The organism is Streptomyces sp. NPDC050535 (assembly GCF_044457665.1).
Classification (GTDB): domain Bacteria; phylum Actinomycetota; class Actinomycetes; order Streptomycetales; family Streptomycetaceae; genus Streptomyces.
In genome coordinates, this window is the sequence record NZ_JBITHE010000002.1 from 171987 (window position 1) to 229040 (window position 57054).

Annotated in this window: 46 protein-coding genes, 2 tRNA genes and 2 pseudogenes (1 of these 50 cut by a window edge); 13 read left to right on the forward strand and 37 right to left on the reverse strand. The window is 70.4% G+C overall.

Annotated features, from left to right (window positions below):
* From ACIBLC_RS05770 to hrcA, 4 genes are all read right to left on the reverse strand, one after another.
* Positions 1-274: the 5' portion of a 16S rRNA (uracil(1498)-N(3))-methyltransferase gene (locus tag ACIBLC_RS05770; RefSeq protein ID WP_399209443.1), read on the reverse strand. 467 nt of this gene lie to the left of the window's left edge; only the first 274 of its 741 coding nucleotides appear in the window; the start codon lies at positions 272-274; its stop codon lies beyond the left edge, outside the window.
* Entirely contained in the window at positions 271-1377 is a 1107-nt protein-coding gene (locus ACIBLC_RS05775) for a nitronate monooxygenase (RefSeq protein ID WP_399209444.1), read from the reverse strand. Before ACIBLC_RS05775 ends, ACIBLC_RS05770 begins: the two co-directional genes overlap by 4 nt.
* Before the next feature lie 203 nt (positions 1378-1580).
* Positions 1581-2720: a molecular chaperone DnaJ gene (dnaJ, locus tag ACIBLC_RS05780; protein ID WP_399209445.1), complete on the reverse strand. Its 1140-nt coding sequence runs from the start codon at positions 2718-2720 to the stop codon at positions 1581-1583.
* Entirely contained in the window at positions 2721-3737 is a 1017-nt protein-coding gene (gene hrcA / locus ACIBLC_RS05785; protein ID WP_399209446.1) for a heat-inducible transcriptional repressor HrcA, read from the reverse strand.
* A gap of 171 nt (positions 3738-3908) precedes the next feature.
* Between hrcA and ACIBLC_RS05790 the strand changes: the two are divergent.
* From ACIBLC_RS05790 to ACIBLC_RS05800, 3 genes and pseudogenes are all read left to right on the forward strand, one after another.
* A pseudogene (locus ACIBLC_RS05790) lies at positions 3909-4094 on the forward strand (MBL fold metallo-hydrolase); the annotation flags it as partial.
* 141 nt (positions 4095-4235) lie between these two features.
* A complete protein-coding gene (locus ACIBLC_RS05795) occupies positions 4236-4919 on the forward strand; it encodes an MBL fold metallo-hydrolase (RefSeq protein WP_399209885.1) in 684 nt (227 codons plus the stop codon).
* A gap of 45 nt (positions 4920-4964) precedes the next feature.
* Positions 4965-5771, forward strand: coding sequence for a DUF3097 domain-containing protein (locus ACIBLC_RS05800; RefSeq protein WP_399209447.1), 807 nt, complete (start codon positions 4965-4967; stop codon positions 5769-5771).
* Positions 5772-5880: 109 nt separating this feature from the next.
* Here ACIBLC_RS05800 and hemW read toward each other — a convergent pair whose 3' ends face one another.
* Entirely contained in the window at positions 5881-7113 is a 1233-nt protein-coding gene (hemW, locus tag ACIBLC_RS05805; RefSeq protein ID WP_399209448.1) for a radical SAM family heme chaperone HemW, read from the reverse strand.
* 53 nt (positions 7114-7166) lie between these two features.
* Entirely contained in the window at positions 7167-9176 is a 2010-nt protein-coding gene (locus ACIBLC_RS05810) for a SpoIIE family protein phosphatase (protein ID WP_399209449.1), read from the reverse strand.
* Between the two features lie 103 nt (positions 9177-9279).
* Between ACIBLC_RS05810 and ACIBLC_RS05815 the strand changes: the two are divergent.
* Both ACIBLC_RS05815 and ACIBLC_RS05820 read left to right on the forward strand, forming a co-directional pair.
* Positions 9280-9738 (forward strand): annotated as a pseudogene (locus ACIBLC_RS05815) (hypothetical protein); the annotation flags it as partial.
* An 87-nt stretch (positions 9739-9825) separates the two neighbouring features.
* Positions 9826-10413: a two-component system response regulator gene (locus ACIBLC_RS05820; RefSeq protein WP_399209450.1), complete on the forward strand. Its 588-nt coding sequence runs from the start codon at positions 9826-9828 to the stop codon at positions 10411-10413.
* A gap of 56 nt (positions 10414-10469) precedes the next feature.
* Here the strand turns inward: ACIBLC_RS05820 and ACIBLC_RS05825 are convergent, their stop codons facing one another.
* Both ACIBLC_RS05825 and lepA read right to left on the reverse strand, forming a co-directional pair.
* The gene (locus tag ACIBLC_RS05825; protein WP_399209451.1) at positions 10470-12344 is read right to left on the reverse strand and encodes an AMP-dependent synthetase/ligase; all 1875 of its coding nucleotides are present in this window, start codon (positions 12342-12344) and stop codon (positions 10470-10472) included.
* 275 nt (positions 12345-12619) lie between these two features.
* Positions 12620-14488, reverse strand: coding sequence for a translation elongation factor 4 (gene lepA / locus ACIBLC_RS05830; protein WP_399209452.1), 1869 nt, complete (start codon positions 14486-14488; stop codon positions 12620-12622).
* Between the two features lie 223 nt (positions 14489-14711).
* Between lepA and rpsT the strand changes: the two genes are divergently transcribed.
* Complete coding sequence (rpsT, locus tag ACIBLC_RS05835) at positions 14712-14978, forward strand: 30S ribosomal protein S20 (protein WP_399209453.1); 267 nt, start codon at positions 14712-14714, stop codon at positions 14976-14978.
* A 394-nt stretch (positions 14979-15372) separates the two neighbouring features.
* Here rpsT and holA read toward each other — a convergent pair whose 3' ends face one another.
* The 8 genes from holA to leuS form a co-directional block, all read right to left on the reverse strand.
* A complete protein-coding gene (holA, locus tag ACIBLC_RS05840; protein WP_399209455.1) occupies positions 15373-16359 on the reverse strand; it encodes a DNA polymerase III subunit delta in 987 nt (328 codons plus the stop codon).
* Positions 16360-16762: 403 nt separating this feature from the next.
* A complete protein-coding gene (locus ACIBLC_RS05845) occupies positions 16763-17008 on the reverse strand; it encodes a hypothetical protein (RefSeq protein ID WP_399209456.1) in 246 nt (81 codons plus the stop codon).
* A 75-nt stretch (positions 17009-17083) separates the two neighbouring features.
* Positions 17084-17941, reverse strand: a complete 858-nt coding sequence (locus ACIBLC_RS05850) for an arylamine N-acetyltransferase (RefSeq protein WP_399209458.1) — start codon at positions 17939-17941, stop codon at positions 17084-17086.
* Positions 17942-17945: 4 nt separating this feature from the next.
* Positions 17946-20564 (reverse strand): ComEC/Rec2 family competence protein, encoded by a 2619-nt coding sequence (locus ACIBLC_RS05855; RefSeq protein WP_399209459.1) that lies wholly within the window; start codon positions 20562-20564, stop codon positions 17946-17948.
* A gap of 98 nt (positions 20565-20662) precedes the next feature.
* A complete protein-coding gene (locus ACIBLC_RS05860) occupies positions 20663-21604 on the reverse strand; it encodes a helix-hairpin-helix domain-containing protein (RefSeq protein ID WP_399209461.1) in 942 nt (313 codons plus the stop codon).
* Between the two features lie 558 nt (positions 21605-22162).
* Complete coding sequence (locus tag ACIBLC_RS05865) at positions 22163-23008, reverse strand: DegV family protein (protein WP_399209462.1); 846 nt, start codon at positions 23006-23008, stop codon at positions 22163-22165.
* A 72-nt stretch (positions 23009-23080) separates the two neighbouring features.
* Positions 23081-23812: a hypothetical protein gene (locus tag ACIBLC_RS05870; RefSeq protein ID WP_399209464.1), complete on the reverse strand. Its 732-nt coding sequence runs from the start codon at positions 23810-23812 to the stop codon at positions 23081-23083.
* A gap of 156 nt (positions 23813-23968) precedes the next feature.
* Positions 23969-26857 (reverse strand): leucine--tRNA ligase, encoded by a 2889-nt coding sequence (gene leuS, locus ACIBLC_RS05875; RefSeq protein WP_399209465.1) that lies wholly within the window; start codon positions 26855-26857, stop codon positions 23969-23971.
* Between the two features lie 417 nt (positions 26858-27274).
* Here leuS and ACIBLC_RS05880 point away from each other — a divergent pair, with 417 nt between their 5' ends.
* Complete coding sequence (locus ACIBLC_RS05880; RefSeq protein WP_399209466.1) at positions 27275-28573, forward strand: cytochrome b/b6 domain-containing protein; 1299 nt, start codon at positions 27275-27277, stop codon at positions 28571-28573.
* Entirely contained in the window at positions 28574-30193 is a 1620-nt protein-coding gene (locus ACIBLC_RS05885; protein WP_399209467.1) for an NADH-ubiquinone oxidoreductase-F iron-sulfur binding region domain-containing protein, read from the forward strand. It abuts the gene before it with no gap.
* A 71-nt stretch (positions 30194-30264) separates the two neighbouring features.
* Here the strand turns inward: ACIBLC_RS05885 and ACIBLC_RS05890 are convergent.
* Positions 30265-30337: transfer RNA gene (locus ACIBLC_RS05890), tRNA-Ala, on the reverse strand.
* Positions 30338-30484: 147 nt separating this feature from the next.
* Here ACIBLC_RS05890 and ACIBLC_RS05895 point away from each other — a divergent pair.
* Positions 30485-31666: a glycosyltransferase 87 family protein gene (locus ACIBLC_RS05895; protein WP_399209468.1), complete on the forward strand. Its 1182-nt coding sequence runs from the start codon at positions 30485-30487 to the stop codon at positions 31664-31666.
* Here ACIBLC_RS05895 and ACIBLC_RS05900 read toward each other — a convergent pair.
* Together ACIBLC_RS05900 and ACIBLC_RS05905 are read right to left on the reverse strand one after the other, a co-directional pair.
* Complete coding sequence (locus tag ACIBLC_RS05900; protein WP_010986886.1) at positions 31635-31868, reverse strand: hypothetical protein; 234 nt, start codon at positions 31866-31868, stop codon at positions 31635-31637. The two genes, ACIBLC_RS05895 and ACIBLC_RS05900, sit on opposite strands and share 32 nt — an antisense overlap.
* Before the next feature lie 246 nt (positions 31869-32114).
* Positions 32115-33584, reverse strand: a complete 1470-nt coding sequence (locus ACIBLC_RS05905) for an MFS transporter (protein WP_399209469.1) — start codon at positions 33582-33584, stop codon at positions 32115-32117.
* A gap of 117 nt (positions 33585-33701) precedes the next feature.
* Here ACIBLC_RS05905 and ACIBLC_RS05910 point away from each other — a divergent pair, with 117 nt between their 5' ends.
* Positions 33702-34616 carry a helix-turn-helix transcriptional regulator gene (locus ACIBLC_RS05910; protein ID WP_399209470.1) on the forward strand — a complete coding sequence of 305 codons (915 nt, stop codon included), beginning with the start codon at positions 33702-33704 and terminating at the stop codon, positions 34614-34616.
* A 53-nt stretch (positions 34617-34669) separates the two neighbouring features.
* Here the strand turns inward: ACIBLC_RS05910 and ACIBLC_RS05915 are convergent.
* The 7 genes from ACIBLC_RS05915 to ACIBLC_RS05945 all read right to left on the reverse strand — a co-directional run bounded on the left by ACIBLC_RS05915 (position 34670) and on the right by ACIBLC_RS05945 (position 39555).
* Positions 34670-34742 (reverse strand) — tRNA-Ala (locus ACIBLC_RS05915).
* 116 nt (positions 34743-34858) lie between these two features.
* Positions 34859-35530: a histidine phosphatase family protein gene (locus ACIBLC_RS05920; RefSeq protein ID WP_399209471.1), complete on the reverse strand. Its 672-nt coding sequence runs from the start codon at positions 35528-35530 to the stop codon at positions 34859-34861.
* Positions 35527-35970: a ribosome silencing factor gene (gene rsfS / locus ACIBLC_RS05925; protein ID WP_399209473.1), complete on the reverse strand. Its 444-nt coding sequence runs from the start codon at positions 35968-35970 to the stop codon at positions 35527-35529. The genes ACIBLC_RS05920 and rsfS overlap by 4 nt, the downstream gene beginning before the upstream one ends.
* Positions 35971-36215: 245 nt before the next feature.
* Positions 36216-38003, reverse strand: a complete 1788-nt coding sequence (locus ACIBLC_RS05930; protein WP_399209474.1) for a LytR C-terminal domain-containing protein — start codon at positions 38001-38003, stop codon at positions 36216-36218.
* Positions 38004-38022: 19 nt separating this feature from the next.
* A complete protein-coding gene (gene nadD / locus ACIBLC_RS05935; RefSeq protein WP_387187079.1) occupies positions 38023-38586 on the reverse strand; it encodes a nicotinate-nucleotide adenylyltransferase in 564 nt (187 codons plus the stop codon).
* A gap of 332 nt (positions 38587-38918) precedes the next feature.
* Complete coding sequence (locus tag ACIBLC_RS05940) at positions 38919-39083, reverse strand: hypothetical protein (protein ID WP_235479157.1); 165 nt, start codon at positions 39081-39083, stop codon at positions 38919-38921.
* Positions 39084-39396: 313 nt separating this feature from the next.
* Positions 39397-39555, reverse strand: coding sequence for a hypothetical protein (locus ACIBLC_RS05945; RefSeq protein ID WP_399209475.1), 159 nt, complete (start codon positions 39553-39555; stop codon positions 39397-39399).
* Positions 39556-39650: 95 nt separating this feature from the next.
* Here ACIBLC_RS05945 and ACIBLC_RS05950 point away from each other — a divergent pair, with 95 nt between their 5' ends.
* Positions 39651-40781, forward strand: a complete 1131-nt coding sequence (locus ACIBLC_RS05950) for a M48 family metallopeptidase (RefSeq protein WP_399209477.1) — start codon at positions 39651-39653, stop codon at positions 40779-40781.
* 143 nt (positions 40782-40924) lie between these two features.
* On the opposite strand, the gene ACIBLC_RS05955 is transcribed toward ACIBLC_RS05950, so the two are convergent.
* From ACIBLC_RS05955 to rplU, 11 genes are all read right to left on the reverse strand, one after another.
* Positions 40925-41992, reverse strand: coding sequence for a hypothetical protein (locus tag ACIBLC_RS05955; protein ID WP_399209478.1), 1068 nt, complete (start codon positions 41990-41992; stop codon positions 40925-40927).
* Positions 41993-42116: 124 nt separating this feature from the next.
* A complete protein-coding gene (locus tag ACIBLC_RS05960) occupies positions 42117-42758 on the reverse strand; it encodes a hypothetical protein (protein ID WP_399209479.1) in 642 nt (213 codons plus the stop codon).
* A gap of 59 nt (positions 42759-42817) precedes the next feature.
* The gene (locus ACIBLC_RS05965; RefSeq protein ID WP_399209481.1) at positions 42818-44104 is read right to left on the reverse strand and encodes a glutamate-5-semialdehyde dehydrogenase; all 1287 of its coding nucleotides are present in this window, start codon (positions 44102-44104) and stop codon (positions 42818-42820) included.
* Positions 44105-44177: 73 nt separating this feature from the next.
* Positions 44178-44636, reverse strand: coding sequence for a hypothetical protein (locus ACIBLC_RS05970; protein WP_399209886.1), 459 nt, complete (start codon positions 44634-44636; stop codon positions 44178-44180).
* A gap of 220 nt (positions 44637-44856) precedes the next feature.
* Positions 44857-45963: a glutamate 5-kinase gene (gene proB / locus ACIBLC_RS05975; RefSeq protein ID WP_399209482.1), complete on the reverse strand. Its 1107-nt coding sequence runs from the start codon at positions 45961-45963 to the stop codon at positions 44857-44859.
* Between the two features lie 253 nt (positions 45964-46216).
* A complete protein-coding gene (locus ACIBLC_RS05980; RefSeq protein ID WP_399209484.1) occupies positions 46217-48397 on the reverse strand; it encodes a hypothetical protein in 2181 nt (726 codons plus the stop codon).
* A gap of 172 nt (positions 48398-48569) precedes the next feature.
* Entirely contained in the window at positions 48570-50069 is a 1500-nt protein-coding gene (locus tag ACIBLC_RS05985; protein WP_399209485.1) for a D-ribitol-5-phosphate cytidylyltransferase, read from the reverse strand.
* A gap of 225 nt (positions 50070-50294) precedes the next feature.
* Entirely contained in the window at positions 50295-51545 is a 1251-nt protein-coding gene (locus ACIBLC_RS05990) for a hypothetical protein (protein WP_399209486.1), read from the reverse strand.
* Between the two features lie 143 nt (positions 51546-51688).
* The gene (obgE, locus tag ACIBLC_RS05995; RefSeq protein ID WP_399209487.1) at positions 51689-53125 is read right to left on the reverse strand and encodes a GTPase ObgE; all 1437 of its coding nucleotides are present in this window, start codon (positions 53123-53125) and stop codon (positions 51689-51691) included.
* Positions 53126-53260: 135 nt separating this feature from the next.
* Positions 53261-53515 carry a 50S ribosomal protein L27 gene (gene rpmA / locus ACIBLC_RS06000; RefSeq protein WP_255971503.1) on the reverse strand — a complete coding sequence of 85 codons (255 nt, stop codon included), beginning with the start codon at positions 53513-53515 and terminating at the stop codon, positions 53261-53263.
* A gap of 14 nt (positions 53516-53529) precedes the next feature.
* Positions 53530-53850, reverse strand: coding sequence for a 50S ribosomal protein L21 (gene rplU / locus ACIBLC_RS06005; RefSeq protein ID WP_081221565.1), 321 nt, complete (start codon positions 53848-53850; stop codon positions 53530-53532).
* Between the two features lie 371 nt (positions 53851-54221).
* Between rplU and ACIBLC_RS06010 the strand changes: the two genes are divergently transcribed.
* A complete protein-coding gene (locus ACIBLC_RS06010; RefSeq protein WP_399209488.1) occupies positions 54222-56255 on the forward strand; it encodes a glycosyltransferase family 2 protein in 2034 nt (677 codons plus the stop codon).
* Between the two features lie 65 nt (positions 56256-56320).
* A complete protein-coding gene (rfbC, locus tag ACIBLC_RS06015; protein ID WP_399209489.1) occupies positions 56321-56914 on the forward strand; it encodes a dTDP-4-dehydrorhamnose 3,5-epimerase in 594 nt (197 codons plus the stop codon).
* Positions 56915-57054: the final 140 nt, after the last annotated feature.

Consider the following 57054-nt stretch of genomic DNA (forward strand, 5'->3'; position numbering starts at 1 on the left):
GGTCGCCCTTGGGGAGGGCCTGGACGACGGTGATGCGGGGCTCTTCCGCCGGCTCCTCGGAGACGGAGTCCATCTGGACGACGAGCCGGTCCTTGCCCTCGCTGCCGGTCACCACGCAGTCCGCCCAGTTCCCGGCCCCGTCGGTGAGGACGACGTCCTCGCCGGCCCGCAGCCGCTTCACCGAGACCGCGTGCCGCCCCTCGGGCCCGTCGAGGACGTAACGCCCGCCGTCACCGGCTCGGAAGTGCTCGACCACGAACACCGGCGCCGTCATCGGCCCGTGCCCCCCGCCCCGGTCTCCGGGAACGTCTCCGGGAACGTGGACAACGCTGTCGTCGCCGCCGTGAGTTCGGCGCTCAGCACCTCCACGAGCTGCCCCGCGGGCATTTCACGGGCCATCCGGTGTCCCTGGCCGGCCCACAACGCCATGCCCTGCGCGTCGCCCGCCTTGGCCGCCGCCTTGCGTACCGGCGAGGTGAGGTGGTGGACCTCGGGGTAGGCGGCGGGCGCGTAGGGGCCGTGCTCACGCAGGAACCGGTTGACCAGTCCGCGCGCCGGGCGCCCGGAGAAGGCTCGTGTCAACTCCGTACGTACGAAGAGGGGGTTGGTCAGTGCCTGCTTGTGCACAGCGTGCGCGCCGGACTCGGGGGTGACGAGGAACGCCGTGCCGAGCTGGGCCGCGTTCGCGCCGGCCGCGAGCACCGCGGCGATCTGGCTGCCGCGCATGATGCCGCCCGCGGCGACGACCGGGATCCGCACGGTCTGGCGGACCTGCGCGATCAGCGAGAGCAGTCCGATGCCGGTGCCGTCCGTCTCCGGGTTGTCGCGGTGGGTGCCCTGGTGGCCGCCCGCCTCGACGCCCTGCACGATGACCGCGGCGGCGCCTGCCCGCTCCACGGCGAGCGCCTCCTCGGCCGTGGTCGCGGTGACCAGGGTGAGGGTGCCGGCGCGGGCGAGGGACTCCAGGACGTCGTCGGCGGGGATGCCGAAGTGGAAGGAGACCACCGGCACCGGGTTGTCGTGGAGGACCGCGAGCTTGGCGTCGTAGCCGTCGTCGCGGCCGCTGTCCGGCTCGCCGAGTTCGGTCTCGTACCAGGCGGCCTCACCGGCGAGCTGGCTGGCGTAGACCTCGACGGCGGCCTTGTCGGCGTACTCCGGCTGCGGCATGAAGAGGTTCACGCCGAAGGGGCGGCCGGTGATCCCGCGCAGCTGCTTGATCTCCTGGTACATGCCGTCGGCGGTCTTGTACCCGGCGGCGAGGAACCCCAGCCCGCCGGCCTCGGACACGGCGGCCGCGAGATGCGGGACGGACACTCCGCCCGCCATGGGGGCCTGCACGATCGGATGCGGGAAGAGATCGGTCAGCGCGGAGGACATGACGGCATGTTGTCACGTCCTCCGAACAAGTCCGAATCGAGCTTTCCGGGTGGCACGAGCCACCCGCGCACTCCCGCCCCGGCCCGTACGGCCCAGGGCGGGAAGGCCCGCATCGGCGATCCGTGCGAGGTCTCCTCAGCGACCGTCGAACGCGCTTTCGCTCGGGTTGGCGACCGTTGAACGCGTCCTTCGCCTCGCCACGGTCAGCGACCGTTGAACGCGTCCTTCAGCCGCGAGAACAGCCCCTGCTGCCCGGGCTGGAACTGCCCGATGGGCCGCTCCTCGCCGCGCAGCACGGCCAGCTCGCGCAGCACGCGCTCCTGCTCGGCGTCGAGCTTGGACGGCGTCATCACCTCGACGTGCACGATGAGGTCACCGCGCCCGCCGCCCCGCAGATGCGTGATGCCGCGCCCGTGCAGCGGGACCGACTGCCCGGACTGCGTGCCCGGCCGGATGTCGATCTCCTCCATGCCGTCGAGCGTCTCCAGCGGCACCTTGGTGCCGAGGGCCGCCGCGGTCATCGGGATGGTGACCGTGCAGTGCAGGTCGTCGCCGCGCCGCTGGAAGGTGCCGTGCGGGAGCTCGTGGATCTCGACGTACAGGTCGCCGGCGGGACCGCCGCCGGGGCCGACCTCGCCCTCGCCCGCGAGCTGGATCCGGGTGCCGTTGTCGACACCGGCCGGGATCTTGACGGTCAGCGTCCGACGCGACCGCACGCGGCCGTCGCCCGCGCACTCCGGGCAGGGGCTCGGTACGACGGTGCCGAAGCCCTGGCACTGCGGGCAGGGCCGCGAGGTCATGACCTGGCCGAGGAAGGACCGGGTGACCTGCGACACCTCACCGCGACCGCGGCACATGTCACAGGTCTGCGCCGAGGTGCCCGGCGCCGCGCCCTCGCCGTTGCAGGTGGTGCAGACGACGGCCGTGTCGACCTGGATGTCCTTCGTGGTGCCGAAGGCCGCCTCGTCCAGCTCGATCTCGAGCCGGATCATGGCGTCCTGGCCGCGGCGCGTGCGTGACCGGGGGCCACGCTGCGACGCCGTGCCGAAGAAGGCGTCCATGATGTCCGAGAAGTTCCCGAAGCCGCCGGCACCGAAGCCACCGGGGCCACCCGCGCCGCCCGCCTGGGACAGCGGGTCGCCGCCGAGGTCGTAGACCTGCTTCTTCTGCGGGTCCGACAACACCTCGTACGCGGCGTTGATCTCCTTGAAGCGCTCCTGCGTCTTCGGATCGGGATTGACGTCCGGGTGCAGCTCGCGTGCGAGCCTCCTGAACGCCTTCTTGATCTCGTCCTGGGACGCGTCGCGGCGCACGCCGAGTACGGCGTAGTAGTCCGTGGCCACTCAGGACTCCGCCAGGATCTGTCCGACGTACCGTGCCACCGCTCGTACCGCTCCCATCGTGCCGGGGTAATCCATGCGGGTCGGGCCGACCACGCCGAGTTTCGCTACTGCCTCGTCGCCCGAACCGTAGCCGACGGAGACGACGGACGTGGAGTTGAGTCCCTCATACGCGTTCTCGTGACCGATCCGTACGGTCATGCCCGAATCCCCGGCCTCACCAAGCAACTTGAGAAGCACGACCTGCTCCTCAAGTGCCTCGAGGACGGGCCGGATGGTGAGAGGGAAGTCATGTCCGAAGCGGGTGAGATTGGCGGTGCCGCCGATCATCAGCCGCTCCTCGGTCTGCTCGACGAGCGCCTCGAGGAGGGTGGAGAGCACCGTCGTGACCGCACCGCGGTCCTCCACCTCGAAGGCGTCCGGCAGGTCCTGCACCAGTTGCGGAACGTCCGAGAAGCGACGGCCCGCGACCCGGCTGTTGAGCCGCGCGCGTAGATCCGCCATGGACGTCTCCCCGAAGGGCGCCGGGCAGTCGATCAAGCGCTGCTCGACCCGGCCGGTGTCCGTGATCAGGACGAGCATCACGCGGGCCGGAGCCAGCGACAGCAGCTCCACGTGCCGCACGGTCGACCGCGTGAGGGACGGGTACTGCACGACGGCGACCTGCCGGGTGAGCTGCGCGAGCAGCCGCACGGTCCGCCCGACGACGTCGTCGAGGTCGACGGCACCGTCGAGGAAGTTCTGGATGGCCCGCCGCTCCGGCGCGGTCATCGCCTTGACGCCCGCGAGCTTGTCGACGAAGAGCCGGTAGCCCTTGTCGGTGGGGATGCGCCCGGCACTGGTGTGCGGCTGGGCGATGTACCCCTCGTCCTCGAGGGCGGCCATGTCGTTGCGGACCGTCGCCGGGGAGACCCCGAGCCGGTGCCGCTCGGTGAGGGCCTTGGAACCGACCGGCTCCTCCGTCCCCACGTAGTCCTGGACGATGGCGCGCAGCACTTCGAGCCTGCGTTCACTGAGCATCGCGCGCACCTCCAGATGTCGTCGCCGTGGTCTTTTACGGTCCTTCCCCCTGGCACTCAGCGCATACGAGTGCCAGCGGTCCCCGGCCAGTGTACGGCGGGGAGGTACACCCCCGGCAAGGGCGGCCCCGCCCGGTCGTGCCGAGGGCCTTCTCGCCGTTAGCGTCTGCCCATGAGCGTGACTTGGGAAGAGGCGGGGTGGGAGAGACTCGGGCCGCGGGTCGGCCGACGACGCCTTCCGGACTGGGACTGCACGGCCGGCCTCGTGGTCGGCGAGGGCGGCGCGCTGATGATCGACGCGGGTTCGAGCCTGCGGGAGGGCGCACGGTTGCGCGACGAGGCGCGGGGGCTGCTCGGTACGGGGGTCCGCCTCCTGGAGGGGGTACGGCCGGATCCGGGGCCCGGGGGCCCGCCGCCCGGAGAGGGAACGACCGGGTCCGGGGGCGGAGGGCTCGCCCGGCACGGGGCCGGCACGGGGGCGGAGCCGCGTGAGGACCCGCTGTCGGCTCCCGGGGGCCGGAGGCACGGCCCCGAGGCACGGAGGCCGCGCGGGAGCACACCGCTGGGCGCCGAGGCGTGGGGCCCGTCCGAGGGGGCGCCCCCGGCTCCCGGCCCGCGGCGTCTGCCCGCCGTCGACCGCCGGGTGACGCATCTCGCGCTCACCCATTCGCACTTCGACCACGTGTTCGGCGCGGCCGCGTTCGCGGGTGTGGAGGTGTTCGGGGCGGCCGGCCTGGACACGGTCCTCGCGCACGGCGGCGAGGAACTGCGCGCGGACGCCGTACGCAACGGCCTGGACCCGCGGGAGGCGGCCGAGGCGGCCGATCTGCTGGTCCGCCCCGGCCACCAGGTGTCCGGCGAGTGGACCCTGGACCTGGGCGGCGGCACGCGCGTCCTGCTCGCGAACGTGGGCCCCGGCCACACCGGCCACGACCTGGTGGTCCTGGTACCGGGATCGCCGTCGGAGCCCGGGATCGTCTTCTGCGGCGATCTGGTGGAGGAGTCGGGCGAACCCCAGGCCGGCCCCGACGCCGAACCCTCCCGGTGGCCGGCGGCGCTGGACCGGCTGCTCGGCCTGGGCGGCGAGGACGCGGTGTACGTACCCGGTCACGGAGCGGTGGTGGACGCGGCGTTCGTCCGGGCCCAACGGGACACACTGGCGGCCCGTTTCGGCGTGTCGTAGGAGGCCGTGCGCCATGAGGGCCCGGCTTCTCCTATCGTCATCCGAATGCGCCAGTACTCTCCGGACCTGACCCCGCCGTGGAAGAAGCCCAAGCCCGTGCCCGAGGTCCCGGCGGACCCCGGTCTGGTGGTCGAGGAACCCGGCACCGGCTTCTGCGGCGCGGTGATCCGCTGCGAGGCGGGCACGGTGACGCTGGAGGACCGCTTCGGCAAGCACCGGGTGTTCCCGCTGGAGCCGCGCGGCTTCCTCCTGGAGGGCAAGGTGGTGACGCTGGTCCGCCCGGCGGCCGGGGCGCCCGTACGTCCCTCCCGCACCGCTTCCGGTTCGGTCGCGGTGCCGGGCGCGCGGGCGCGGGTGGCGCGGGCCGGGCGGATCTATGTGGAGGGCCGGCACGACGCCGAGCTCGTCGAACGCGTCTGGGGCGACGACCTGCGCATCGAGGGCGTGGTCGTCGAGTACCTGGAGGGCATCGACGACCTGCCGGCGATCGTCGCCGACTTCGACCCGGGGCCGGACGCCCGCCTCGGTGTCCTCGTCGACCACCTGGTCCCCGGTTCGAAGGAGTCCCGCATCGCGGACGCGGTCACCAGCGACCACGCGCTGGTCGTCGGCCATCCCTACATCGACATCTGGGAGGCCGTGAAGCCGTCCTCCGTGGGCATCGCGGCCTGGCCCCGGGTCCCCCGCGGCCAGGACTGGAAAACGGGCGTCTGCCGCGCCCTGGGCTGGCCCGAGAACACCGGCGCGGCCTGGCAGCACATCCTCTCCCACGTCCGCTCCTACAAGGACCTGGAACCAGAACTCCTGGGCCGCGTGGAAGAGCTGATCGACTTCGTGACGGCCCCGGAGTAGACCTATCAGCCCGTCCGGCGTCTGAGGACGAGCGCGAAGCGCGACAGGGGGCCTGGGGGCGCAGCCCCCAGGAACGGGACGGGCAGGGGCGGAGGAGGCGAGAAAACCCTCAGTCCACCAGGTCCCGCACCACCGCGTCGGCGAGAAGCCGCCCCCGCAGCGTGAGAACGGCCCGCCCGTCGTCGTACGGCCCGACCTCCAACAGCCCCTCGGACAACGCCCGCCGCGAGGCGGAGAGCCCCTCCGGCCGGAGCAGCGACAGCGGACACCCCTCCCGCAGCCGCAGCTCGAGAAGAATCCGCTCCACCCGCCGGTCCTCCCCGGAAAGCAGCTCCCGCCCCGCCCCGGGAGACCGACCGGCCGCGATGGCCCCGGCATACGCCCCCGGATGCTTCACGTTCCACCACCGCACCCCGCCGACATGGCTGTGGGCGCCGGGACCGGCGCCCCACCAGTCGGCACCGCGCCAGTACAGCTCGTTGTGGAGACAGCGCCCCGCCTCGGAGGCCGCCCAGTTGGACACCTCGTACCAGTCGAAGCCCGCCCCCGAGAACACCTCGTCGGCGATCAGATACCGGTCCGCGTGGACGTCGTCGTCCGTCATGGGCACCTCCCCACGCCGGATCCGCCGCGCGAGCTGCGTGCCCTCCTCGACGATGAGCGCGTACGCGGAGACGTGATCGGGTCCGGCGCCGAGCGCCGCGTCCAGCGAGGCGCGCCAGTCGTCGTCGGACTCCCCCGGCGTGCCGTAGATCAGGTCGAGGTTCACATGCTCGAAGCCCGCCGCGCGGGCCTCGGCGACACAGGCCTCGGGCCGCCCGGGCGTGTGGGTGCGGTCGAGCACCTTCAGCACGTGCTGCCGGGCGCTCTGCATGCCGAAGGAGATCCGGTTGAAGCCGCCGGCCCGCAGGGTCGCCAGGTACGCCGGGTCCACGGACTCCGGGTTCGCCTCGGTGGTGATCTCCGCGTCGTCCGCGAGCCCGAACTCGTCACGGACCGAGGCGAGCATCCGTACGAGATCGGCGGCGGGCAGCAGGGTCGGCGTACCGCCGCCGACGAACACCGTACGGACCGGACGCGGGTCGTCGCCGAGCACCTTGCGGGCGAGGCGGACCTCGTCGATCAGGGTCTCCGCGTAGTTGTCGCGGGAGGCGAGCACACCTCCGGTACCCCGCAGCTCGGTGGCGGTGTAGGTGTTGAAATCGCAGTAGCCGCAGCGCGTCGCGCAGTACGGCACGTGGAGGTAGAACCCGAGCGGGCGGTCGGCGGCCCCGGCGAGGGCGTGCACGGGCAGCGCCCCGTCGTCGGGGACGGGCTCACCGTCGGGGAGTGCGGAAGGCATGCCTTCCATTGTCCCGTACGGCGGCCGGTACCTCGTCCGAGCGGCAGCCGTGCCTACTCCGCCTGCAGCACCAGCAGCGCCATGTCGTCCTCCGGCGGCTTGGCTCCGAACTCGTGGACGAGCCTGCGGATCCGTTCCGCGACGAGTTCGGCGCTCAGGCCGGTGCAGCCGGCCAGGGCGTCGGCGAGGCCGTCGTCGTCGTCGAACTGGCGGGGCCCGCTGCGGCGCTCGGTCACGCCGTCCGTGACGCACAGCAGGGTGTCGCCGGGGTACAGCTCGAAGGTCTCGGAGACGTACGTCGCGTCCTCGAAAACGCCGAGGAGGGTCTGCGGCCGGGCCACCTCGCGCACCCCGCCGTCGGGGCCGAGCAGCAACGGCAGCGGATGCCCGGCGGAGGCCAGGGTGCAGCGCACACCGCCGTCGAAGGGCACCAGTTCGCCGTACAGCATGGAAAGGAAGCGCGTCTGCGGTCCGGGGTCCGTGCCGAGTCCGGGCCCGCCGGCCGCGACGAGCGCGCGGGCGGCCGCGTCCGCCGCCTCCGTCGCGTCGTCGAGCAGAAGCCGGTTGAGACGGTCGAGGACGTCGGCGACCTCGTAACCCTCGCGGGCCAGCAGCCGCAGCCAGGGCCGGGCGAGACCGATCACGACGGCGGCCTCGGGCCCCTTGCCCTGTACGTCGCCCACGAGGAAACACCAGCGCCCGTCGGCGGCCTGGAACAGGTCGTAGAAGTCGCCGCTGGGACCGCCCTTGTCGAGCGGCTCGTAGACGAGGGCGCTGCGCACCCCGGGGATCTCGGCGACCGCGCCGGGCAGCAGGCCGCGCTGGAGGACTCTGCTGATGGTGGCCTGGCGCGCGTACTGGCGGGCCGCGCCGATGGCGAGGGCTATCCGACGGCTGAGGTCCTCGACGAGCCCCGTGATCTCGTCGGGAAAGCCGACCGGTCCGGCCCGGCCGATGACGAGCGTGCCCAGCGGTCGCCCGCCCGCGATCAGCCGGTACGCGAGGGCCGCCCCGCCCGCACCGGGCACCGGCAGGCCGCTCGGACCGCCCGGCCCGTCCCCGCCCGCGATCGGCTCCTCTCCCCGGCCCGGAGCCGTCGCCTCCCCCGGCCAGGGCACGGGTACGGCTCTGGAGCGCACCGAGTCGGGCAGCCGGGGCGGGTCCTCCTCCAGGGCGCGGCGCAGGTCCTCGATGCGGCTCTCGCTGCCGTGCCAGACGCGGGCCAGCCGCGGGCCCAGCGCGAGGCCCAGACCACCGGCCTCGTCCTCCAGCCACACCGCGCACCAGTCGGCGAGACGCGGCACGATCAGCTGCCCGGCGAGCGCGGCGACGAGGTCCTCGTCGAGCTGCCCGGCGAGCAGGTCGGAGGCCTCGGCGAGGAAGGAGAGGGCGCCGCGGTTGAGCCAGTCCTGGTCCTGCTGGGTGCAGCGTCCGGGCGCGGGGGCCGGCATCTCGGCCACCCTCAGCCCGCGTTCAAGGGCCGCTTCCCCGGCATACGCCGGTGCCCTCGCGCCGGTTTCGACAACCCGGTCGGCGCCCGAGAGTATTTCGTCGCCCACGCCGACGGGCAGCCGCGCCCAGACGGTCTTGACTCCGGTGCGGTACGTGATCCCCCAGGCGTCGGAGAGCGCGGAGACGAGCCGCAGGCCGCGCCCGTACTCCGGTGTGCCGTACGGCTGTTCGGCGCTGCCGTCGCGTATCGCGCGGGCGGGGTGGTGGTCGGACACCTCGATGACCATCGGGCCCGGCGAACCCTCGTCGGTGCTCTCGACCCTGCATTCCAGCTCGACGTCGGTGCCGGCGTGCACGACGGCGTTGGTGACGAGTTCGCTGACGACCACGACGGCGTCGTCGGTGAGCCGGTCGTCGATCATCTCGGCGCCGTACGAGCCGAGTTCGGCCCACTCGGCAAACGCGGACCGAAGAAAATCACGGGCGGCTCCGGGCGCGAGCGGAGTGCCGCGCAGCGAGGTGCGGGCGACCGTCCGGTGCCCGGCACGGTGGTGCGCGGGCGCATCGGGCGCACGCGCCTCGAACTCCCTCTGCGTCCCGATGGCCCCCACGGTGCGGCTCCCTGAGCAGTTCGTACGAATAGTCCTCAGCCGATGCGGACACAGTGACAGACTGACCCTGCCCATAAGCGCCGAGTTACCGAAGTGGGCCGCCATGGCTGGGAACAGTGGTATAGCTGTGCTCGAAGACGGCCTGGAAGACGGCCGGATAGACGGCCGGACAGACGGCCGGATTCGTGCCGCGGATCCACGCCCGCTGCTCGCCGTGATGACGGCCGCGCGGGACGGTGGCTCCAGCAAGGTGCCGGAGACGGGCCTCGGGGTGGTGGCACGCGGTGATCCGACCCAGCGGGTCGACCTGCGCGACGACAACCGCCGACCGCGGGGCGATCTCCGCCGTCTCGGGCGTGCGGTCGACAGGACGCTGGACCAGCTCTCGTTGTTCACCGGCGAGGTGACCCGGGTCGCGCGCGGGGTCGGCACGGAGGGGCGGCCCGCTGGCCGCGCCAAGGTGACCGGTCTGTCCGGCAGTTGGCGGGATGGGACCGAGGCTGTCGACACCATGGCGTCGCGGCTGACGGCTCAAGTCCGCACCGCTACCGCTACCGCCACCCCCGAGACCGCAGTACCTGTTGTACCGGGAGCGAGCACCTCAGGGGAGCCCGCGATCCCGCCGACGACTGAGTGAGGCACAGTCACCATGAGCGCTGAGGAAACGACCGACGAGCGCGCCAGCATCCTCCTCGTCGACGACATGGAGGACAATCTGATCGCCCTTGAGGCCGTTCTGAGATCCCTCAACGAGCCGCTGGTGCGCGCGCGTTCGGGCGAGGAGGCGATGCGGGCCCTGCTGCGGCAGCGGTTCGCCGTCGTGCTGCTCGACATCCGGATGCCCGGCATGGACGGCTTCGAGACCGCCGCCAACATCAAGCGGCTCGACCAGACCAAGGACGTCCCCATCATCTTCCTGACCGGCACGGACGCCGACGCGGGCTACGCCTTCCGCGGGTACGCGACCGGAGCCGCCGACTATCTGACGAAGCCCTTCGACCCCTGGGTACTGCGCGCCAAGGTCACCGTCTTCCTCGACCTCCACCGCAAGAACCGGCAGCTGGAACGGATGCTCGCCCGCGAACAGGAACAGTTCGACGAACTCGCGGACCGCCTCCGGAAGATCGAGACGTCCATGGCGGCCAGCAGTCTCCAGGACGTCTTCGAACTGCGCCGCCAGGTACGGCAGATGGAGGAACTGCTGCGCGAGATGCACAGGGGGCGGGGCCCGCGGTAGGCGGAGGGCGGCGTCTGTCGTTCTCCAAGGCGCCGCCCTCGCGGGGGACTTGCGGCTTACGCCTCGCGCGAACCGGCGTACATCTCGTCGATCAGGTGCTTGTACTCCCGCTCGACGACCGGTCGCTTCAGCTTCAGGCTCGGCGTGACCTCGCCGTGCTCGATGTCGAGGTCGCGGGGCAGCAGCCGGAACTTCTTGATGGTCTGCCAGCGCTGGAGACCCTCGTTCAGCTCCTTGACGTAACCCTCGACGAGGCTGACGGTGGCGGGCGCGGCGACAACCTCGGCGTACGACTTGCCCTCCAGGCCGTTCTCCTTGGCCCAGTCCAGAATTGACGGCTCGTCAAGCGCGATCAGCGCGGTGCAGAAGTTCCGGTCGGCGCCGTGGACCAGGATGTTGGAGACGTACGGGCACACGGCCTTGAACTGGCCCTCGACCTCGGCGGGCGAGATGTACTTGCCGCCCGAGGTCTTGATGAGGTCCTTCTTGCGGTCGGTGATGCGGAGGTAGCCGTCCGGGGACAGCTCCCCGATGTCACCGGTGTGGAACCAGCCGTCGGACTCCAGCACCTCGGCGGTCTTCTCGGGCAGCCCGTGGTAGCCCTCCATGATGCCGGGGCCGCGCAGCAGGATCTCGCCGTCGTCCGCGATACGCACCTCGGTGCCGGGCAGCGGCTTGCCCACGGTGCCGGTGCGGTAGGCCTCGCCGGGGTTCACGAAGGAGGCGGCGGAGGACTCGGTGAGGCCGTATCCCTCCAGGATGTGGATGCCGGCGCCGGCGAAGAAGTAGCCGATCTCGGGCGCGAGCGCCGCGCTGCCCGACACGCAGGCACGCATGTTGCCGCCGAACGCCTCGCGGATCTTGGCGAAGACCAGCGCGTCGGCGACCTTGTGCTTGGCGCCGAGCGCGAAGGGCACGGAGGCGGTTCCGGTGCGGCGGAAGTTGTCCTGGCTGGCCTTCGCGTACTCGCGCGAGACCTCGGCCGCCCACTGGAAGATCTTGTACTTGGCGCCGCCGCCGGCCCGCGCCTTGGCCGCGACGCCGTTGTAGACCTTCTCGAAGATGCGGGGCACGGCCGCCATGTACGTCGGCCGCACCACCGGAAGATTCACGATGATCTTGTCCACCCGGCCGTCGACGGCGGTGACGTGCCCGATCTCGATATGGCCGGAAGTCAGCACCTTGCCGAACACGTGCGCGAGCGGCAGCCACAGGTACTGCACGTCCTCGGGGCCGAGCAGTCCGGTCGCGGCGATGGCCTTCGCCATGTACGACCAGTTGTCGTGCGGAAGGCGGACGCCCTTGGGGCGGCCCGTGGTGCCGGAGGTGTAGATCAGCGTCGCGAGCTGGCCGGCGGTGATCGCGCCGACCTTCTCCTTGATCAGGTCGGGGTTCTTCTCCAGGTGGGCGGCGCCGCGGGCCTCCAGCTCGGCGAGCGTGAGAACCCAGTCGCTGCTCTCGACGCCCGCGGAGTCGATCACCACGACATGCGTCAGCTCGGGAAGCTCGGCGCGCTTCTTCGCCACCTTGGCGAGCTGCGTCGCGTCCTCCGCGATCAGGACCTTGCTCCCGGAGTCCGAGAGGATGAAGGCCGACTCCTCGGCGTTGGTCTGCGGGTACACGGTCGTCGTGGCCGCGCCCGCGCACATGATCCCGAGGTCGGCGAGGATCCACTCGACCCGGGTGGAGGAGGCGAGCGCGACGCGCTGCTCGGGCTGCACGCCCAGTTCGATGAGACCGGCCGCGACGGCGAAGACCCGCTCGGCGGCCTGGGCCCAGTTCATCGACTTCCAGTCGTCCGGGTCCTCACCCGAGGCGGCGGGTACCGGGTAGCGGTAGGCCTCGGCGTCCGGCGTGGCCGCCACACGCTCCAGGAAGAGGGCCGCCACGGACGGCGGACGGTTCTCGATCAGGGTCTGTGTGTCGCTCACGACATCCTCCGGGGCCCGCGACAGTGGGCGCGGCTGCCTGGTTGTGGCTGACTGGTTGCGGCTGCGTGTCTCACTCATCCGTTCACTCGCGAGCCGTTGTTTAACTCACGAGTAACTATGGAGCAGTGATCAGAGTAGAGCCCGTCCGGCCACCGCGTAAGAGTCGGCGGCCTGTCACTTCCTACAGAGCGCGACCGGACGCATGCGCAAGGGTCCGCCACGCAGCAGCGCGACGGACCCTTGAAAACACCTGAGACAAACGGCATACCGCGTGTCTACTTCTTGCCCTTGCCCGAGCCGCTGTCCTCGTCACTGGACAGCACGGCGATGAAAGCCTCTTGCGGAACCTCCACAGAGCCCACCATCTTCATCCGCTTCTTGCCCTCCTTCTGCTTCTCCAGCAGCTTCCGCTTCCGGGAGATGTCACCGCCGTAGCACTTGGCGAGGACGTCCTTGCGGATGGCGCGGATGGTCTCGCGGGCGATGACCCGCGACCCGATGGCCGCCTGGATCGGCACCTCGAAGGCCTGCCGCGGGATCAGCTCGCGCAGCTTGGCGACGAGCCGCACCCCGTACGCGTACGCCGCGTCCTTGTGCGTGACCGCCGAGAAGGCGTCCACCTTGTCGCCGTGCAGCAGGATGTCGACCTTGACCAGGCTGGAGGCCTGCTCGCCGGTGGGCTCGTAGTCGAGAGACGCGTAACCCCTGGTCTTGGACTTCAGCTGATCGAAGAAGTCGAAGACGATCTCCGCGAGGGGCAGCGTGTAGCGGATCTCGACCCGGTCCTCGGAGAGGTAGTCCATGCCGAGCAGGGTGCCGCGCCGGGTCTGGCACAGCTCCATGATCGAGCCGATGAACTCGGAGGGCGCGAGGATCGTCGCCCGCACCATCGGCTCGAAGACCTTGTCGATCTTCCCCTCGGGGAACTCGCTCGGGTTGGTGACGACGTGCTCGGTGCCGTCCTCCATGTCGACCCGGTACACCACGTTCGGCGCGGTCGCGATGAGGTCGAGCCCGAACTCGCGCTCGAGCCGCTCACGGATCACGTCGAGGTGCAGCAGCCCCAGGAAGCCGACCCGGAAGCCGAAGCCGAGCGCGGCGGAGGTCTCCGGCTCGTAGACGAGCGCGGCGTCGTTGAGCTGGAGCTTGTCGAGGGCGTCACGCAGCTCGGGGTAGTCGGACCCGTCGAGCGGATACAGCCCGGAGAAGACCATGGGCTTGGGGTCCTTGTACCCGCCGAGCGCCTCGGTCGCCCCCTTGTGCAGGGTGGTGATGGTGTCACCGACCTTGGACTGACGGACGTCCTTCACCCCGGTGATGATGTAGCCCACCTCACCGACGCCCACCCCGTCGGCCGGCGTCATCTCGGGCGACGAGACACCGATCTCCAGCAGCTCGTGGGTCGCGCCGGTGGACATCATCCGGATCCGCTCACGCTTGTTGAGCTGCCCGTCGATGACTCGCACGTACGTCACGACACCGCGGTAGGAGTCATAGACAGAGTCGAAGATCATCGCGCGCGCGGGGGCGTCCTGGACACCCACCGGCGCGGGAACCTCGGCGACGACCTTGTCCAGCAGCGCCTCGACGCCCAGCCCGGTCTTGGCGGAGACCTTCAGCACGTCGTCGGGGTCGCAGCCGATGAGGTTGGCGAGCTCCTCGCCGAACTTCTCCGGCTGCGCGGCCGGCAGGTCGATCTTGTTGAGTACGGGGATGATCTTGAGGTCGTTCTCCATCGCCAGGTAGAGGTTGGCGAGAGTCTGCGCCTCGATGCCCTGGGCGGCGTCGACGAGGAGGACGGTCCCCTCGCAGGCGGCGAGTGACCGGGACACCTCGTACGTGAAGTCCACGTGCCCGGGGGTGTCGATCATGTTGAGGATGTGGGTCTTGCCCGGATCCCCGGACGGTGCCCAGGGCAGCCGGACCGCCTGGGACTTGATCGTGATGCCACGCTCGCGCTCGATGTCCATACGGTCGAGGTACTGAGCGCGCATCTGCCGCTGCTCGACCACCCCGGTCAGCTGGAGCATGCGGTCGGCGAGCGTGGACTTGCCGTGGTCGATGTGCGCGATGATGCAGAAATTGCGGATCAGAGCCGGGGCGGTACGGCTCGGCTCGGGCACATTGTTAGGGGTCGCGGGCACGCAGGGTCCTGTCTCTTGAGGCGCCTGTCGCCTCGGGTCGGATCGATACGTAGGCTCCATGGTCCCATGGGCGGCGAGCTGCGACCGGTTTGGGCCGGTCGGGGGAGCACTGGTAGCCTGGGTAGCTGTGTCTCATGCCCTCTCTGCACGAGGCACACCCAAGGAAATCAAACGGCGTGTGAGACGTGCTGTCTCGCGCGCCTGAACCTGTAGAGGCTCATTCGTGGCGAACATCAAGTCCCAGATCAAGCGGATCAAGACCAACGAGAAGGCTCGGCTGCGCAACAAGGCCGTCAAGTCCTCCCTGAAGACCGCGGTCCGCAAGGCCCGTGAGGCCGCTGCCGCCGGTGACGTCGAGAAGGCCACCGAGTACACGCGCGAGGCTTCGCGCAAGCTCGACAAGGCCGTCTCGAAGGGCGTCATCCACAAGAACCAGGCCGCCAACAAGAAGTCGGCGCTTGCTTCCAAGGTTGCTTCCCTCAAGGGCTGATCCAACCCGACTTAACCGCCGGAACGGACCCAGCGGGCCCTCTCTTCCGCTCCTGCCCGGCAACCCTGGACCCACGCACGACCTGCGTTCGCCACGCGGGCGTGGTTCCAACAGCTCGAACCGAGACCCCGCTTCCCCTCCCTTCCCCGGGAGGGGAAGCGGGGTCTTTGTCTTTCATGGGGCTGAGGGCTGGGGCTGGGGTCTTGCGTGCTGTGCGGTGGCTGGGGGTTTCAGCCCGTCCGGCGTTTGAGGACGAGGCCGTCCAGGCCGAAGCGGGGGTCTGGGGGCGGCAGCCCTCAGGAACAGGGGACGGGTAGGGGCGGAGGGGGCGAAAAAACCCAGCCCGGCACCAACACCGACACCGGCACTGGCACTGGCACCGGCACCGGAAGACCTATCCCCGCCCGGACCGCGCAGCCCGAGCAATCACCACAACAGCCTTCTCCAGGGCGTACTCAGGATCGTCCCCGCCCCCCTTGACGCCCGCGTCGGCGTCAGCAACAGCCCGCAGGGCGACGGCAACGCCGTCCGGGGTCCACCCCCGCATCTGCTGCCGAACCCGATCGATCTTCCACGGCGGCATACCGAGCTCCCGCGCGAGATCAGCCGGCCGCCCGCCCCTCGCGGAGGACAGCTTCCCAATGGCCCGCACCCCCTGCGCCAGCGCGCTGGTGATCAGCACCGGCGCCACCCCCGTCGACAGAGACCACCGCAACGCCTCCAGCGCCTCCGCGGCCCGCCCCTCCACAGCCCGGTCGGCCACGGTGAAGCTCGACGCCTCGGCCCGCCCGGTGTAGTACCGCCCGACAACGGCCTCGTCGATCGTCCCCTCGACGTCCGCGGTCAACTGCGACACCGCCGAAGCCAGCTCGCGCAGATCACTCCCGATGGAGTCCACCAGCGCCTGACAGGCCTCGGGCGTGGCCGACCTCCCCAGCGCCCGGAACTCGCTCCGCACGAACGCCAGCCGATCCGCCGGCTTCGTCATCTTGGGGCACGCCACCTCCCGCGCCCCCGTCTTGCGCGCGGCATCGAGCAGCCCCTTGCCCTTGGCCCCACCCGCGTGCAACAGCACCAGGGTGATCTCCTCGGCGGGCGCCCCCAGATACGCCTTCACGTCCTTCACCGTGTCGGCCGACAGATCATGCGCGTTGCGGACGACCACGACCTTCCGCTCGGCGAAAAGCGAGGGACTCGTCAACTCGGCCAGCGTCCCTGGCTGCAACTGATCCGGGCTGAGATCCCGCACATCCGTGTCCGCATCGGAGGCTTTCGCGGCGGCCACCACCTCCTGCACAGCACGGTCAAGCAACAGATCCTCCTGGCCCACGGCAAGCGTCACGGGGGCGAGAGGGTCATCATCAGCACTCTTCCTGGCCATCCCGACAAGCATCCCACGGGCCACTGACATCGAGGGCCGAGCGGATGGAGGGACCCGGGGGTCGGGCCGACGGGGGCCGGGTCGCCGGGTGGGGTTCCACGACAGGTGAGCGAGGGTTTCGTGACTCGGGGGCTTGTACCCCCGAGGTCTCACACCCCGGGAGGCTCGTAACCCGGCGACCAACGGACGAGGGACCGCCAGCCGACTGAGGACTCCCGACGCCCACGTGCCCACGTGACGCGCCCCCACCAGCCCCCTTGAGCGAACCGCCGCTGGCCACTGACGGCTGACGGTTAACGCCTGGCGGCTGGCGGCTGGCGGCTGGCGGCTGGCGGCTGGCGGCTGGCGGCTGGCGGCTGGCAACGATCCCCCGCAGCAACATCCCCGCACCCCCAGCGGAGCGTTACGGCTCCTCGCGCCAGCCGTCCCACTCCCCCACGAACTCGTCCAGCTCCTTCCGGTCGAGCCGCTCCTCGGGATCCCGCAGCACCACCAGCCACTGCGCGTCCTCGGCGTCGTCCTCACCGGCGAGCGCATCCCGCACCAGCTGCGGTTCCTCGTCGAGCCCGAACCTGTCACCGAGTGCCCGCGCGGCCTCTTCTGCGGCATCACGGTCGGGCAGTACCAGCACATGTCTCACATCGCTCACCCAGACATTTTCCGATACGCCCGACGCCGGGGTCGGCGCCGGGGTCGGCCACCGCTCCCGAATCAGCCGGTCCGCTCAGCCCGCCTCCCGCGTCTCCCTCGCCTCCGCCACCTTCCGCACCTCCGGCACCCGCTCCAACTCGATCCCGAATCGGTCGCGATAGGTCGCCAACACCTCCTCGTCCGTTGCCAGTTCCGACACCTCCTTCGTCCCGTCGGCCGCCGTCACCGTGAAGCTCCGGCCGCTCAGCGTGATCCTGCCGCCGTCATCGGTGACCCGCGAGCAGACCAGCGACCGCGCGAAGTGCGACGTCGGCGAGGTGCTGTGCCACCAGGCCCCGGTCACGAAGTCCCCGAGCACCCGCGGACGTACCTCCAAGCGGTACTGCGGCCTGCCGTCCCGGATGACCTCGAGATCCTCCCTTTCACGCGACCCTCCGGCACCACGGACCCCGGCAGCGTCCGGCCCCGCCTCGACAACCCGGAACGTGCCCCCGGGATCCTTCTGCTCCCCCCGCTCTCCGAAGACCAGCGGATAGAGCGTGAGCGCCCCGAACCCGACGTCGGCCAGCCAGTCACCCCCGTCCACCGTCCGCACACGCAGCGCGAGATGGTCGTACGGAATCCCGAGCCGCCCCTCACCGTCGTACGTCCTCCCCGCCAGCAGCGTCACGTCGAAGCCCAGCGCCCCCAGCAACGCCCCGAACGCCCCGTTCGCTTCGTAGCAGAAGCCACCCCTGCGCCCGCCCACCAGCTTGTCCAGCAGCCTCTTCTCCTCCAGCACGATCTCCTCACCGAGGTGAATCGAAAGGTTCTCAAACGGCACGGTCTCCAGATGGCGGCGGTGGAGCTCGCGCAACGCGTCGGACGTGGGCCACGCGGGGTACTGAGCCCCGATCCTGCGAAGGTAGGCGTCGGCCTGTGCGGAATTCATGAGTTCAGTGTCTCGCCACGCTCAGCCCTCCGCCCGCACCCACGACCGCCAACGCCCCGTCCTCATCGGTACGAAGGACCACGGCACCCCCTGCCCGCAACGCGGCGACCGTGCTGGGCGCGGGATGTCCGTACGGGTTGTCCTCGCCGCACGAGATCAGCGCGAGCCGCGGAGCCGCCCTGCGTATGAGGTCCGGATCCTGGTAGGCCGAGCCATGGTGGGCGACCTTGAGAACGTCCACGCCTCCCAATTCAGCGGCTGCCGGCGATCTCGACAGGGCCCGCTGAGCCGGTGGTTCGAGATCGCCGAGCAGCAGCATCCGCAGCCCCGCCGACTTGACGAGCAGGGTGACGCTGGCGTCGTTCGGCCCGTCCTCCATGGCTGTCGGGCTCGGCGGTGGCCACAGCACCTGCCAGTCGAGAGCGCCCGTGCGCCGCCGCTCCCCCGCCACGGCCCGCGTCACCGGGATGTGCCGCGCCGCGGCCTCCCGTCTCACGAACTCGGCCTGTTCCGGCGGTTCTTCCAGACCTGTCGTCTCGATCGCGCCCACCGAACGCCCGCGCAGCACGCCCGCCAGCCCCGCCACATGGTCGGCGTGAAAGTGCGTGAGCACGACGAGCGGGATCCGGGTGATGCCGAGCGCTCCCAGGCAGCGGTCCACCAGCACCGGGTCGGGTCCGGCGTCCACCACCACAGCGGTGCCGTCACCCGCCGCCAGCACCGTGGCGTCGCCTTGTCCCACGTCGCACATGGCCATTCGCCACCCGGGCGGCGGCCACCCCGTGATCACCCTGGTGATGGGCGGCGGCTGCACCACGACCAACAGGAACAGCACTCCGCAGGCACCGGTCAGCCACGGATGCCTCAGCAGCCGTCGCCCGACGAACACCACGGCCACAACCACCAGGGCGAGCAGCAGCGCACCCGCCCAACTGCCCGGCCAGTCCACTCCCCCGCCGGGCAGCGCCGCCCCGGCACGAGCGATGTCCGCGATCCACTGGACGGGCCAACTCGCGCACCACGCCATGGCCTTGGCGACGGGCAGCGCCACCGAGGCCGCCGCCAGCGTCGCGAAGCCCAGCACCGTGGCCGGCGCGACCGCGAACTCCGCGAGCAGATTGCACGGCACCGCCACCAGACTCACCCGGGCCGAAAGGACCGCGACGACCGGCGCGCACACGGCCTGCGCGGCACCGGCGGCAGCGAGCGCCTCGGCCAGTCGCGGCGGCACCCGACGCCTCCGGAGCGCGGCACTCCACCGTGGCGCCAGCGTGAGCAGCGCACCAGTCGCCAGGACAGAGAGCACGAAGCCGTAACTGCGGGACAACCAGGGGTCGTACAGCACCAGCAGAAGGACGGCCGTGGCCAGCGCGGGGATCAGCGATCTGCGGCGCCCGGTCGCGATGGCGAGCAGCGCGATCGATCCGCAGGCCGCGGCCCGCAGCACACTCGGGTCGGGTCGGCACACGATCACGAAGCCGAGCGTGATCGCGCCGCCGAAGAGTGCGGTGGCCCGAAGCGGGACACCGAGCCGCGGCGCGAGACCACGCCGCTCGGCACGCTGGGCGAGACCTGGCGGTCCGATGAAAAGGGCCAGCAGGATCGTGAAGTTGCCACCGGACACGGCGAGCAAGTGGGTGAGATCCGTCGCCTTGAACGCGTCGTCCAGCTCCGGTGTGACGCGTGACGTGTCCCCCACGACCAGCCCCGGAAGCAGCGCCCGCGCGTCCGCGTCCAGCCCGTCGGTCGCCTCCCGCAGGCCTTCCCGCAGCTCGCCCGCGAATCTCTGCGGCCCGGACGGCTCCTCAACGATCTCCGGTGGCGCACTCCCCCGTACTCGCAGCACCGCCGCGATCTCGTCCCCTCCCGACAGGGCGGGCGCGAGCCGCGCGGCCACCCGCAACCGCGTGGACGGCAGCACCGACAGCCAGGGTGAACGCTCAACGGACAGGTGGGGAGAGCCCCTTGCCGAGGTGGCGTCCACGATCATCAGCACCGGCGTGCGCGTCACCACACCGGTCCCGTCCGCCCGCCTCACCCGCCGGACCTCCGCGTCGAGCAGCACGGCGGTCGGAGCCGCGTGGTCTCCCTTGATCCGGGGCCGGGTGAGCCGTGGATCGGAGGTGACCTCGACCTCGGCGGTCACCTGTGCGTACTCCCGTGCCAGGGCGGGAACGGGACCCCGGCGCAGATCCGCCCCATGCAGCCCCGCGGAAGCGGCAGCGGCGCCGACACAGAGCAGCACGGCGGCAACAGACACCCGGGGCCACATACGCGACCCGTCTCTCCGGTATCCGCCGCCGAGCGGAAGCCCTCCTCGCCGTACACCAAGCGGACCTCTCTCCGGGCCTTCCTCCGGCTGCCCTTCACCGAACCGGCGCCCCACGCTCCCCTCCTGGGCGTGGACGCGCCTTCGCCCCGCCATCAGCAGCGCCCCGCCCACGACCAGGCAGACCACGGCCACACCCGCCACCCACCCGGGCGGTCCCCCAAGAGTCACCGCCGCCGTGACCCAGGCCGCCAGCGCGGGCGGCACCAGCCGTAGATCCGCCGGCCCTTCCTCCCGAGGATTCGAGGCTCCCAGCCGACGGCCCGAGGCAGCATGGACGGCCCGTCGGTTCACGGCACCCTCGTCGGCCCGTCCGGAGCCGTCCCCAGGCCCCGCGTCCACATCCACACGCGCACGCACAGCCCCATCTCGGCCCACCGCCCTTTCCCTGCTCACGGCCGCACCAGATTCCGCAGATCGGCGAACCGGCGGTCCCCGATTCCATTGACCTCGCGAAGCTCGTCGACCGAACGGAATCCGCCGTTCTGGGCGCGGTAGTCGACGATGTGCTGCGCCAGAACCGGGCCGACGCCCGGCAGGCCCTCGAGCTGCTCCGCGGTGGCCGTGTTGAGTGAAACGGGAGCGGCGGGAGCGGCACCGCCAACGGACGCGCCACCAGCGGACGCACCGCCGACGGACGCACCAGTGCCGACCCCAGCCGAGCCGGATCCCCCGGCGAGCGCGGGCAGACCGACCACGATCTGTTCGCCGTCCACGAGGAGGCGGGCGCGGTTGAGCCCGTCGGTATTCGTGCCGGCACGCACTCCGCCCGCGGCTTTCAGCGCGTCCTCCACCCGAGAGCCGGCCGGCAGGCGTTGGAGGCCGGGGCTGCGCACCTTGCCGCCGACATCCACCACGATCGGTGGCCCAGCCGCACCGACCGGGCCGGGTGACCCGACCAGGGCGTCCGGCGCGGATCCCTGCTGCTTCGCCTGTCCGGCCGGTTCGCCGAACGGTCCCGCCGCCCGCACCACCTCGGGAGCCCGCACCGACTGGGTCCGGCCGGTCCAGAAGTGCTGCATGGCGAAGGCCGAGGCGACGACGAGCAGCACCGTGAGTGCGACCACGCTCCTGCGCTCAAGACCGCATCTCGACTGCAACCACAGCGGCATCCGCTCCCGCAGGGCCGGCCCGACCCGGTCCCGCCACGCCCCAGCCACCCCGTCGGAAGCGGCCTCGCCACGCGCGCCGGTGCCAGCAGCCGCACCCTCGCCCGAACCATCACGGTCGACCGCCCAGCTCGAGCGGGAAGGCCCACTCTCCCTCGCCCGCCTCCGCCGGAGAGCATCGGGCTCGACCGTCCCGCTCTCCGGGAAATCATCGCGGTCCCCCACCCCGCTCCCCCGGAATACGTCGACGCCGACCGCAGCGCTCCCCCGAAGTGCCTCAGCGCCGACCGCCCCGCCCCTCTCGAGCCCCCACACATCGGCGACGCCCACCCCCACGGCAGTCCTGGCCCTCGGAGGACTGTCGCCTACATCCCGGTCCTCCGCCCGCGGAGGCCCGTCCCCTCTCCCGTTGCCCAACTCCCGCCGCTCTCCGGCCCTTTCGGCGAAGAGTGCCTCCGCGCGCAGGCGGAGTGCCTCGGCCGAGGCCTCACGGCGCCGGGCGCGGCTTCGGGGGTGGTCACGGCGGTGATGACGGCCATCGCGGGTGCGGCCGTCGGAGACGGGCCCGCGGCCCGGGCCGCTGGTCGGAGTAGCTGTGCGTGAACGTGATCGAAGTGCCATGCGGCGAGGATCCGACACTTCGCCACTTCGCGATGATCTTGCTCAGTTTCCGGGGACCACCGCCCATTTGTGGATAACTCCCTCACCCACACGAGCCCCACTCGCCACAGAAAACCACCGAAACCCGCAGGCCCGACAGACACCTCACCGGCCTCACCGGCCTCACCGGGGCGAGACAACAGCCCCCAACAACCCAGGCCCCGTATGCGCACCGATCACGGCGCCCACCTCGCTGACATGCAGATCCGCGAGGCCGGGCACCCGCGCCCGCAGCCGGTCCGAGAGGACCAGGGCCCGGTCGGGTGAGGCGAGGTGGTGGACGGCGATGTCGACCTGGGCACTGCCCGCACGGTCGGCGACGATCTCCTCCAGGCGGGCGATCGCCTTGGAAGCCGTCCGTACCTTCTCCAGGAGTTCGATACGGCCGCCGTCCAGCTGCAGCAGCGGTTTCACCGCGAGCGCGGAACCCAGCAGTGCCTGCGCGGCTCCGATCCGGCCGCCCCGGCGCAGATAGTCGAGGGTGTCGACGTAGAAGTACGCGGACGTGCCCGCGGCCCGTTTCTCGGCGGCCGTGACCGCCTCGTCGATCGTGCCCCCCGCCTCCGCGGACTCCGCGGCGGCCAGCGCGCAGAAACCGAGCGCCATCGCGACCATCCCGGTGTCCACCACGCGTACGGGCACCGGAGCCTCCCGCGCGGCGAGCACCGCGGCGTCGTACGTGCCCGAGAACTCGGACGACAGATGGAGGGAGACGATGCCGGTGGCGCCCGACTCGGCGACCTTGCGATAGGTCGCGGCGAAGACCTCCGGGCTGGGCCGTGACGTGGTGACGGAGCGCCGCTTCTGCAGTGCCTGGGCCAGGGAACGGGCCGAGATCTCGGTACCCTCCTCGAAGGCCCGGTCGCCCAGGACCACGGTCAGCGGTACCGCTGTGATGCCGTGGTCCTCCATCGTCCGCGTCGGCAGGTAGGCCGTTGAATCGGTGACGATCGCGACATGGCGGGACATGAGCTGGAGGTTACCTGCCAGGGCACCCGGTCGGCAGCCCGGCCCCTCCCACCTGCGGCTGCCGCGACCGGATCAAGTCGTGCTCTCGGGACGGGGCTTCTTCTGCCAGGGGTAGACGGGCCGCAGTCCCGGCGGGGTGATGGCGGGACGAGTCGGCTCCTCGGCCGTACGGGATTCCGGGCTCTCGGGCCAGGTCTGGCCGCCGGAGGAAGCCGCGTCCTGAGCCGGCGCCTCGGGCCAGGAAGCCGTGGACTCCGACTCCGTGGTCCAGTGCCGCAGCGCGCCGGCCTCGACGTCTATCTGGGCGCTCAGCGTGTCCAGATCGTCGTCCGCGAAGCGGCGGGCGCGGTCGCGTGCGGCCCAGCGCAGCGAGTCCGCCGACTGTGTGATCCGCTCGGTGTGCTCGCGCAGTCCTGGCAGCAACGTGATGAGTGTGCGCCGGTCGGGCTCGCTCTCCAGCCGCTTGAGCTCGGCGTCCAGTTCGTGCCCGTGCGCGCTGAGCCGCGCGAAGAGGCTCAGGGACTCCTTGAGGGACTCGTCGTCCGCCACGCCCGCGTGGAGCGCGTCCTGAGTGGCCCGCATCGACGTGCGCAGCTTCAGGCGGAGCTGGGCCAGCTCGCCGACCGGGCCCGGCTGGGCGAAGGTCTTGGCGCGCAGGGTGTGGTCCTCCACGGTGCGGCGGGCCTGGGAGATCGTGCGGTCCACACCTCTCTTGGTGGCACGGACCACCTTCACCGTGGCATAGACGCCCAGCACCACGAACAACAGGAAGAGCAGGGCGATTACTGTGATCACGGCTTCCACCACGCTCCTCCTCCAGGCCGGTCGCGGCAGCGGCCGCGGCACTCTTCAACGGTAAACGCTACGGGCAGGCCCGGAGTTCCAGAAGAACCCCGAACCTGCCCGTAGGGGACTACCCCGACAGTCGCACCCGACGACTTTCGGCCAATGGATTCCGGGCTACGCCGGAACGATGTTCACCAGCTTCGGCGCGCGCACGATCACCTTGCGGATCCCCGCTCCACCCAGCGCGGCGACGACCTTCTCGTCGGCCAGCGCCACCTTCTCCAGCTCCTCGTCGGAGATCGACGGCGATACCTCCAGGCGCGCCTTGACCTTGCCCTTGATCTGCACGACGCAGGTCACGGCCTCGTCCACGACGTACGCCGGGTCGGCCACCGGGAAGTCCTGGTGGACCACGGAGTCGGTGTGACCCAGCTTGCGCCACAGTTCCTCGGCGATGTGCGGAGCCAGCGGCGCGACCAGCAGCACCAGGGGCTCGGCGACCGTGCGCGGCACAGGACGGCCCGCCTTGGTCAGGTGGTTGTTCAGCTCGGTGACCTTGGCGATGGCGGTGTTGCAGCGCATGCCCTCCAGGTCCTGGCGTACCCCGTCGATGGCCTTGTGCAGCACACGCAGGGTGTCCTCGTCGGCCTCGGAGTCGACGACCGTGACCTCGCCGGAGACCTCGTCCACCACGTTGCGCCACAGCCGCTGGAGCAGTCGGTACTGGCCCACCACCGCGCGCGTGTCCCACGGCCGCGACACGTCCAGCGGGCCCATGGCCATCTCGTACAGGCGCAGGGTGTCCGCCCCGTACTCGGCGCAGATCTCGTCCGGAGTGACCGCGTTCTTCAGGGACTTGCCCATCTTGCCCAGCAGCCGGGAGACCTTCTCGCCCCGGTAGTAGTAGGCGTTGTCGCGCTCCTCCACCTCGGCGGCGGGCACCGCGATACCCCGGCCGTCGCGGTACACGTAGGCCTGGATCATGCCCTGGTTGAACAGCTTGTGGAACGGTTCGGCCGAGGAGATGTGGCCCAGGTCGAACAGCACCTTCGACCAGAAGCGCGCGTACAGCAGGTGCAGTACGGCGTGTTCGGCGCCGCCGACGTACAGGTCGACGCCGCCCAGCGGCTGGCCCTCGCGCGGGCCCATCCAGTACCGCTCGATCTCCGGGTCGACCAGCTTGTCGGAGTTGTGCGGGTCCAGGTAGCGCAGCTCGTACCAGCAGGAACCGGCCCAGTTGGGCATGGTGTTGGTCTCGCGGCGGTAGGGCTGCGGACCGCGGCCGTCACCCAGGTCCAGCGTGACATTGACCCAGTCCTGGTTGCGGGACAGCGGGGTCTCGGGAGACGTGTCGGCGTCGTCCGGGTCGAAGGTGCGCGGCGAGTAGTCCTCGACCTCGGGCAGCTCCAGCGGCAGCATCGACTCGGGCAGCGGGCGGGCGATGCCGTCCTCGTCGTAGACGATCGGGAAGGGCTCGCCCCAGTAGCGCTGACGGCTGAACAGCCAGTCGCGCAGCCGGAAGTTGACGGTGCCCTCGCCGATGCCCTTGCGTTCCAGCCACTCGGTGACGCGCGCCTTGGCCTCGACGACGCCCAGGCCGTCCAGGGAGATCTCGTCGTTGGCGGAGTCGACGATCTTCGCGTCGTGGGACCCGAAGGCGTCCTCCCACGTCGAGGTGTCGGTGCCACGGCCGTCGGTCGGTTCAACGACACAGCGGATCGGCAGTTCGAAGGCGCGCGCGAACTCGAAGTCGCGCTGGTCGCCCGCCGGCACGGCCATGATCGCGCCGGTGCCGTAGCCCATCAGGACGTAGTCGGCGATGAAGACCGGGACCTGCTCACCGTTGACCGGATTGGTCGCGTAGGACCCGATGAAGACGCCGGTCTTGTCCTTGGCCTCGGCCTGCCGCTCGACGTCCGACTTGGAGGCGGCCTGCGCGCGGTACGCGGCGACTGCCTCTGCCGGGGTCGCGTGGCCCCCGGTCCACACCTCGTGTGTGCCCTCGGGCCATGCCTCCGGGGTGAACTTCTCGACCAGGGCGTGCTCGGGCGCCAGCACCATGTAGGTCGCGCCGAACAGGGTGTCCGGGCGTGTGGTGAAGACGGTGATGCGCTCGCCGTCGATCGGGAAGTGGACGCGGGCGCCCTCGGAGCGGCCGATCCAGTTGCGCTGCTGGAGCTTGATGGCCTCGGGCCAGTCCAGCGCGTCCAGGTCGTCGATGAGCCGGTCGGCGTACGCGGTGATGCGCATGTTCCACTGGCGCAGCTTGGCCTTGAAGACGGGGAAGTTGCCGCGCTCGGAGCGACCGTCGGCGGTGACCTCCTCGTTGGCCAGGACGGTGCCCAGTCCGGGAGCCCAGTTGACGGGCGCGTCGGAGGCGTACGCCAGGCGGTACTCGCTCAGGACGTCGGCACGCTCGGCGGCGGTCAGTTCACTCCACGCGCGCGTGGAGCCGTCGATCGCGGGTACGGCGCGGTCGCCGCTCTCGAACCGGGCGACCAGTTCGGCGATCGGACGGGCCTTGTCCGCCTCGTCGTCGTACCAGGAGTTGAAGATCTGCAGGAAGATCCACTGGGTCCACTTGTAGTACTCCGGGTCGATCGTGGCGAACGACCGGCGCCTGTCGTGACCCAGGCCCAGCGCGCGCAGCTGGGACTTCATGTTGTTGATGGCCGCTTCGGTGGTGATCCGGGGGTGCTCACCCGTCGACACGGCGTGCTGCTCGGCGGGCAGTCCGAAGGCGTCGAAGCCCAGGGTGTGCAGGACGTTGTGACCCGTCATGCGCTGATACCGGGCGGATACATCGGTGGCGATGTATCCCAGGGGGTGGCCGACGTGCAGCCCCGCACCGGAGGGGTACGGGAACATGTCCATGATGAACTTCTTGGGCCGGGAGACCAGCTCGGGGTCGCCCGCCAGGTCACCGCTCGGGTTCGGAGCCTCGTACGTCCCCTCGGCGTCCCAGAAGTCCTGCCAGCGTGCCTCGATCTCAGCGGCCAGTGCGGCCGTGTAGCGGTGCGGCGCGGCCACCTCGGAGGCGGCAGCGGTATTCGTCTCGCTCATGATCCTCAAAGCTCCATCGATCGTCTCTGCCAGCGGCTCAGGAAATGAAAAAACCCCTCGCACAGGAGGGGACGCCGCGCCGATGCCGACCACGATTCGTCAGTGGCCGGGACTGGTCAGCGCGGCTCGCTAAGCAGAAGGCGTACGGCACGCATGGCGTCAGGGTACCGCAGGGCCCGCGTGGGCCGCGACGGGCTTCCGTCGACCGCTCGGCACTCCGTGCCACTCCACGGAATCGTCACAAAAAACTGAACAACGTTCAAATATTACTTCGCGTAACGGACTCTAAGGGACAACACAAGAGCCTCACGGCCCTTAGATAACAACGCAATAACTCAAACGTCGCACTCATAGGTATGGCTCGACTTAGAGTGCGGCTTCGGGACCGCTTCCCCGAACTGTTTGGGAGTAACCCCCATGACCCCTCGTAAGAACAGCTCGCTCCCCCAGCCGGGCCGATCGGCTTACGGCGCGCTGACGGCTGCGGCGCTGTTGCTCATACCCATGGTCGTGCTCGTCGGAGGTGACGACCTGCGCGACTTCCTCAACTTCGGCGCCGGCGTGCTGTCGCTGGTCGCCCTCACCTGCTCCGTCGTGTGGGGAATCGTCGCCACCGACCGGCTGTTCCTCAACGCCCGCCAGCGACTGGTCGCGCAGGCCGTGCACAGAACGACCGCCGTGTCCTCGGTCGCCTTCCTCCTGCTGCACGTTTCGGTCAAACTGGTACTGGACCACACCACGCTGGTCGCCGCCGTGATCCCCTTCGGGCTCGGCGTCACGGGTACCGACGGACTCATCGGCTTCGGCTCCCTGGCCGGCCTGCTCATGATCTTCACGGCCGTCACCGGCGCGCTGCGCGGCGCTTTCGCGTCCCCCGCCCCGGTGGCCGCACGCTGGCGGGCCGTGCACATGCTGGCGTACCCGGCCTGGTGCTCGGCCCTGGTGCACGGGCTCTACGCGGGTCGCCCCGCCGCGACGTACGTCACCGTGCTCTACAGCCTCTGCCTGATCTTCGTGGCGGCCGCCCTGGCGCTGCGCTCCTCCTCCGGCCCCTTCAAGCGCGCCATCGCCGAGCGGATCCTCGCGATCATCGGGGACAACAACACAGGTGGCCGCCTCGCCCGCGAGGACCTGGAGGCATCCCGTGCCACCGCCGCGGGCAACTCCCTGCCGGGCTTCGCACCGCGGCAGTCTCCGCGGGACACGTACGCGCCCCCACAGCGCACGGCGTCCCCCGCGCAGTCCTACGAGGCCGCGTACGACCCGAACACGGCCACTGGAACCCACGGCTTCGCGGCCGCCTACCGTGCCGTTTCGGGCAACGGCACGCCCGGCGAGGGCCCCCTGGGACCCGACCCGACCGAACGCTTCCAGACGCCGATGGACATGCAGCCCACGGAGGCGTTCCAGCGTTACGACAACGGGAGCACTTCGGGCAGTTGGCCCATTCCCTCCCCGCCGCCGGTCGGTGCGGCGCCGCCCTCCGCCTACGACCCGCTCAACGACACGGGTTACAACATCCCCGTCTATGACAATTCGGTGACCAACGGCTACGGCACAAGTGATGTGTACGACACCGGTGAGTCGAACCAGGCCTACGGCACGTACAACGCCAACGACACGTACGACAGCGGTCCCACGACTGAAGTACTGCCGGGCGCCTTCGACGCTCCCGGCTCCGGCGAATCATGGAACGCCCCTTCCGGAGGCTTTTAAGTGAACGAGGCCCTGCCCGACGTACCGGAAGTCCGCGTTGTCGGACTCCCGCAGCTCACGTCGGGTTTCGACCTGGTTGAACGACTCGATCTCCCGATGCACCTCAAGGTGCACGGACCGCTTGAACCCATGGGCGGCGAGCAACTCGCCGGCCTCGCCGAGGCGATCTCCCTGAAGGGCCGCGGCGGCGCGGGCTTCCCCTTCGCCAAGAAACTGCGTTCCGTCGCGGAATCGGCCATCAAGAAGGGCATCCGCCCGGTGGTGGTCGTCAACGGAAGTGAGGACGAACCCGCCTGCCGCAAGGACACGGTGCTCATCAACCGTGCCCCGCACCTCATCCTGGACGGCGCGCTGCTGGCCGCCGAGGCCATGGGCGCCCGCACACTCGTGATCGGCGTGACCCGGGAGTCGACCCAGCGGTCCATGGAGGCCGCGCTGGCCGAGCGCGGCCTGAGCAACCGGCGCGGATCACCTCTCCGCGCGCGCGTGCAGCGCAATCCGGTACGGATGGTGACCGGAGCGGCCGCCTCACTGATCCGCTCCATCGACGGCGGCCCGGCCATCCCGCCCGGCCGCAAGATCAGCGCGTCACAGACCGGCGTCGGCGGCGCGCCCACCCTGCTGTCCAACGCCGAGACATTCGCCCAACTGGCCATCGCCGCCCGCATCGGCCCCGACCGCTACCGCAACACCGGCCTGTACGACGAGCCCGGCACGGTCATGCTGACCGTCTCCGGCGCCGTCGCCCGCCCCATGGTGATCGAGGTCCCGACGGGCGTCCCGCTGCGGTACGTGCTCCAGTTGGCCGGTGCGCCGCCCATGCCGCAGGGCGTGCTGACCGGCGGATACCACGGCAAGTGGCTGGACGCGGCGACCGTCAACGAGGCGATCGTCTCGCGCAACAACCTGGACGCGGTGGGCGGTGCTCTCGGCGCCGGCGCGATCCTCCCGATCACCCAACAGACCTGCCCGCTCGGGGAGTCACTGCGAGTGGCCCAGTGGCTGGCCGAGGAGAGCGCGGGACAGTGCGGTCCCTGCTACCTCGGCCTGCCCGCCGCGGCCCGCGGCCTGGAGGACATCCTCAACGGCGGCGGCCCCGCCGCCCTGGAGGCCGTGAAGCAGGTCGCCAAGGCCGTGAAGCGGCGCGGTGCGTGCTCGCACCCGGACGGCTCCGCGATGTTCATCGAGTCGACGCTCAAGGCCTTCACCGACGACCTGGCCGCGCATGTCCTTGGCAACGGCTGCGGAAGGCCCGTGGAGGGCGTTCTGCCGCTCTTCGAGGGCGGCCAGACCCCGACGGGCATTCCGGGCGGCCAGAACCAGCTGGAGGCGGGTCCCCCCCGCCAGAAGATCTACGTCGACTGGACGCTCTGCCGCGGCCACGGCCTGTGCGCGGACATCCTTCCGGAGGTCTTCGAGCTGGGCGCCGACGGCTTCCCCACCGTCGCCCAGGCCTCGGTGCCCCGGTACGCGGAGGCGAAGGCCCTGCGCGCCGTACGCCGCTGCCCGGCGCTGGCACTGCGCCTCGAGGAGGACACCCGGTCCTCCGCTCCGGCGCGCAACAACCTGCCCGTGCTCTCCCAGGGCCGCGGCCGCCGGGCGCTCGGCAGCGGTCGCTGAGCACGAGGACACGAAGGGCTGAACACGAAGAAGCGGGCCACCCTGACCGGGTGGCCCGCTCTCAACGTCTGTGGAGCTAAGGAGAATTGAACTCCTGACCTCCTGCATGCCATGCAGGCGCTCTACCAACTGAGCTATAGCCCCTCGCAGCCGTGCGGCGAAGCCGCTTACTGACCGCGTTGCCCCGGTTTCCCGGGGGCGACGCCAACATTACACGGTCCTCCGGGTGCACCACCAAATCGATTCCACGCTGTGCGGACAATTCGGATATGCGGGATAGTGTCGGCCTTCGTGACCGTGATCGCCGTGCCCCGTGCCCGCCGGGTGCCCGTCGCCCTGGGGGCGTGCCTGCTGTCGTTCGCGGCCTTCTGGTGCGCGCAGCGGGCGGCGCACGTGTCGATGATCGACCTGATGGTGTACCGGGCGGAGGGCGAGACGGTCCGCGCGGGCGGCGACCTCTACGCCCTGCGCACGACCGAGGCCCATCTGCCCACCACCTACCCGCCGTTCGCGGCGCTGCTGTTCACACCCCTGACACTGCTGGACACGGCGAGCATGCGGACCCTGGCAACGGCCGGAAACCTGGCCCTCCTTGTGGTGTTCGTCGCCCTCTCACTGCGGCTCGCCGGCCACGCGCGCGTGGAGAGCGTCTGGTGGGTCTCGGCGGCAGCCGTGTGGTGCGAGCCGGTGTGGACGACCCTGCGGTACGGGCAGATCAATCTGCTGCTCGCCGTACTGGTGCTGTGGGACCTCACCCGGCGGCCCGGCCACCGCTGGGCGGGGGTCGGTATCGGGATCGCGGCGGCGGTCAAACTGACTCCCGCGCTCTTCGCGGTGTTCCTGCTGCTCACCGGCCTGGTGGAGTACCTGCGGCGTGGCCCGGGAGGACCGTGGTTACGGCACGCCCGCACGGCGGCCGCCGCGTTCGCCGGGGCGACACTGCTCGCGGCGGCCGTCCTGCCGTACGACTCATGGCGCTTCTGGACCCGCATGGTCTTCGAGGCCGGTCGGGTGGGGCTCGTGGAGGACACCGCGAACCAGTCGCTGCGCGGCGTCCTGGCCAGGCTGCTGCACACCACGGAGCCCGGCGCCTGGTGGGCCGCCACAGCGGCTGTGGCGGGCACTGTGGGCCTCACCCTGGCGGTGGTCGCCGAACTGCGCGGGCGGCGCTCCTGGGCGGTGGTCACGTGTGCGGTGACGGCTCTGCTGGTCAGCCCGGTGTCGTGGTCGCACCACTGGGTGTGGTGCGTACCGATGATGCCGCTCCTCGCGACCACCTGCCGGACCGTCGCGCTCTGCACGGCGCCGGTCTTCTTCTCGTACGCGCTGTGGTGGGTGCCACATGGCCCGGGCAGGCTCGAACTTCACCAGAGTGGCTTCGAGTTGACGTTGTCCGCGCTCTACGTAGGAGCCGGTTTCGCCTTTCTGCTCGTCACCGGGCTCAGGCTGTCGCGAACGAATAGAACCGTTTGAGCGTGCAGTGCTCATCGAGGAGCCGGCCGTAGATGGGCTCCCCCTCCAGTTCGCGGTACGTCTCGATCGGATCGCCTTTTATGATCAGCGCCCGCGCGCACTCCTCGCACCAGTACTGGTAGTCGTGGTTGACCGGTTCCATGTCGCGGACGATCGGCGTACCACTGCCGCACCAATCGCATTTTCGCCTGTGCGCACCCATCGATCAGCTCCAGCTGTGGCCGCAGGCCGTGCACACGTAGGAGATTCCTCCGTTGTCGCCGAGAACCTGGGCGACGTGGACCGATCCACAGGAAGGGCAGTCAAGGAGAGTGACTTTTCTGCGTGTCTGTGCCGCTTCGGGAAGATCGTCGACCTCCTCGGAGATGCTCGCAGGCATCGCTACTCCCTCCCGTCGGGCCGCGCCCCCTTCCGGCCGTTTGATTCTGCCACGCCCGGAGCAATACGGTCAGCGACGCCTGCGTACCAGTCCGGACACAGCACCCAGCGTGGCAGTCCCGGCCAGCGCGTACATGCACGCGAGGAGCGCGTCCGCAGAGGTATACGCCCCGGGGGCCGCATGTGACTCAAGCCGGTTCAGGAAGAGTGTGCCGAACGCCGCGACCCCCATCAGCTGACCGACCTGGGTGACCGTCGCGAGCAGGCCACTGGCGTCCGCCGCGTCCTCGGCCCGCACGGTCGCCAGGGCCCTGGTGAGGGTGGGGCTGAAACCGAGCGCGAGGCCGACGCCCACGCCCGCGAACGCGACGTACAGCAGCGGGCCGCCGTCACCCCCGTCCTTCAGCACGCGACCGACGCCGACCACCGAGGCCGCGGCGAGGGCGAACCCGGCCGGAATCAGGGCACGTTGCCAGGACGCCGGCCAGTTGCGCCAGGTCAGACCGACCAGGCCGAAGACCACCGCGGTCGGCGCGAAGGTGAGTCCCGCCCGCAGCGCGCTGTAGCCGAGACCGCCCTGGATGTGCAGCGTGAGCGTGAACAGGAAGCCGGCGTTGACCGCCATCACGGCCAGCAGCCGGAAGACCGCGAGGCCTACGCCGGGGTGGCGCAACACCCTCGGCGCGATCAGCGGTGCCCCGCCGCGCCGGGCGAGCCGGGACTCGTACAGGCAGAACAGCACGAAGCACACGGCGGCCGCGCCCAGCGACAGCCAGGACCACAGCGGCCAGTCCTCCTCCTGCCCCAGCACGAGCGGCACGGTGAACAACGAGACGGCGGCGGCGAGGAGGACGAGCCCCGGCAGGTCGAGACCGCGGGAACGCTCAAGGGCCCGAGCGTTGTCCGGCGGCAGTACACGCCTGCCGACGGCCAGCAGGACGAGGCCCACGGGCACGTTGACGAGGAACACCGGCCGCCAGCCGGTGCCGAACAGGTCGGCGCTGACCAGGACGCCGCCCAGCACCTGCCCGGCCGCGGCGCCGGTCGCCAGGACTGCCGCGTACGCGCCGAGCGCCCGGGCACGTGCCTCGCCGGTGAAGTTGCGCTGGATGAGGCTGAGAACCTGCGGGATCATCACGGCCGACCCGGCGCCCTGTACCAGCCGGAAGGCGATCAACTCGCCGGTGCCCTGAGCCAGTCCGCAGGCCAGCGAGGCGGCGGTGAAGAGGGTGAGCCCGGCCAGATAGACACGGCGGTGGCCGAGCCGGTCACCCAGCCGCGCTCCGGTGATCAGCAGTACGGCGTACGAGATGGTGTACCCGGCGACCACCAGTTGCAGGGCGGCGCCGGACGCGTGGAGTTCGGAACCGATCGTGGGCACCGCGACGTTCACGATGAAGACGTCGAGCAGTGCCATGAACTGGGCCGCGAGGACGACCGCGAGCAGCCGTCCGGGGCGATTGTCAGTGCCAGGGGCTTTACTGGTCACAGGACTTGGACCTGCTGTGGGACCTGGTCCTGAAGGGGTTGTCGTCGTCATGCCATCGAGCCTGGCGGCAGCCGGATACGGGTAACGAGAGCCCGCCGATGCTGGTACTGCCAGCACCTGGCAGCGGACGGGCCGAGCACGGACGATGGGGGACGGGGGTGTGAGCCGATGGACAGAACACAGCGCCGCAGGCCGGAGCTGGCCGCCTTCCTGCGCGGCAGGCGGGCCCGGGTGACACCCGGCGACGTGGGGATGCCGCCAGGATTCCGGCGCCGCACACCGGGACTGCGCCGTGAAGAGGTCGCACAGCTCTCCGGCGTGGGTGTCACCTGGTACACCTGGCTGGAGCAGGGCCGCCCGATCAACGCGTCCGCGCAGGTCCTGGACGCGGTGGCGCGCACGCTGCGCCTCGACCAGCCCGAGCGCGAGCACCTGTACCACCTGGCCGAGGTGCCGTACGAGGCGGATCCGCAGACCGCCGCGCTGGCCGTGGGCCCGGAGGTGCGGGGCATTCTCGACGCCCTGGACCCGCACCCGGCGGTGGTCTACAACTCACGGTTCGACATCCTGGCCACCAACCCCGCCTACCGCGACGTGTTCTTCGTGCCGATGAACCGCGGACCGGGGATACGCAACGTGCTGTGGACGCTGTTCACGGTGCCCGAGCCGGACTGTCCGCTGGTGTTCCGGGAGAGCGAGCTCCCGGTGATGGTGGCGACGCTGCGTTCGTCGTACGGGCTGCATGCCGGCGAACCCGTATGGGAGGACTTCATACGCGAGCTGTCGGAGGCCAGCCCCCTCTTCGCCAGGCTGTGGCGCGACGGCGACGTGGCTCAGCCGGGCCCGCGGGTGAAGACGTTCCGGCACACGGCGGTCGGTGAGCTGCGGATGACGTCCGTCTCCCTGTCGATCCACGGCATGCCCGAGTGCCGGGTCGTGGTGTACCAGCCGGACGACGAGGAGACGCACCAGCGGACGGCGCGGCTCAGGGATCTACGGCGGCACCGACAGCTGTTCGGAAACGACGTCGAAGACGTCAGCGGTCAGCAACAGACGGCGGCAACAAAAAATCCCGCTCCCTGACGGGAACGGGATCCTTCATCACTGATCTTTGACAACTCGAAAGAGTCGATCTGTGGAGCTAAGGAGAATTGAACTCCTGACCTCCTGCATGCCATGCAGGCGCTCTACCAACTGAGCTATAGCCCCGTGTGTTCTTCCCGCCCGGCGGGGCGAACAAGAAGAACTTTAGCCTGCGACCAGCCGGAAAGTGAAATCCGGTCCCGACGGGTCCGCGGGACCGGACGCGGGCCCCTGGGGGCCGCTCAGTCGTCGTCGCCGAGGACCGGCTCCGGCAGTGTTCCCGCGTTGTGCTCCAGGAGACGCCAGCCTCGGGCGCCCTCCCCGAGGACTGACCAGCAGCAGTTGGAGAGACCGCCGAGGCTCTCCCAGTGCTGGGACTCCAGGCCGAGCAGGCGGCCGATGGTGGTGCGGATCGTGCCGCCGTGGCTGACGACCACGAGGGTGCCTTCGTCGGGGAGCTTCTCGGCGTGCCGCAGCACCACGGGGGCGGCGCGGTCGGCGACTTCGCTCTCCAGTTCGCCCCCGCCGCGGCGCACCGGCTCACCGCGCTTCCACGCGGAGTACTCGTCGCCGTGCCGGGTGATGATCTCGTCGTGCGTCAGCCCCTGCCAGACGCCCGCGTAGGTCTCGCGCAGGCCCTCGTCGTGGGTGACGTCGAGGCCGGTCAGCACGGAGAGCTCGGCGGCCGTGTCGGCGGCGCGCTTGAGGTCCGAGGCGACGATCACGTCGGGCTTCAGCGAGGCGAGCAGCCGGGCGGCGCGGCGGGCCTGACCGATGCCGGTCTCGGTCAGCTCGACGTCGGTGCTGCCCTGGAAGCGGCGCTCCACGTTCCAGGAGGTCTGGCCGTGCCGCCAGAGGATGACGCGGCGGCCCCGGCCGGGCTTCTTCCCGGCCTCGGCACCCGCGGCGCTCACCGGAGCTCTCCGAGCTCGGCGGCGCCCTCCGCATCCTGGAGCTTGGCGTGCTCGGCGCTCTTGCCTCGGGTCGCCTTGGCGTCGGCGGGCAGGTCGAGCTCCGGGCAGTCCTTCCAGAGCCGCTCGAGGGCGTAGAAGACCCGCTCCTCGCTGTGCTGCACGTGCACCACGATGTCCACGTAGTCGAGCAGTACCCAGCGGGCTTCGCGGTCGCCCTCGCGGCGCACCGGCTTGGTGCCCAGTTCCTTGCTCAGCCGCTCCTCGATCTCGTCGACGATCGACTTGACCTGGCGGTCGTTGGGCGCGGACGCCAGCAGGAAGGCGTCGGTGATCGAGAGTACGTCGCTGACGTCGTACGCGATGATGTCGTGCGCGAGCTTGTCGGCGGCCGCCTGTGCGGCGGTCTTGATGAGCTCGATGGAGCGGTCCGTGGCGGTCACTACGCGGCTTTCCGTCGGCGGTCAGTAATGACCCAAGGGTCTCACGGACCGCCGACGACACCCCACGCGTTTCGCGGACCCTGCTCAGGGCGCCTCGGGCGGACCTCCGCCCGTCCCCCGGACGGACCGCCGGCCGTCCCGGGGCGAGAGGCCGGCCGGGCGCCCCGGCACGAGGCGTAGGGCCGTCCCAGGGGCAGGCGCTCCGTCACGCCTGCCCCTGCCTTCTAGGGCGTACCGCCTGCCGCCTACGGCTCGTAGTCCTGGCCGAGGACCACGGACACGTCCGCGTTGGAGGTGACCGTGCCCTTCTTCACCGAGCTGGTGGGCAGGCCCAGGGTCTTGGCGACCTCGACGGCGTTGCCCTTCTGGGCCGCGTCCGCGTACGTGATCTGGGACACGCTCTGGGCGGCGGCTGCCGTACCGGAGTCCAGGAAGGTGTAGCCGCCGTTGACCAGGACGACGCGGGCCTGCTGGGTGGTGTCCTTGTCGCCGGTGGCGTTCTTGATGCCGACGCGGACGGCGGCGCCCGCCTCGGGGCTCTTCACGGTGCCTCCGAGCACGTCCTTGACGACACTGTCGGTGGCCTCCTCGCTGAGGGTGCCGTCCTGCTGCACGGGCAGCAGCGCCGACTTGTAGTCGCCGTTCTTGGCGTGATCGGCCAGCTTCGCGAGCAGGGTGCCCAGGTCCTTGTCGGTCAGTGACGGGTCGAGGATCTGCGCCAGGGTCTGCACGGTGGTCGTCGCGGCCTGCGGGTCGGAGGACAGCTTGCGCAGCACGCCCTGCATGACCTGCCCGAACCGCTCCACCTGGGCGGTCTGGGACTCGCCGGAGGCCTGGTAGGTGGCGTAGGCGACGGCCATCTTGCCGCTGAGGGACTGGTCCGTGCCCTTCTTCACGAGGGACGTTTCGCCCTTCTTCTTCGCATCGGGGTCCGGCACATCGGCGTTCGTGTCGAGGTCGATGCCGCCGACGAGTTCGACGAGGTTGTTGAGGTACGGGGTGTCGAGACGCCAGGTGCCCTCGATGTCGGTGCCGAGGACGGTGTCGATGGCGTCCAGGGTCCCGGCCGAACCGTCGTCGTCGACGGACTTGGCGAGCGTGGTCGTGTTGCCGTCGTCGTCCGTTACGGCAAGGGAGTTGGGCAGCATGACGGTGGTGCCCTGCTTGGTGGTGGTGTTGTCGACGAGCAGAACCGTGGAGGTGCCGCTTCCACTGGTGTTGTGCAGGTGGACGACGACCACGTCGCGCTTCTGGGCGGCCGGGGATGTGGCGGTGCCGGACTTCTCACTCGTCGACGACAGACCGGGGAGCTTGCCCGCGTACCAGAGGTAGCCGACGCCGCCGGTCGCGACCAGGGCGAGCACCACGACCAGGCCTATGATCCGGCCGCGGGTGCGGCGCTTGGCCTCCTCGCGGCGTTCGGTGCGGTTCTCGGTGAACTTCAGCCAGTCGATGACGTCTTCGGACTCGGCTTCCTGCTCCTCGACGAAGGCGAACTGCTCGGTGCGGTAGTCCCGGTCGGCCCGCGGCTCGCTCTGCTCCGCGGGACCCGTGGGACCCGCCTGTTGCGGGATGTACGCGGTCTGCTCGGCAACCCTGGGCTGCTGACCGGTACTTGAGGTCTGCCCCGCCGGGCCGAACTGCCCCGCCTGACCGACCTGCCCCGCCTGACCGACCTGCCCCGTCTGCCCGTACGGGTCGTACCCGGTCGAGGTCCCGGCAGCTCCGGGTGCGCCGGCGCCGTACGGGTCGTAGGAGTTGGGTGAGTCGTAGGCGGTAACGGGCGGCTGCCGGCCGGTGTCATGGGACGACACCGGCTGCTGACCGGTGTCGTACGGCGACACGGGTGGCTGCTGGTCCGTCGCGTACGGGTCGTAGCCGTAGCCCTGCGGCTGCTGCTGTCCGTAGGTGTCGTAGCCCTGCTGCTGAGGCTGCTGGGGCGACACCTGCCGGTACACAGGCTGCCCGAACTCGTCGTAGCCGACGATTTCGTACTGGTCGCCGCTCGCGTACCCGTCGTATCGGTCGTTCACCGGTGCCCCTCTCGGCTCACTAGCCGCGGTACAGCTCACGCTTGTCGATGTAGCGCACCACACCGTCCGGCACCAGATACCAGACAGGATCGCCCTTGGCGACCCTCGCTCGGCAGTCCGTGGACGAGATGGCGAGTGCGGGGACCTCGACGAGCGAGACACCGCCCTCGGGAAGCCCCGGGTCGGTCAGGGTGTGACCCGGCCGGGTGACCCCGATGAAGTGCGCGAGGGAGAACAGCTCTTCCGCGTACCGCCAGGTGAGGATCTGGCCGAGCGCGTCGGCGCCGGTGATGAAGAAGAGGTCCGTGTCGGGGTTGAGTTCGCGCAGGTCGCGCAGAGTGTCCGTGGTGTACGTCGGTCCGCCGCGGTCGATGTCGATGCGGCTCACCGAGAACGTGGGGTTCTCCGCGGTCGCGATGACCGTCATCAGATAGCGGTCCTCGGCCGGGGTGACCTTGCGGTCGGTCTTCTGCCACGGCTGCCCGGTCGGCACGAACACCACCTCGTCGAGGTGGAACTGCGCGGCGACCTCACTGGCCGCCACGAGGTGCCCGTGGTGGATCGGGTCAAACGTTCCGCCCATGACGCCGAGGCGGCGCTTGCCCGGATTCGAGGGGGCGTTCCCGGGGCCGATCGTCAGACGCTTGACCACGCCGGGACTCACCGCACCAGGACTCTGCGATCCAGAGCCCGCCGAATCACCGACCGCCGTACCGCCACCGGCAGTGCCACCGGCGACCGTGCCGCCGCCGGCCGCGCCTCCGGCGATCCCGCCGCTCGCGTTGCCGTCGGCCGCGCCGCTCTCCGTGTCACTCGCCGGACCGGTAGGCATGTCCTGCTCTCCCATGCGTGCAGACCCTACCGGCCCGGCCTACGGGCACTGATCGACAGGGGTCCCGAGCGGCCCGGTGGGTGTCAGCGGTCCCGGTTGAAGCGCGTGGTGATCCACAGCAGCAGCATCAGGACGAAGAAGGCGCCGCCGCCGGTGAGGTAGGGGCTGAGGCTCTCGTGGTTGCCGCCGTGCTCCTCGCCCTCGGCGGCGAGCGTGACCAACTGTGCGGCGGTGCTGTGGAAGCTCATCTCGGCAGAACCTATCCGGTGTGGGCGGGATAAAGAGGTCGGTCCATCGTAAGCGTGGGGCTCGGCCACGATCACGCCGACTCCGCCGTTGGTGACGCACGACGCTCAAGCGACCACCGGCCCACAACCGGCATCCGGAACGCGACCCGAAGCTCCCCCGACCCAGGCAACGCCAACGACGACGCCGACGTCAGTCAAGGAGAAGGAGAAGGAGAAGGAGAAGGAGAAGGAGTAGAAGTTGGCCGGCGGCACGCGCACGGGCCGACGGAAACCTCGTCGGCGGAAACCTCGGCGAGGGAAACCTCAGTGAACCTCAGTCGTCCCGCTTGTAGCCGCGCAGCAGGATCCACGCCAACAGGATGGAGCCCAGCACCATCACGACCAGCACGACACGGAGCAGATCGCCCGACCCCTGTCGGTCGGCGGCGTCCGCCGCCTCGGTCAGCCAGAGGGCCGCGGGAATGTGCTCCATGGGGATAGCTCCTTACGTGTGCTGCCCCATCACGGTATCTCCGCCTACGCTGGAGCCCGCTTCGGGGGCACGGCACTCAGAGCATGGGGGAACACATGTCCGATGACAGCCACGAGCAGAACGGGCACGAGAACGTGCCCAGCAGGCAGCGCAGGCGCTTCGAGGGGATCTCCTCGCGGGCGTACGAACACCCGGCGGACCGCTCGGCCCTGGTGGCCCTGCGCAAGCTCAGCGGCTTCGACACCGTCTTCAAGGCGCTCAGCGGCCTGCTTCCGGAACGCAGTCTGAGGCTGCTGTTCCTGTCCGACTCGGTGCGCGTCTCGGACGCCCAGTTCGCGCACCTCAACGACATGCTGCGGGACGCCTGTTACATCCTGGACCTGGAGAAGGTCCCGGCGATGTACGTCAACCAGGACCCACAGCCGAACGCGATGTGCATCGGCCTGGACGAGCCGATCATCGTCGTCACCACCGGCCTGGTGGAGCTGCTGGACGAGGAGGAGATGCGGGCGGTCGTCGGCCACGAAGTGGGCCACGCGCTGTCCGGGCACTCGGTCTACCGGACGATACTGCTGTTCCTGACCAGCCTGGCGCTCCGCGTCGCGTGGATCCCGCTGGGCAACCTCGCGATCATGGCGATCGTGACCGCGCTGCGCGAGTGGTTCCGCAAGTCGGAGCTGTCGGCGGACCGCGCCGGACTCCTGGTCGGCCAGGATCAGCAGGCCTCGATGCGCGGCCTGATGAAGATCGCGGGCGGCAACCACCTGCACGAGATGAACGTGGACGCGTTCCTCGCGCAGGCCGAGGAGTACGAGGCGGGGGGCGACCTGCGCGACTCGGTGCTCAAGATCCTCAACGTGCTGCCGCGCAGCCACCCCTTCACCACCGTGCGCGCCGCCGAGCTGAAGAAGTGGGCCGAGTCCCGCGACTACCAGCGGATCATGGACGGCCACTACCCGCGGCGGGACGAGGACAAGGACACCTCGGTCACTGACTCCTTCCGCCAGTCGGCGGCCAGTTACGCCTCCGACGTGAAGAGCTCCAAGGACCCGCTGATGAAGCTGGTCGGCGACATCGCGGGCGGCGCGGGCGACCTCGGCGGCCGGGTGCGGCGCGGCTTCGGCGGCTTCGCGGGCGGTGCGCCGAGGGACACGAGCGGCTCGCCCAAGGACACGCCGCCCCGGGACACCGACGAGCGCCCCGACGAGGAGCGTCCCAACGGCTGACCGGGAAACAGCCCGGACAGCAGGCCACTCGGGCAAGAGACCATTCGAGGGGGAGGGCCACTCGGGCAAGAAGCACACCCGAGCGAGAGGCCGTCCGAGCGAGAGGCCATCGGAACCCAGGGCCCGGAGGGCGGCGGCGGCGCTCAGATCTTCGGCTGCGCGCTCGTCGCCAGCGATCCGCACAGCGCGGTGGCGCTGCCGGTCGCGTACGGGTCCGTGCCGGCCGGACCGCCCGCCTTCGCCGTCTGCCCCGCGAGCAGCGGACGCAGCTGGTTGACCGAGTCCTCGGAGCAGGCGAGCGGTCCGGCCTGGACGTAGGAGACGACCAGTTCCGTCTGGTGCATGCGCAGGTCGTCGAGGTCGAAGCGGAAGTGCAGCTCGCGCCGGACGGTGAAGAGCGAGGCGTCCGCCTGCTCGTCCGCGCCCGTCGGCCTGAGCGCGTACACGAAGGTGTGGTCGGCGATGATCTCCAGGGTGTTCGAGTCGAACTCCGCGGCCTGGAGAGAGCCCTGCACCCGGATCTTGGGGTCGGCGAGCCGGACCCGGGTCGCGTCGAAGCGGACCAGCCAGCCGGTGGGGGCGTGCCGCCCGTCGGCGGTCGGGCGGGCGAAGCTCTGGTCGAACTGGTCGAGCTGCTGCGGGTCGAGCAGAATCCGTACGGGCCGGGTGGCGTCGCCCGTGAGTACCTGCGGGTCGAGGGAGGACTCGACGAGGTAGTCCTTGGCGGTGGTCAGGGCGGTGACGACCTGGCTGTCGGAGAAGTGCGCGGTGCGCCGCGAGGCGGGCAGCGTGATGCCGTCGGCACCGACGCGGAACTGTGCGGCCGGACTGTTCGCGTACAGGTCCTCCGCGCTCGCGGCCCCGGGCACGGCGGTCTGCGGCGCGAGCGGGATCACCGTCATCCGCAGCGGCTCGGGGGGCTGGGCGACGGGGGTCTGGTACGGGTGGCGTACGCCCATGTAGATCGCGGTGCCGAAGGCGACGGCGATCAGCAGGACCAGGATCAGTGCCTGCCGGGAGAGACCGCGGTGGATGGGCTGGCGGCGGCGTACGGCCGGGGCGTGGTCGGCGATGCGCTCCTGCGCGGAGAACTCCTGGAGGCGGGCAGCGCGGACGAACGACTCGTCGAAGACGACGGATCGGTACTCGTCATCTCCACCTGCGGGAGCACCCTCGGGGGTCCCCTCAGGTGGGTCTCCAGGCTCGCCCATACCTTCAGAGTAGGTCTCAGGAGCCTCAGGTAAACGCGCCACCGCACCACAGGTTCTGACAGGTTCTCACCGGAGTCGTCGCGGTGTTCGCCACGGGTTCGTCTCGGTGATCACGCCGCGTTGATCACGGTGTGCGGGGCACCGCCGAGACCGCCGGCTGAGAGTAGTCGGCCGAAGCGGAGGGGCTGCTGCCGATGATCTTCTCCAGGCCCTGTTCGAGGCCCGTGGAGGCGGGTTGCGGAACCTGCTCCTGACGGTTCGAGGACGCTCCCCGGTAGACCGCGGTGAAGGCCAGCGCGACCATGCCGATGCCCATCACGAGGGCGAGCATCCAGGCGACGGGGCGCTGCCAGCGGGTGTGCTTCCCGTACGCCCTGCCGTACGTGCCCGGCGCGCCGTACCGGCGCTCCAGGACCTCGGTGTCGTCCAGGTCGCCCAGATCCGGGTCATGGCCGAATTCGCCTTGGCCGTCGGGGCCGAACCCGTCCTCGTAGCGCTCGTCGTCGCCGCGTGGGCCCCGGGTGCGTGCCCGGCGCGCCTCGGCCTCGGAGGCCTCCGCGCGGGCCTGGGCGGCGGCCAGCAGCCGCTCCACGGCGGTCGGCTCATGGATCGCGGCAGCCCGTACGAAGTCCTCGTCGAAGACCACGGTGGCGAACTCTTCGTCCGCACCCCCGCGGTCGCGGTCGTCGTCGGGCTCCCAGCCGTCGGGAAACGGCGAGCCCCCCACGTCCTCCGGCACGGATCCAGAGTAGACCTGGGGGGTCATTTTGGGCAGACGGTATGGAAATTCATCCACCTGACGAGACGCGTCTCACGCGCCCCGTGTCAGCGCCGTACGTGTCCGTCCCCCGTGACGATGTACTTCGTGCTCGTCAGCTCCGGCAGCCCCATCGGCCCCCGCGCGTGCAGTTTCTGGGTGGAGATGCCGATCTCGGCGCCGAAGCCGAACTGACCGCCGTCCGTGAAGCGGGTCGAGGCGTTGACCGCGACCGTCGTGGAGTCGACCAACTGGGTGAACCGGCGGGCCGCCTGCTGCGAACCGGTGACGATCACCTCGGTGTGACCGGAACTCCACAGCCGGATGTGCGTCACCGCCCGGTCGAGCGAGTCCACGACGGCGGCGGCGATGTCGTACGACAGGTATTCGGTGTCCCAGTCCTCGGCCGTGGCCTCCACGACGGTGGCCCTGGAGCCCTTGGCGTACGCGAGGACGCGCTCGTCGGCGTGCACGGTGACCCCGGCGTCCGCGAGGGCGTCCAGGGCCCGCGGCAGGAACTCCGGGGCGATGTCCTGGTGGACCAGGAGCGTCTCCGCGGAGTTGCACACGCTGGGCCGCTGCGCCTTGGAGTTGATCAGGATGTCGATCGCCATGTCGAGGTCGGCGTGCGCGTCGACGTACACATGGCAGTTGCCGGTGCCGGTCTCGATGACCGGGACGGTCGATTCCTGGACGACCGTGCGGATCAGCGAGGCGCCGCCGCGCGGGATGAGGACGTCGACCAGGCCGCGGGCGCGCATCAGCTCACGTACCGACTCGCGGCCCTCGCCGGGCACGAGCTGGATGACGTCGGCGGGCAGCCCGGCGCCGCCGACGGCGTCGCGCAGGACCCGCACCAGGGCGGTGTTCGACTCGAACGCGGAGGACGAGCCGCGCAGCAGCACGGCGTTGCCGGACTTCAGGCAGAGGGCGGCCGCGTCGACCGTCACGTTCGGGCGGGCCTCGTAGATGATCCCGACGACGCCGAGCGGGACGCGGACCTGGCGCAGGTCGATGCCGTTCGGCAGGGTCGAGCCGCGGACGACCTCGCCGACCGGGTCGGGCAGCGCCACCACGTCCCGCACGTCCGAGGCGATCGCGCGCACGCGCTCCGGCGTGAGGGTGAGCCGGTCGATGACGGTCTCGCTGGTGCCGGCCTCGCGGGCGCGCGCGACGTCCTTGGCGTTGGCCGCGACGATCTCGCTCGTACGGACCTCGAGCGCGTCCGCGATCGCGAGCAGCGCGTCGTCCTTCTCGGCCCGCGGCAGGGGCGCGAGGTCGGCGGCGGCGGACTTCGCGCGGTAGGCGGCCTGGGTGACCGGGGACATCGAGTCGTACGGCGAAAGCGTGGTCATGTCGGCAGCGTAATGCTCCGAACGGATGCGTTCAGCCGTTGTCCCAAACCCCGAGACACACGGTGAAGATGACTCAAAAGGGGTGAACGCCGACAGGTGTGGCCGGCAGCGGACCGTAGCCCTCCGCGATCCGATGGTGATAGGTCTCGCGGTCGATGACCTCAAGGCCGACGATCTCCCAGGGCGGGAGCTTGGCGGTCTGCCGGTGCTCGCCCCACAGGCGCAGCGCGACGGCCGCCGCGTCGTGCAGGTCGCGGGCCTCTTCCCAGTAGCGGATCTCGGCGTGGTCGTTGGCGTACCGGCTGGTCAGCAGGAAGGGGTGGTCGTGGGCGAGCTGTTCGAGACCGCGCCTGACCTCCTTCAACGGTGCCTCGTCACCCGAGACGCTCAGCGTGACGTGCCACAGCCGGGGCTGGTCCGCCGGCTTCTCGCTCTCGTACGTGTCTCCGGCCGCGACGCTCGTCAGCGCCCTTTCCTCACCCACCGCACGGGAGGCGGCACCACCGCGGGACGCCGCCGCCCCAGGGCGCACTCGTCTCACGACGGCCTCCTTCACGCAATGGTGTACCGAATATCGGGGGTCTCCCTGCAACAAAGTTGAGCAGGTGGGAGGCCTTCGCGTGGCGGTTTTACGGAACGTCCCCCGGCGGAGGACGGGCTTTCGGACGTTTATGGGACAACTCCCCGGCAAACGCACGTGCCGGTGCACGGGGTGTCTGCACGTGCGGGGCCTCGTGCGGGTCCGGGAACGCCTAGCGGTGGAGAAGGACGAGCGCGTCCCTGTGGACGACTTCACGTTCGTACGCCGGTCCCAGTTCACGTGCCAGCTCCCGGGTCGAGCGTCCGATGAGCTGGGGGATCTCCTTGGCGTCGAAGTTGACGATCCCCCGCGCGACCGCCCGCCCGGTGCTGTCGCGCAGCTCCACGGGGTCACCGGCGGTGAACTCGCCCTCGACGGACGCGATCCCCGCGGGCAGCAGCGAGGTACGGCGCTCGACGACCGCGCGCACCGCCCCGTCGTCCAGGGTGAGCGCGCCCCGCGGTGTCGAGGCGTGCTGGAGCCAGAGCAGCCGGTCGGCGGAGCGGCGTCCGGTGGGGTGGAAGTAGGTGCCGGTGTCCCGGCCCGCGAGGGCGTCGGCGGCGTGGACCGCGCTGGTCAGGACGACGGGGATGCCCGCGCCTGTCGCGATCCGGGCCGCCTCGACCTTGGTGACCATGCCACCGGTGCCGACGCCGGCCTTGCCCGCGCCGCTCATGTCGATGCCGTCGAGATCCGCGGGCCCGCGTACTTCCGCGATCCGCGACGTACCGGGTTTGCCGGGGTCGCCGTCGTAGACGCCGTCCACGTCGGAGAGCAGGACGAGCAGGTCGGCCCGTACGAGGTGGGCGACGAGCGCGGCGAGCCGGTCGTTGTCGCCGAAGCGGATCTCGTCCGTGGCGACGGTGTCGTTCTCGTTGACGACGGGCAGGGCGCCCATCGCGAGGAGCTCGTCGAGGGTGCGGGAGGCGTTGCGGTGGTGGGCGCGGCGGCTGGTGTCGTCGGAGGTGAGGAGCACCTGCCCGACGCGGAGGCCGTGACGGGCGCAGGAGGCGGTGTAGCGGGCGACCAGGAGGCCCTGGCCGACGCTGGCGGCCGCCTGCTGCCTGGCGAGGTCCTTGGGGCGGCGGCGCAGCCCCAGCGGGGCGAGTCCGGCGGCGATGGCGCCGGAGGAGACGAGGACGACTTCCCGCTCGCCGCCGCCGCGCACCTTGGCGAGTACGTCGACGAGGGCGTCGACCCGGTCCGCGTCGAGGCCGCCCGCGGCGGTGGTCAGCGAGGAGGACCCCACCTTGACGACGATCCGGTGAGCCTGCGCCACGGCCTGCCTTGCCCCTGCCACCTGCGTGCGTCCCCTCGCGTTCGGTCCGGCTTCCCCGCCCGGCAATCTACGCGAAGGGGACCGGGCGTCGCGCCGCGGTCCACTTCCCGGACAGACACCTTGGGCGCTTTCGTCCAGTGGTCGGACCGCCCGCGGACTCCTGCCGGACAAGAGCGCCCGGCTCCCGGGACGAATCCTCGGGAGCCGGGCTCTCTGAAGCGGGCCTGTCCGGCGGATCAGGCAGAGATCGCGATCAGCCGTTGACCGGCGCCCCACCGGCCTCGTCGGTCGCCGTCCGGCCGGGAAGCGCACCGGCCAGGTCCGCGGCCGTGGCCGCCGCGTCCGGGGCGGCGGCGTCCGGAGCCGGAGCGCCCGGAGCCGGGGTCTCCGCGGCCGAAGCACCGGTCTCCTGGCCGAGGTTGCGCGTCTCGGCCTTCCGCGCCAGCTGCCGCACCGCGGAGTTGAACTGCTCGATGGAGGTCGGCTCGTCGGGGCCGAGCAGATACCGCTTGAGCTCCTGGCGTTCGGGAGCCTGCGCGTCGGCCGCCGGATCGCGCACCGCGGCGAGCAGCTCGGTCAGTTCGGCGGCGGAGTTGGTCAGGATCACGGCGGCACGCACCGCGGTGTTCTGCCGCTTGAACTCCTCGGCGCCGAGCTCCGCGGAGTCCGTGACGGCGTAGGGCTTGCCGCTCGCGATGAAGTCGGAGACCACGCTGGAGATGTCGGAGACCATCGCGTCGGAGACGTTGAAGCAGTCGTACAGGCGCGGCTCGGCGCCCATGATGACGCGGTGCTCCCAGGCTCCGGCCGAACGCCAGTACGCGTCGTTCCACTCGGTCCGCAGCCGGAGGACCTCGGCGTGCTTGGCCAGGTCGGCCATGCCGTCGCGGGTGGCCTCGGCCTCGTCGCCCGCCACCGTGCCGCCGGTCAGCTCGGCGATGCGGGCCTCCATGCCGGTCAGTTCGGCCCGGGCCGCGCTCCGGGCCGCGGCGTCGGCGGCGAAGCGGGGGTCGGCGCCGCGCTCGGCGGCCGCCTTGACGATCAGTGCGACGATCCGCTCGTGCGCGGCCTTGGCCTGCGCGCTGACGGTGCCGGTGAAGGGGTGCGGCTTGTAGAGGACGCGGACCGGCGGGTCGGCGGCGAGCAGTTTCCGCACGATGTTCCCGCCCGCGAGCAGCAGGGAGGTGTTGCCGGGGTTGCCGTCCCAGCCCTCCCAGGTGGGCGCGTACAGGACCGTCGGGATGCCGTCGGCGGCGGATCCCCCACCGGCCCCCTCGGAACCGCCCTGCCGGGTCTGGATGGGCGCGAGCTGCGGCCGGCCGACCTCGACGATGTCCTCGTCGCGGACGCCGACGTCGGCGATGGCGTAGCGGTCGCGACCCGCGCGTCCGGCGGTCCACACCTCGTCGTACGCCTTGCTGAAGGGGTTGACGCTGGCGAGCTTGTCGCTGTCGCCGTGGCCGATGAAGACGTGCTTCATGGTCGGGACCCGCAGCAGGTGGATGTTCTTGCCGACGTTCGCCGCGTACAGCGCGACCCGCACCGTGGACAGGTCCATGTTCATCAGGTGCACCCCTCCGGGCACACAGATGACCGGCACCGTGGTGGGGGCCATCAGCTCCAGTATGGCGCGCTCGCGGAGGATGATCAGCGGCCGGGTGTCCAGCTGCTCCATCGTCTCCAGCCACATGTTGACCTGGTAGGCCGAGTCCTTGGAGCCGGAGAAGTAGAGCACCGTCTCAGGGCGGTGGTCGCGCAGCCAGCCGTCGACCGCCGCCAGCACCTTGTCCGCGTTCGGCGGAACCTTCTTCCCGCGGAGGTACGGGACGAGCACGGCGACGTAGCCGAAGGCCAGCGTGAGCGTGATGCCGATGCCGGCGAACCCGTACACGGTGGAGTCGGTCGCCGCGGTGACGAGCACGCCGACGACCGCGGCCAGGTCGAGGTGGAGCATCTTCTCGGCGGACCGGTTCAGCAGGCCGTTCGGAGGCGCGTCGGGGATGCGGATGCGGGAGCCGAGGTCGATGTTACGGGTGGCGACGGGCATCTTGCGACGCGACCGGATCAGCGTGACCAGCGCGCTGTGCGGGGCCTGGAAGCCGAAGAAGGTCAGGAAACACGCGATCGCCGCGTAGAAGACCATGCTCTCGGACAGGTCCAGGCGCGCCAGGAGCAGCACCAGGAGCAGTTCCCGGATCAGGAACCTGATGGACAGGCCGGCCCGCACCTTGCCGAGGCGGTTGATCAGATAGCTGCCGCGTCGGTGCAGATAGTGGTCCGCCAGATACGTCACGGCGGCCGCGGCCGCGAAGGCGGGGACGCTCGGCACGAGCGCGGCGAGCATGAGGCAGGGGAAGCCCAGCATCATGAGGGCCGCCGCGGCCAGCTCGGCCGCGCTGCCCACCCGGGCAACGCGAATAGCGGTCGTTATCACGGAGAAACCTGCTCTTGGTGGTGAGTGCGGGTTTGGTGAGTGCGGGTTTATTGCCAGAAAGAAGAATAATGAGAGTAACGAGGCGTCTGGAGTTTTACGGATTCAGGCCTCTGCGAATGCGCGGAAAATACGCAACCACAGAGGCCTGAATTCCAGAAGAGCCGCTAATTAATTATGCCACGCCGTCCTGGCGGTCGAGAACGCCGGCCAGCGCCGCCTCGAAGCCGGAGGCCTTTCCGGCCTCGGCCGTCGGGTCCTGCTGGCGGACGTCGATGACGTGCCCGGTGAGCTCGGAGAGCAGCACGTCGAGCGAGGTGCGCGCGACGGCCTCGGAGGAGAGCAGCGAGCCGGTGGGCTCCTGGCCGAAGGCCTTGGTCCGCATGGGGGTCGCGGTGCGCTCGGGGTTGATGCAATTGACGCGGATGCCGTCACCGGCCCACTCGTCGGACAGCGCCTGGGTGAGGTTGACCATGGCGGCCTTGGTCGAGGAGTAGAGGCTGTACTCGGCGCGCCCGCGGGTGTAGCTGCTGGACGTGTAGAGAAGGAGCTGGCCCTTGGTCTCGGCGAGGTACTTGTAGGAGGAGCGGGCGATCTGCACCGGCGCGAGGTAGTTGACCTTCAGCGCTTCCTCGATGGTCGCGTTGTCCGTCTCGGCGAGCTTGCCGATGCGCAGGACGCCCGCGGTGTTGATGACGTAGTCGATGCGCCCGGTCTCCGCGTACGCCGTGGACAGCGCGTCGTCGACCTCCTCGGGGTTCTCGACGTGCGTGCCGGTGGTCGAGCGGCCCAGCGCGTACGTCCTGGCGCCGTAGCCCGCGGCGATCTCGGCGACGTCCTTGCCGATGCCGTACGAGCCGCCGAAGACCACGACGGTCTTGCCGGTGAGCAGCTCGCGGTAGGCGGCCTCGTCGGCCTGCTCGGGCGCGGCCGTGGAGGCGAGCTGGAAGAGCTTGTCGGCGATGAATACGTCGACGGGCTGGGTGACCTTCATGTTGTACTCGTCGCCCGCGACCACGTGGATCGGCACGTCCGGCAGGTACTTGAGTACGACGCTGCAGTCGTCGGTGGCCTGGAAATTGGGGTCGTTCGCGGCGACCTCGTAGGCGCGGCGGATGGTCGACAGCTTGAACGCCTGGGGCGTCTGGCCGCGGCGCAGCCGGGAGCGGTCCGGGATCTCCGTGATGAACTCGCCGTCCTCGCCGTGCGTGCGGGTCACGATGATCGTGTCCGCGGACGGGATGGCGACGTCGACGGCCTGGTAGCGATCCAGGGCGGCGACGCAGTCGTCTATGACGCGCTCGGACAGCAGCGGGCGCACGGCGTCGTGGAAGAGGACGTTGGCGTCCTCACCCTCGGCCAGGCCCTCGCCGAGGGCCGCGATGGCACGCTCGGTGGTGTCGTTCCGCGTCGAACCGCCCTCGATGATCCTCGTCACCTTGGCGAAGCCCGCCTTCGCGACGATCTTCTCGACGTCCGGCACATAGCCCGGGGCCATCAGCACGATGATGTCGTCGATCGAGCCGGCCTTCTCGAAGGTGGCCAGCGTGTGCTCGATGACCGCCTTGCCGGCGATCTTCAGCAGCTGCTTCGGAATCGACAGACCCACGCGCTGACCCGTCCCACCAGCCAGGATCACTGCGGTGGTACGGGGCTTGGCAAAGTGCTCAGACACAGGCGACCTACCTTGGGGCAACAGGGAACGTTTGAATGGTCCCACTTTCGGTTACCGACGTGCAAGGTGAGCGATGTCTGCCGCATATGTGCACGCCACCGGTTATTCACCTTGCACGCAGGTGCCTTCCGGGAATCCGAACCGGATTGTCCGGATTTGCTGTGAGTAACTGCACAGGGTTTACGTGCGTCCTTCACATCGGTGCCGGACGCGCGCGCTTCGGTTTCAGGACCGCTTGAGCCGCTTGAGGACCCGGTGGCCCAGCACCCGGACGAGTTCCCTGGACGAGGTCTGGTGAACCGACCGCACCGCGGCCCGGCGCGCGGGCGCGGCGGCCGCGACGGCGAGCACGCCGTACAGCGCCTGGGCCGCCACCTGGGGGTCGATCCGCACGGGCGCCGGCTCGGCGCTCCGCCCGGCCGGTACGTCGCTTTCCGAATCCGGTACGGGATTTCCCGCGGCCGGTACGAGGCCTTTCGCGGCCGGTACGACGGAAAGCAGCGCCGGGTCTCCGAGCACCCGTACGCCCATGGCCCCTATCCGTTCGGCCATTTCCGCGCCGATGTCCGCGGCCGCGTCCAGTGCCCATGCCGGAGTGGTGATCCGCGCGTCTCCCGGGGCGGGACGGCAGGTGTTCTTCATACGCATGACCGCGCCGCCGCGCACCAGCTTGGAATACAGCTCGTCGGGCAGGCCGTTTCCGCGGAATTCCTTGTTCAGTTCCCGCAGCATTTCCGTCTCGGCGAGTGTGAGCGAACGGTTCGCCGTGTCCGGTTCCGGGACCAGGAGACCGTCGGGCAGACCGAGGAGGGACTCGAACGTGCGCATGAGGCCGCCCCGGTCGCTGTCGTCGACCACCACGACGGTGAGGTTCTCGGCGCCCACGACCCGCACCCAGCGTTCGACGAGCCGGTCGTGGCGGTGCCGGCGCCAGAAGCTCGGGTTGGGCTTCTCGTACGGGGCCTTGCGCAGCATGTGGGTGAGCCAGTCCTCGTATCCCATGCGGAGCCCGTTCTGCACGTACTGCTGCCACTGCGAGGGCATGATCCTCGCCAGCGGGCGCAGGGTGATCAGGACGTGCACGCGGTCGCGGCCGAGGTCGTCGACGACTCGTGCGACGGCCTCGTCGTCCGGGGCGTCGGCGAAGAACTCGCTGCTGACGACCGAGGTGCGCTTCCCGGTGGCGTGCACCTGCTCCACGAGCCGCTGCCAGTGCTTCTCGGTGGGCCGGGTGTCGCCGATCATCCCGGGCCGGGCGCAGGCCGCGAGCGCCGCCTCCATGGGGTGTCTGCTGTGTGCCGGGAAGTCGACACCGTGCCCGGCCATCGCGTCCTTCGCGGCGAACAGCGCGCCCTGGATCGAGGTCGTCCCGGTCTTGTGCGGACCTATGTGCAGCAGCCGGGTGCCCACGGGGAGCGGGGCCGGCGCGGCCGTTGCCGGGGCCCTCATGTCAGATGTCGAACAATCGATCTCCATGGTAAGAGGACGTTAAGAGGAGATGCTGAGGAGACGCTGAGAATGCCCTGGGACTCAGGTGAGTCCCAGGGCATCGGGTGGTTCGTACGGGTGAGGACCCGGCTGGAACCGCATCAGGTGGTGCGAACGAGTGAGGACCCAGCCTAGAAGGGCTCGAAGTCGTCGTACTCCTTCTCCGACTCGTCCCGCTCCGCCTGCTTGTCACGGCGGCGCTGTTCGGCGGGCCGCGGCGCTTCGAGACGGTGGTCCTCGCCGCGGCGGCCGAGCATCTCCGCGCCGGCCATGACCGTGGGCTCCCAGTCGAAGACGACCGCGTTCTCCTCGGGGCCGATGGCGACGCCGTCGCCGGAGCGGGCGCCCGCCTTCATCAGCTCCGTCTCGACACCGAGCCGACTGAGCCGGTCGGCGAGGTAGCCGACGGCCTCGTCGTTGCTGAAGTCGGTCTGGCGGACCCAGCGTTCGGGCTTCTCGCCGCGGACGCGGTAGAGGCCGTCCTCCTCGCGGACCACGGTGAAGCCGGCGTCGTCGACCGCCTTCGGGCGGATGACGATGCGGGTCGCCTCCTCCGTGGGCTTGGCGGCGCGCGCCTGGCCGACGGTCTCGGCGAGGGCGAAGGACAGCTCCTTGAGGCCCGTGTGCGCGACCGCGGACACCTCGAAGACGCGGTAGCCGCGCGACTCCAGCTCGGGCCGCACCATCTCGGCGAGGTCCTTGCCGTCCGGTACGTCGATCTTGTTGAGGACGACCATGCGCGGCCGGTCGCCGAGGCCGCCGTACTGCTTCAGCTCCTCCTCGATGATGTCGAGGTCGGAGACGGGGTCGCGCTCGGACTCCAGGGTCGCCGTGTCCAGCACGTGCACCAGCACGCTGCACCGCTCGACGTGCCGCAGGAACTCCAGGCCGAGGCCCTTGCCCTGGCTGGCGCCGGGGATGAGCCCGGGCACGTCGGCGATCGTGTAGACGGTCGAACCGGCCGTCACCACACCGAGGTTGGGGACGAGGGTCGTGAAGGGGTAGTCCGCGATCTTCGGCTTGGCCGCGCTCAGCACCGAGATCAGCGAGGACTTGCCCGCGCTCGGGTAGCCGACGAGAGCCACGTCCGCGACGGTCTTCAGCTCCAGGACGATGTCCTGGAGGCCACCGGGCACACCGAGCAGCGCGAAGCCGGGCGCCTTGCGGCGGGCCGAGGACAGTGCCGCGTTGCCGAGGCCACCGCGGCCGCCCTCCGCGGCGACGTACGTCGTGCCGTGCCCGACCAGGTCGGCGAGCACGTTGCCCGCCTTGTCCTGGATCACCGTGCCGTCCGGCACCGGCAGGATCAGGTCCTGCCCGTCCTTGCCGGACCGGTTGCCGCCCTCGCCGGGCTTGCCGCTGGTCGCCTTGCGGTGCGGGGAGTGGTGGTAGTCGAGCAGCGTGGTCACGGACTGGTCGACCACCAGGATCACGTCACCGCCCCGGCCGCCGTTGCCGCCGTCCGGGCCGCCGAGCGGCTTGAACTTCTCCCGGTGCACGGAGGCACAGCCGTGGCCTCCGCTACCCGCGGCGACATGCAGCTCGACGCGGTCCACGAAGGTGGTCATGGGATGTGCCTCCAGTTACGTACGGAAAGTCTTTCGGATGCCGTGCCCTTCACAGGGCCTCATCCATTGAAAACACGCGAAAGGCGGACCCGCTTCCCGTGGGGGAAGTGAGGTCCGCCTCGCGAAAAGTACCGGTCAGGCGACCGGAACGATGTTCACGACCTTGCGGCCGCGGTGGGTACCGAACTCCACCGCACCGGCGGCAAGCGCGAACAACGTGTCGTCCTTGCCACGGCCGACGCTGTTGCCCGGGTGGAAGTGGGTGCCACGCTGGCGGACCAGGATCTCACCGGCGTTGACGGTCTGACCGCCGAAGCGCTTCACGCCGAGCCGCTGAGCATTGGAGTCGCGCCCGTTCCGAGTGGACGATGCGCCCTTCTTGTGTGCCATGTCTCCTCAGTCCCTTACTTCGCAGCCGCGGGGATCTCAGTGACCTTGATCGCCGTGTACTGCTGGCGGTGGCCCTGACGACGGCGGTAACCGGTCTTGTTCTTGTAGCGAAGGATGTCGATCTTGACGCCCTTGTGGTGGTCCACGATCTCGGCCTGGACCTTGATGCCGGCAAGGACCCAGGGGTCGCTGGTCACGGCTTCGCCGTCGACAACGAGCAGCGTAGAGAGCTCTACGGTGTCGCCAACCTTGGCAGTGGAAATCTTGTCAACCTCAACGATGTCGCCGACAGCAACCTTGTGCTGGCGACCACCGCTGCGCACGATGGCGTACACGCGGATCTCTCTTTCACTCGGGACCGGACCCCTGACGCCAGCCGCTCACACGGACCCGAGGGCCCGATGATCCGGATTCGGACGAGCGGCCTCCCCTGTCCTCAGAAACGCTTCGGAGAACAGGAGGTGGGGTGCTCAGGGATGGGTGTGCACAGAGACACACCGAGGGTCAAGGTTACGGGGCGCTCCAGGCCCGGTCAAACCGGGCCGGTCCGCCCCCGCGGGGCACCGAGCGCGCGACACCACAACTCGTCTTTGTACCCGAAACCCCTGCGGATACGCTGTGACTCCAGCCATACACGTGACGGCCACCCGCCATACACAAGATGGCCACCCCCTCAGGGCGTCCGACAGGAGACAGGTACAAGTACATGCCGACCAAGGTGAGCGTCATCATCCCGGTCTACAACCCCGGGAAGTACATCAAGCCGTGCATCGACTCACTGTTGCGGCAGAGCCTGCCCGCCGAGGAGTTCGAGGTTCTCTTCGTCGATGACGGCTCGACCGACGAAACACCTGCCGAACTGGACGCCCTCGCCGAGGAACACCCGCATTTCCGGGTCATCCACATACCGAATTCGGGCTGGCCCGGCAAACCCCGGAACATCGGCGTGAGCGAGGCCGCGGGAGAGTACGTCCAGTTCCTCGACCAGGACGACTACCTCGCCTCCGACGCCCTGCGCCGGATGTACGACATGGGGCACCGCAACGGCTCCGACATCGTCATCGGCAAGGTGGCCAGCAACTTCCGCGGTGTCCCGCACGGCGTCTTCCGCCTGGACCGCGAGAAGTGCACCCTCCAGGACGCCCCGCTGTACGACAGCCTCACGCCGCACAAGATGTTCCGCACCGAGTTCCTCCGCGAGAACAAGATCGCCTATCCCGAGGGAAAGCGGCGCCTGGAGGACCAGCTGTACATGATGGAGGCGTATTTCCCCGCCGAGGTCGTCTCCATTCTGGGCAGTTACACCTGCTACTACTACTCGAAGCGCGACGACGGGAACAACGCGGGATCCGCGAAGATCGTCCCGTCCGGCTACTACGGGAACCTCCGCGAGGTCCTCGACGTCGTGGTCGCCAACACCGAGCCCGGGGACTTCCGGGACCTGCTGCTCCGGCGCTTCTACCGGGTCGAGATGCTCGGCAGGCTCAGCGAGCCCTCCGTACTGAAGTACGACGCGGCCTACCTCGACGAGATGTGCGACGCCATCCAGCCGCTGGCCAAGGACTTCATGGGCGACGGAGTGCACGACGGGCTCGGCGCGCTCACCCGCGTCCGGTCCACGCTGCTGCGCCGTGACGACCGCCAGGGCCTGCTGCGGATCGCCCGCTTCGCCGCCTCCATCAAGGGCGCCGCCCGGCTGGAGAACGTCGGCTGGCAGCCCGACGGCAGGATGTCCGTGAGCGTCACCGTCCGGCTGGTGCACGGCGAGGACGGCGAACCGCTCAAGCTGCTGCGCCGCGACGGCCGGATCTTCCTGCATCCGGAGTTCACCCAGGACCTGCTGGGTGACGGCGAACTGGTCGACGTCACGGACGAGATGGACGGCTTCAAGGCCGAGATGTCCATGCGCAACCGCGAGACGGCCGTCGAGTGGTCCTGCCCCGCCGAGTTCACCGCCACCGTCGAGGACCTGGGCGACGACGCCTGCGAGGTCGTCCTGCGCGGCTCCGGCAAGGTCAACCCCCAGGGCGGCAAGGGCCGCGGCCCGGTCTCCCGCGGCTTCTGGGACATCTGGGTGCCGGTCCGCGGTCTCGGTGTGGTCCGCAAGGCCCGGCTGGGCGCCGACCGCGCGGCACACGTCGACGCCGACTGCCTGCCCGCGCTGCTCGGCTCCACCGTCCGCCCGGTCATCCCGTACTTCACCGACCCGCACGGCAACCTCACCTTCGACGTCGAGCGCCGCGCCAAGAAGATGGCGACGTACCTCGAGGGCCGCCCCGTGCTGCGGATGCCCGGCAGCAAGCCGGAACTCCGGCTCGACATCTTCACCCGCGCCGCGGCCGGCCCGCTGAACGTCGAGCTGGTCCTGAGTTCCGAGGAAGGCGGCGCGAAGCACACGCTGCCCGCGCGGACCCGTCATGTCGCCGGCCGGGTCCACCTCCCGCTCCCGGAGCGCGCCCCGGCCGCGACGACCGGCGTCTGGAACCTCTCGGTGAGGCTGGACGGCGCCAAGGGCGAGGCCCTGCCGCTCTGCCGGGTCACGGTCACCGGCACCGGACGGCTGCGGCTCGGCGACGATCTCGCGGTCGTGGACCCCGAGGTCGTGACGGCGGAGGTGCGCAAGCACCGCAGGTCGGTCGTCCGGCGCGGACTGCGCGCCGTCGGCGGTCCGGTCGTGCGCAGGCTCCCCGCCCCTGCCCGCAAGAAGCTCCGCAAGCTCGCGGCCAAGCTGGTCGGCTGACCGGCCGCGCACCACGTACACGCGGGACAAGCAATACACGCACCACAGTTGAGGATGTGATCACCATGCGGGAGCTCAGCATCGCGGGCGCCTGGGTGCACGAACCGAAGATCTTCCCAGACGATCGCGGGAGCTTCCACGAGTGGTTCAAGGGGGCGGACTTCGCCGAGTCCACCGGCCACGGTCTGAACCTGGCGCAGGCCAACTGTTCGGTCTCCAGCCGCGGCACGCTGCGCGGCATCCACTTCGCGGACGTGCCGCCGAGCCAGGCCAAGTACGTGAAGTGCGTACGCGGCGCGGTACTTGACGTCATCGTCGACATCCGCACCGGCTCCCCCACGTACAAGCAGTGGGAGGCCGTGCGGCTGGACGACGCCGACCACCACTCCGTGTACCTCTCCGAGGGCCTCGGGCACGCCTTCATGGCGCTGACCGACGACGCGACCGTGGTCTACCTCTGCTCCGAGGGATACGCCCCGCAGCGCGAGCACGGCATCCACCCGCTCGACCCCGAGCTGGGCATCGCCTGGCCGACGGGCCTGACGCCCGTGCTGTCCGAGAAGGACTCCGCGGCGCCGACCCTGGCCGAGGCCGAGGCACAGGGCCTGCTGCCCTCCTACGCGGCCTGCCAGGCGTATGCCGAGCGGCTGCGCGGCTGACAGCGGGGAACGCGTCCGAGAACACCAGGAGGGGGGGGGGGGGGGGGGGGGGGCGCGGGGGGGGCCCCCCCGGGGGGGGGGGGGGGCGCCCCCCCCCCCCCCCCCCCCCCCGCACGGCGCCCGCGGCGCCGGCCCGCCCC

Coding starts and splice junctions, on each gene's coding strand:
- ACIBLC_RS05775 (WP_399209444.1), bottom strand. CDS start 1,377: ATGTCCTCCGCGCTGACCGATCTCTTCCCGCATCCGATCGTGCAGGCC.
- hrcA (WP_399209446.1), bottom strand. CDS start 3,737: ATGCTCAGTGAACGCAGGCTCGAAGTGCTGCGCGCCATCGTCCAGGAC.
- ACIBLC_RS05800 (WP_399209447.1), top strand. CDS start 4,965: ATGCGCCAGTACTCTCCGGACCTGACCCCGCCGTGGAAGAAGCCCAAG.
- hemW (WP_399209448.1), bottom strand. CDS start 7,113: ATGCCTTCCGCACTCCCCGACGGTGAGCCCGTCCCCGACGACGGGGCG.
- ACIBLC_RS05820 (WP_399209450.1), top strand. CDS start 9,826: ATGAGCGCTGAGGAAACGACCGACGAGCGCGCCAGCATCCTCCTCGTC.
- holA (WP_399209455.1), bottom strand. CDS start 16,359: ATGGCCAGGAAGAGTGCTGATGATGACCCTCTCGCCCCCGTGACGCTT.
- ACIBLC_RS05850 (WP_399209458.1), bottom strand. CDS start 17,941: ATGAATTCCGCACAGGCCGACGCCTACCTTCGCAGGATCGGGGCTCAG.
- ACIBLC_RS05865 (WP_399209462.1), bottom strand. CDS start 23,008: ATGTCCCGCCATGTCGCGATCGTCACCGATTCAACGGCCTACCTGCCG.
- leuS (WP_399209465.1), bottom strand. CDS start 26,857: ATGAGCGAGACGAATACCGCTGCCGCCTCCGAGGTGGCCGCGCCGCAC.
- ACIBLC_RS05880 (WP_399209466.1), top strand. CDS start 27,275: ATGACCCCTCGTAAGAACAGCTCGCTCCCCCAGCCGGGCCGATCGGCT.
- ACIBLC_RS05900 (WP_010986886.1), bottom strand. CDS start 31,868: ATGGGTGCGCACAGGCGAAAATGCGATTGGTGCGGCAGTGGTACGCCG.
- ACIBLC_RS05905 (WP_399209469.1), bottom strand. CDS start 33,584: ATGACGACGACAACCCCTTCAGGACCAGGTCCCACAGCAGGTCCAAGT.
- ACIBLC_RS05910 (WP_399209470.1), top strand. CDS start 33,702: ATGGACAGAACACAGCGCCGCAGGCCGGAGCTGGCCGCCTTCCTGCGC.
- nadD (WP_387187079.1), bottom strand. CDS start 38,586: ATGGGCGGAACGTTTGACCCGATCCACCACGGGCACCTCGTGGCGGCC.
- ACIBLC_RS05940 (WP_235479157.1), bottom strand. CDS start 39,083: ATGAGCTTCCACAGCACCGCCGCACAGTTGGTCACGCTCGCCGCCGAG.
- ACIBLC_RS05945 (WP_399209475.1), bottom strand. CDS start 39,555: ATGGAGCACATTCCCGCGGCCCTCTGGCTGACCGAGGCGGCGGACGCC.
- ACIBLC_RS05950 (WP_399209477.1), top strand. CDS start 39,651: ATGTCCGATGACAGCCACGAGCAGAACGGGCACGAGAACGTGCCCAGC.
- ACIBLC_RS05955 (WP_399209478.1), bottom strand. CDS start 41,992: ATGGGCGAGCCTGGAGACCCACCTGAGGGGACCCCCGAGGGTGCTCCC.
- ACIBLC_RS05960 (WP_399209479.1), bottom strand. CDS start 42,758: ATGACCCCCCAGGTCTACTCTGGATCCGTGCCGGAGGACGTGGGGGGC.
- ACIBLC_RS05965 (WP_399209481.1), bottom strand. CDS start 44,104: ATGACCACGCTTTCGCCGTACGACTCGATGTCCCCGGTCACCCAGGCC.
- ACIBLC_RS05990 (WP_399209486.1), bottom strand. CDS start 51,545: ATGGAGATCGATTGTTCGACATCTGACATGAGGGCCCCGGCAACGGCC.
- obgE (WP_399209487.1), bottom strand. CDS start 53,125: ATGACCACCTTCGTGGACCGCGTCGAGCTGCATGTCGCCGCGGGTAGC.
- rpmA (WP_255971503.1), bottom strand. CDS start 53,515: ATGGCACACAAGAAGGGCGCATCGTCCACTCGGAACGGGCGCGACTCC.
- ACIBLC_RS06010 (WP_399209488.1), top strand. CDS start 54,222: ATGCCGACCAAGGTGAGCGTCATCATCCCGGTCTACAACCCCGGGAAG.
- rfbC (WP_399209489.1), top strand. CDS start 56,321: ATGCGGGAGCTCAGCATCGCGGGCGCCTGGGTGCACGAACCGAAGATC.